This is a genomic window from Cylindrospermopsis raciborskii Cr2010, from assembly GCF_003367075.2.
Lineage (GTDB): Bacteria > Cyanobacteriota > Cyanobacteriia > Cyanobacteriales > Nostocaceae > Raphidiopsis > Raphidiopsis raciborskii.
In genome coordinates this window covers 1,209,698-1,267,368 of sequence record NZ_CP065936.1, presented here as the reverse complement: position 1 = coordinate 1,267,368, position 57,671 = coordinate 1,209,698, and the positions used below count along the sequence as shown (strand labels likewise).

55 protein-coding genes and 3 pseudogenes (1 of these 58 cut by a window edge) are annotated in these 57,671 nt (G+C 38.8%); 29 read left to right on the top strand and 29 right to left on the bottom strand.

The window, feature by feature from the left end; all coding sequences use genetic code 11:
• Window positions 1-253 precede the first annotated feature (253 nt).
• Window positions 254-736 (bottom strand): RrF2 family transcriptional regulator, encoded by a 483-nt coding sequence (locus C6N34_RS05790; protein ID WP_115538128.1) that lies wholly within the window; start codon window positions 734-736, stop codon window positions 254-256.
• Window positions 737-921: 185 nt separating this feature from the next.
• Between C6N34_RS05790 and C6N34_RS05785 the strand changes: the two genes are divergently transcribed.
• Window positions 922-1,509: a Crp/Fnr family transcriptional regulator gene (locus C6N34_RS05785; protein ID WP_115538127.1), complete on the top strand. Its 588-nt coding sequence runs from the start codon at window positions 922-924 to the stop codon at window positions 1,507-1,509.
• A 336-nt stretch (window positions 1,510-1,845) separates the two neighbouring features.
• On the opposite strand, the gene C6N34_RS05780 is transcribed toward C6N34_RS05785, so the two are convergent.
• The 7 genes from C6N34_RS05780 to C6N34_RS05750 form a co-directional block, all read right to left on the bottom strand.
• Entirely contained in the window at window positions 1,846-2,388 is a 543-nt protein-coding gene (locus C6N34_RS05780) for a hypothetical protein (protein ID WP_006278118.1), read from the bottom strand.
• Between the two features lie 48 nt (window positions 2,389-2,436).
• Window positions 2,437-3,882 carry an AAA family ATPase gene (locus C6N34_RS05775; RefSeq protein WP_115538126.1) on the bottom strand — a complete coding sequence of 482 codons (1,446 nt, stop codon included), beginning with the start codon at window positions 3,880-3,882 and terminating at the stop codon, window positions 2,437-2,439.
• A gap of 96 nt (window positions 3,883-3,978) precedes the next feature.
• Window positions 3,979-5,265, bottom strand: coding sequence for an MFS transporter (locus C6N34_RS05770; RefSeq protein WP_071985359.1), 1,287 nt, complete (start codon window positions 5,263-5,265; stop codon window positions 3,979-3,981).
• A gap of 14 nt (window positions 5,266-5,279) precedes the next feature.
• The gene (locus C6N34_RS05765) at window positions 5,280-6,521 is read right to left on the bottom strand and encodes an MFS transporter (RefSeq protein ID WP_057179150.1); all 1,242 of its coding nucleotides are present in this window, start codon (window positions 6,519-6,521) and stop codon (window positions 5,280-5,282) included.
• Window positions 6,490-6,945, bottom strand: coding sequence for a MarR family winged helix-turn-helix transcriptional regulator (locus C6N34_RS05760; RefSeq protein WP_071241770.1), 456 nt, complete (start codon window positions 6,943-6,945; stop codon window positions 6,490-6,492). The genes C6N34_RS05765 and C6N34_RS05760 overlap by 32 nt, the downstream gene beginning before the upstream one ends.
• An 18-nt stretch (window positions 6,946-6,963) precedes the next feature.
• Complete coding sequence (locus C6N34_RS05755; RefSeq protein ID WP_407928746.1) at window positions 6,964-7,818, bottom strand: ABC transporter permease; 855 nt, start codon at window positions 7,816-7,818, stop codon at window positions 6,964-6,966.
• Window positions 7,775-8,623 carry an ATP-binding cassette domain-containing protein gene (locus C6N34_RS05750; RefSeq protein WP_006278112.1) on the bottom strand — a complete coding sequence of 283 codons (849 nt, stop codon included), beginning with the start codon at window positions 8,621-8,623 and terminating at the stop codon, window positions 7,775-7,777. Before C6N34_RS05750 ends, C6N34_RS05755 begins: the two co-directional genes overlap by 44 nt.
• A 372-nt stretch (window positions 8,624-8,995) precedes the next feature.
• Between C6N34_RS05750 and C6N34_RS05745 the strand changes: the two genes are divergently transcribed.
• The 3 genes from C6N34_RS05745 to C6N34_RS05735 all read left to right on the top strand — a co-directional run bounded on the left by C6N34_RS05745 (window position 8,996) and on the right by C6N34_RS05735 (window position 13,903).
• Window positions 8,996-10,360: an LLM class flavin-dependent oxidoreductase gene (locus C6N34_RS05745; protein ID WP_115538124.1), complete on the top strand. Its 1,365-nt coding sequence runs from the start codon at window positions 8,996-8,998 to the stop codon at window positions 10,358-10,360.
• Between the two features lie 65 nt (window positions 10,361-10,425).
• Window positions 10,426-11,967 (top strand): amidohydrolase family protein, encoded by a 1,542-nt coding sequence (locus C6N34_RS05740; protein ID WP_115538123.1) that lies wholly within the window; start codon window positions 10,426-10,428, stop codon window positions 11,965-11,967.
• Window positions 11,968-12,061: 94 nt separating this feature from the next.
• Complete coding sequence (locus tag C6N34_RS05735; RefSeq protein WP_006278109.1) at window positions 12,062-13,903, top strand: ABC transporter ATP-binding protein; 1,842 nt, start codon at window positions 12,062-12,064, stop codon at window positions 13,901-13,903.
• Here the strand turns inward: C6N34_RS05735 and metX are convergent.
• The 5 genes from metX to ssuE all read right to left on the bottom strand — a co-directional run bounded on the left by metX (window position 13,881) and on the right by ssuE (window position 18,110).
• Window positions 13,881-14,930, bottom strand: a complete 1,050-nt coding sequence (gene metX / locus C6N34_RS05730) for a homoserine O-acetyltransferase MetX (RefSeq protein WP_115538122.1) — start codon at window positions 14,928-14,930, stop codon at window positions 13,881-13,883. The two genes, C6N34_RS05735 and metX, sit on opposite strands and share 23 nt — an antisense overlap.
• Window positions 14,927-16,219, bottom strand: coding sequence for an O-acetylhomoserine aminocarboxypropyltransferase/cysteine synthase family protein (locus tag C6N34_RS05725; protein WP_071241775.1), 1,293 nt, complete (start codon window positions 16,217-16,219; stop codon window positions 14,927-14,929). The genes metX and C6N34_RS05725 overlap by 4 nt, the downstream gene beginning before the upstream one ends.
• 24 nt (window positions 16,220-16,243) lie before the next feature.
• Window positions 16,244-17,131 carry a YeeE/YedE family protein gene (locus C6N34_RS05720; RefSeq protein WP_236107434.1) on the bottom strand — a complete coding sequence of 296 codons (888 nt, stop codon included), beginning with the start codon at window positions 17,129-17,131 and terminating at the stop codon, window positions 16,244-16,246.
• Between the two features lie 199 nt (window positions 17,132-17,330).
• Window positions 17,331-17,522, bottom strand: coding sequence for a hypothetical protein (locus C6N34_RS05715; RefSeq protein ID WP_057179146.1), 192 nt, complete (start codon window positions 17,520-17,522; stop codon window positions 17,331-17,333).
• Between the two features lie 24 nt (window positions 17,523-17,546).
• Window positions 17,547-18,110, bottom strand: coding sequence for an NADPH-dependent FMN reductase (ssuE, locus tag C6N34_RS05710; RefSeq protein ID WP_057179145.1), 564 nt, complete (start codon window positions 18,108-18,110; stop codon window positions 17,547-17,549).
• A gap of 168 nt (window positions 18,111-18,278) precedes the next feature.
• Here ssuE and C6N34_RS05705 point away from each other — a divergent pair.
• Window positions 18,279-18,440, top strand: a pseudogene (locus tag C6N34_RS05705) (IS4 family transposase); the annotation flags it as partial.
• On the opposite strand, the gene C6N34_RS05700 reads toward C6N34_RS05705, so the two are convergent.
• Window positions 18,386-18,604, bottom strand: coding sequence for an SDR family NAD(P)-dependent oxidoreductase (locus C6N34_RS05700; protein WP_235529026.1), 219 nt, complete (start codon window positions 18,602-18,604; stop codon window positions 18,386-18,388). The pseudogene C6N34_RS05705 and the gene C6N34_RS05700 overlap by 55 nt on opposite strands.
• 37 nt (window positions 18,605-18,641) lie before the next feature.
• Entirely contained in the window at window positions 18,642-19,385 is a 744-nt protein-coding gene (locus tag C6N34_RS05695; protein ID WP_235529025.1) for a sulfite exporter TauE/SafE family protein, read from the bottom strand.
• 361 nt (window positions 19,386-19,746) lie between these two features.
• Here C6N34_RS05695 and C6N34_RS05690 point away from each other — a divergent pair.
• A pseudogene (locus C6N34_RS05690) lies at window positions 19,747-20,219 on the top strand (transposase); the annotation flags it as partial.
• A 116-nt stretch (window positions 20,220-20,335) separates the two neighbouring features.
• Window positions 20,336-21,028: an IS1 family transposase gene (locus C6N34_RS05685; RefSeq protein ID WP_141302948.1), complete on the top strand. Its 693-nt coding sequence runs from the start codon at window positions 20,336-20,338 to the stop codon at window positions 21,026-21,028.
• A 125-nt stretch (window positions 21,029-21,153) separates the two neighbouring features.
• Here C6N34_RS05685 and C6N34_RS05680 read toward each other — a convergent pair whose 3' ends face one another.
• The 3 genes and pseudogenes from C6N34_RS05680 to C6N34_RS05670 form a co-directional block, all read right to left on the bottom strand.
• A complete protein-coding gene (locus C6N34_RS05680; RefSeq protein WP_236107432.1) occupies window positions 21,154-21,411 on the bottom strand; it encodes a carbonic anhydrase in 258 nt (85 codons plus the stop codon).
• Window positions 21,412-21,564: 153 nt separating this feature from the next.
• Window positions 21,565-22,167, bottom strand: coding sequence for a thioredoxin family protein (locus tag C6N34_RS05675; RefSeq protein ID WP_057179143.1), 603 nt, complete (start codon window positions 22,165-22,167; stop codon window positions 21,565-21,567).
• Window positions 22,168-22,228: 61 nt separating this feature from the next.
• Window positions 22,229-22,507, bottom strand: a pseudogene (locus tag C6N34_RS05670) (TauD/TfdA dioxygenase family protein); the annotation flags it as partial.
• 538 nt (window positions 22,508-23,045) lie between these two features.
• On the opposite strand from C6N34_RS05670, the gene C6N34_RS05665 reads away from it, so the two are divergent.
• The 10 genes from C6N34_RS05665 to C6N34_RS05620 all read left to right on the top strand — a co-directional run bounded on the left by C6N34_RS05665 (window position 23,046) and on the right by C6N34_RS05620 (window position 34,714).
• On the top strand, window positions 23,046-24,047 hold the full coding sequence (locus C6N34_RS05665; RefSeq protein ID WP_115538395.1) for a Gfo/Idh/MocA family protein: 1,002 nt from the start codon (window positions 23,046-23,048) through the stop codon (window positions 24,045-24,047).
• Between the two features lie 13 nt (window positions 24,048-24,060).
• Window positions 24,061-24,822, top strand: coding sequence for a type I methionyl aminopeptidase (gene map, locus C6N34_RS05660; protein ID WP_057179141.1), 762 nt, complete (start codon window positions 24,061-24,063; stop codon window positions 24,820-24,822).
• Window positions 24,823-24,893: 71 nt separating this feature from the next.
• Window positions 24,894-25,784 (top strand): ARC6/PARC6 family protein, encoded by an 891-nt coding sequence (locus C6N34_RS05655; protein ID WP_057179140.1) that lies wholly within the window; start codon window positions 24,894-24,896, stop codon window positions 25,782-25,784.
• Between the two features lie 62 nt (window positions 25,785-25,846).
• The gene (locus tag C6N34_RS05650) at window positions 25,847-26,746 is read left to right on the top strand and encodes a hypothetical protein (protein ID WP_147290742.1); all 900 of its coding nucleotides are present in this window, start codon (window positions 25,847-25,849) and stop codon (window positions 26,744-26,746) included.
• Between the two features lie 59 nt (window positions 26,747-26,805).
• Complete coding sequence (locus tag C6N34_RS05645; protein WP_115538397.1) at window positions 26,806-28,269, top strand: vWA domain-containing protein; 1,464 nt, start codon at window positions 26,806-26,808, stop codon at window positions 28,267-28,269.
• A 28-nt stretch (window positions 28,270-28,297) separates the two neighbouring features.
• Window positions 28,298-28,684: a hypothetical protein gene (locus C6N34_RS05640; RefSeq protein WP_115538398.1), complete on the top strand. Its 387-nt coding sequence runs from the start codon at window positions 28,298-28,300 to the stop codon at window positions 28,682-28,684.
• 57 nt (window positions 28,685-28,741) lie between these two features.
• Window positions 28,742-30,133 carry a vWA domain-containing protein gene (locus C6N34_RS05635; RefSeq protein WP_115538399.1) on the top strand — a complete coding sequence of 464 codons (1,392 nt, stop codon included), beginning with the start codon at window positions 28,742-28,744 and terminating at the stop codon, window positions 30,131-30,133.
• Window positions 30,134-30,187: 54 nt separating this feature from the next.
• The gene (locus C6N34_RS05630) at window positions 30,188-30,712 is read left to right on the top strand and encodes an FHA domain-containing protein (protein ID WP_096543984.1); all 525 of its coding nucleotides are present in this window, start codon (window positions 30,188-30,190) and stop codon (window positions 30,710-30,712) included.
• 21 nt (window positions 30,713-30,733) lie between these two features.
• A complete protein-coding gene (locus tag C6N34_RS05625) occupies window positions 30,734-32,515 on the top strand; it encodes a protein phosphatase 2C domain-containing protein (RefSeq protein ID WP_057179133.1) in 1,782 nt (593 codons plus the stop codon).
• A gap of 39 nt (window positions 32,516-32,554) precedes the next feature.
• Window positions 32,555-34,714: a protein kinase domain-containing protein gene (locus C6N34_RS05620; protein WP_211941988.1), complete on the top strand. Its 2,160-nt coding sequence runs from the start codon at window positions 32,555-32,557 to the stop codon at window positions 34,712-34,714.
• On the opposite strand, the gene C6N34_RS05615 is transcribed toward C6N34_RS05620, so the two are convergent.
• Both C6N34_RS05615 and psbQ read right to left on the bottom strand, forming a co-directional pair.
• Window positions 34,711-35,859 (bottom strand): NAD(P)/FAD-dependent oxidoreductase, encoded by a 1,149-nt coding sequence (locus C6N34_RS05615; RefSeq protein ID WP_057179131.1) that lies wholly within the window; start codon window positions 35,857-35,859, stop codon window positions 34,711-34,713. The two genes, C6N34_RS05620 and C6N34_RS05615, sit on opposite strands and share 4 nt — an antisense overlap.
• A 106-nt stretch (window positions 35,860-35,965) precedes the next feature.
• Window positions 35,966-36,424: a photosystem II protein PsbQ gene (gene psbQ / locus C6N34_RS05610; protein ID WP_115538401.1), complete on the bottom strand. Its 459-nt coding sequence runs from the start codon at window positions 36,422-36,424 to the stop codon at window positions 35,966-35,968.
• Window positions 36,425-36,587: 163 nt separating this feature from the next.
• Between psbQ and C6N34_RS05605 the strand changes: the two genes are divergently transcribed.
• Window positions 36,588-37,007: a hypothetical protein gene (locus C6N34_RS05605; protein WP_057179130.1), complete on the top strand. Its 420-nt coding sequence runs from the start codon at window positions 36,588-36,590 to the stop codon at window positions 37,005-37,007.
• Between the two features lie 73 nt (window positions 37,008-37,080).
• Here C6N34_RS05605 and C6N34_RS05600 read toward each other — a convergent pair whose 3' ends face one another.
• Genes C6N34_RS05600 through C6N34_RS05585 form a run of 4 tightly spaced genes read right to left on the bottom strand, consistent with a single transcriptional unit; the run spans window position 37,081 to window position 39,604 of the window.
• Window positions 37,081-38,073, bottom strand: coding sequence for a M48 family metallopeptidase (locus C6N34_RS05600; RefSeq protein WP_115538402.1), 993 nt, complete (start codon window positions 38,071-38,073; stop codon window positions 37,081-37,083).
• A 39-nt stretch (window positions 38,074-38,112) separates the two neighbouring features.
• Window positions 38,113-38,790: a M15 family metallopeptidase gene (locus C6N34_RS05595; protein WP_057179128.1), complete on the bottom strand. Its 678-nt coding sequence runs from the start codon at window positions 38,788-38,790 to the stop codon at window positions 38,113-38,115.
• A gap of 27 nt (window positions 38,791-38,817) precedes the next feature.
• A complete protein-coding gene (gene yidD / locus C6N34_RS05590; RefSeq protein WP_219995509.1) occupies window positions 38,818-39,048 on the bottom strand; it encodes a membrane protein insertion efficiency factor YidD in 231 nt (76 codons plus the stop codon).
• A gap of 19 nt (window positions 39,049-39,067) precedes the next feature.
• Window positions 39,068-39,604 carry a P-loop NTPase family protein gene (locus tag C6N34_RS05585; RefSeq protein ID WP_057179126.1) on the bottom strand — a complete coding sequence of 179 codons (537 nt, stop codon included), beginning with the start codon at window positions 39,602-39,604 and terminating at the stop codon, window positions 39,068-39,070.
• A 41-nt stretch (window positions 39,605-39,645) separates the two neighbouring features.
• On the opposite strand from C6N34_RS05585, the gene rph reads away from it, so the two are divergent.
• The 6 genes from rph to C6N34_RS05555 all read left to right on the top strand — a co-directional run bounded on the left by rph (window position 39,646) and on the right by C6N34_RS05555 (window position 45,652).
• Window positions 39,646-40,386, top strand: coding sequence for a ribonuclease PH (gene rph, locus C6N34_RS05580; RefSeq protein WP_057179125.1), 741 nt, complete (start codon window positions 39,646-39,648; stop codon window positions 40,384-40,386).
• Between the two features lie 23 nt (window positions 40,387-40,409).
• A complete protein-coding gene (locus C6N34_RS05575; RefSeq protein WP_006278053.1) occupies window positions 40,410-41,189 on the top strand; it encodes an MlaE family lipid ABC transporter permease subunit in 780 nt (259 codons plus the stop codon).
• Between the two features lie 153 nt (window positions 41,190-41,342).
• Window positions 41,343-42,887, top strand: coding sequence for a TolC family protein (locus tag C6N34_RS05570; protein WP_115538404.1), 1,545 nt, complete (start codon window positions 41,343-41,345; stop codon window positions 42,885-42,887).
• A 339-nt stretch (window positions 42,888-43,226) separates the two neighbouring features.
• Complete coding sequence (gene pgl / locus C6N34_RS05565; RefSeq protein WP_115538405.1) at window positions 43,227-43,943, top strand: 6-phosphogluconolactonase; 717 nt, start codon at window positions 43,227-43,229, stop codon at window positions 43,941-43,943.
• 46 nt (window positions 43,944-43,989) lie between these two features.
• The gene (locus C6N34_RS05560) at window positions 43,990-44,757 is read left to right on the top strand and encodes an FHA domain-containing protein (RefSeq protein ID WP_057179121.1); all 768 of its coding nucleotides are present in this window, start codon (window positions 43,990-43,992) and stop codon (window positions 44,755-44,757) included.
• A gap of 157 nt (window positions 44,758-44,914) precedes the next feature.
• Complete coding sequence (locus C6N34_RS05555; protein ID WP_115538406.1) at window positions 44,915-45,652, top strand: M50 family metallopeptidase; 738 nt, start codon at window positions 44,915-44,917, stop codon at window positions 45,650-45,652.
• A 15-nt stretch (window positions 45,653-45,667) separates the two neighbouring features.
• Here the strand turns inward: C6N34_RS05555 and C6N34_RS05550 are convergent, their stop codons facing one another.
• From C6N34_RS05550 to C6N34_RS05530, 5 genes are all read right to left on the bottom strand, one after another.
• Window positions 45,668-48,733, bottom strand: a complete 3,066-nt coding sequence (locus tag C6N34_RS05550; RefSeq protein WP_115538407.1) for a plasmid replication protein, CyRepA1 family — start codon at window positions 48,731-48,733, stop codon at window positions 45,668-45,670.
• Window positions 48,734-49,047: 314 nt separating this feature from the next.
• Window positions 49,048-50,106, bottom strand: coding sequence for a DUF1611 domain-containing protein (locus C6N34_RS05545; protein WP_057179118.1), 1,059 nt, complete (start codon window positions 50,104-50,106; stop codon window positions 49,048-49,050).
• Window positions 50,090-51,142 carry a dipeptide epimerase gene (locus C6N34_RS05540; protein ID WP_115538408.1) on the bottom strand — a complete coding sequence of 351 codons (1,053 nt, stop codon included), beginning with the start codon at window positions 51,140-51,142 and terminating at the stop codon, window positions 50,090-50,092. Before C6N34_RS05540 ends, C6N34_RS05545 begins: the two co-directional genes overlap by 17 nt.
• A 5-nt stretch (window positions 51,143-51,147) precedes the next feature.
• Window positions 51,148-52,077, bottom strand: a complete 930-nt coding sequence (gene rbsK, locus C6N34_RS05535; RefSeq protein WP_115538409.1) for a ribokinase — start codon at window positions 52,075-52,077, stop codon at window positions 51,148-51,150.
• 80 nt (window positions 52,078-52,157) lie between these two features.
• A complete protein-coding gene (locus tag C6N34_RS05530; protein WP_115538410.1) occupies window positions 52,158-53,222 on the bottom strand; it encodes an aromatic ring-hydroxylating oxygenase subunit alpha in 1,065 nt (354 codons plus the stop codon).
• Window positions 53,223-53,861: 639 nt separating this feature from the next.
• Here C6N34_RS05530 and C6N34_RS05525 point away from each other — a divergent pair.
• The 5 genes from C6N34_RS05525 to C6N34_RS05505 form a co-directional block, all read left to right on the top strand.
• Window positions 53,862-55,415, top strand: coding sequence for an AAA family ATPase (locus C6N34_RS05525; protein WP_200959897.1), 1,554 nt, complete (start codon window positions 53,862-53,864; stop codon window positions 55,413-55,415).
• A 96-nt stretch (window positions 55,416-55,511) separates the two neighbouring features.
• Entirely contained in the window at window positions 55,512-55,895 is a 384-nt protein-coding gene (locus C6N34_RS05520) for a hypothetical protein (RefSeq protein ID WP_181884019.1), read from the top strand.
• A 27-nt stretch (window positions 55,896-55,922) separates the two neighbouring features.
• Entirely contained in the window at window positions 55,923-56,615 is a 693-nt protein-coding gene (locus C6N34_RS05515) for an IS1 family transposase (RefSeq protein ID WP_141302948.1), read from the top strand.
• A 14-nt stretch (window positions 56,616-56,629) separates the two neighbouring features.
• Complete coding sequence (locus tag C6N34_RS05510) at window positions 56,630-56,947, top strand: hypothetical protein (RefSeq protein ID WP_236107421.1); 318 nt, start codon at window positions 56,630-56,632, stop codon at window positions 56,945-56,947.
• Window positions 56,944-57,671, top strand: partial view of a VWA domain-containing protein gene (locus C6N34_RS05505; RefSeq protein ID WP_057179111.1) — the beginning only. The gene runs 1,000 nt beyond the window's last position; only the first 728 of its 1,728 coding nucleotides appear in the window; its start codon is at window positions 56,944-56,946; its stop codon lies off the right edge, out of view. The genes C6N34_RS05510 and C6N34_RS05505 overlap by 4 nt, the downstream gene beginning before the upstream one ends.

Below are 57,671 nucleotides of genomic sequence, written 5' to 3'. Positions count from 1 at the left end.
ACTTCTCTGAATATACAAGGTTGAGTTTAATACGAAACCCAACAAACCCACGGGAAGAATTACCCCTAACTCATGGTTAAACTCACCTTGGGTTGAGAAAATCCAACCTAGATTACACTGTGATGCGATCCGCAGTTAATTCCAATTGAGGATATCAATATACCCGCGTACCTTATCATATTGCAGCCCTTATAAACAATTGATACGTTTATTCTTATCTATGGTATATATTATTATACTTGTTTTGTATAGTCTAAATATAGTACATAGGATTTTCTTGTGATCTTATTTCCCTTTCTTGACACAAGTCCTGCAAGGTGTAGCGACCTAGCACTTCTACTGAAGCTGTGTTGGCCCGCTCCCAAATTTCCCACACTAGGGTTTTCTCTATGGTCAAAACGTTGGCATTTCTCTTTTCATTCCTCTCCCCTTCTATCAAAGAAACTATCTCTAGCAAGCTTATCTCCCAAGGTTCACGCACCAACAAAAAACCCCCTTTTGACCCCCGCTGGCTTTGCACTACTCCCGCACGTCGTAATTGGGTGAGAATCTGCTCTAAGTAACGCTCTGGTATTGGTTGTTTGGCTGCAATGTCGCTGATCGTTAGAGTAACTTTCTTCCCGTGATTAATAGCTAGCTCTAATAGCGCTAACAGTGCGTACTCTACTTTGGCAGACAGTTCTAAAAGTCCGTAACTTTGACTATTTTCATCGTTGTTTAAAATACTATTGTTCATTGATTTGTCTATGGGTGTTTATGCGAAACTAGTTGCTTTCTTATTGATGATACTAAAATATCATAACTCTATCGGGTTTTAGTATTTTTGTCTACCCAGCGCAAAAAAACTAAAAATCTATCTTTTGGATCCTAATTTAATATATACTACGATTACTCAATCGACTAATTGTAATATAAGTAATAATGCCATCATCTACAGATTTAAGTCAATTATCTGCTAACGATCATCAAAGGTACTTTACTCGGCGATCGCTTTTACCATTAGATAATAGTCATCTTTGGCAAATAAATAGCGGTTTTGTTATGACTAATACATATTTGGAAGATGGAACAATGATAGCACTGGGGTTATGGGGTGCGGGGGATATAGTCGGTCAGTCCCTGACAAGAATAAAACCTTATCAAGCACAATGTTTAACTAACGTAGAAGCAAGCTTGGTATTTGCCCAGGACTGGAATCAATCAAAAACTGATTGGCTTAAGCACATTGAGCAAGCAGAGGAATTAATGGTAATTCGCGGTAATAAAAAGGTCGAAACAATGTTAATTCAATTATTAGTGTGGTTGTCGAGAAAATTCGGTTCTCAGGTAGAACAAGGACGTTTAATTGATATGCGGTTAACTCATGAAGATTTGGCTGGGTTGATCAGTTCTACTCGGGTTACTGTCACCCGCTTACTAGGACAATTAGAACAGGAAAAAGTCATTGAGAGAAAATCTCTTAATCGAATTATTGTCCATCAAGAAGATATTTGGTACTATGAGATTTAGAGTTCTAATTACCCAAGTGTGGTTCCAAAACCTAAGAGAAGTCTACACCTATAATCATATAATCATCCCAGATGGTTGGTCCTCAATCCAATCTGCGACATTGGTGAATTGCTTGTAGTCCACATTGGAGTTTGTTGGGTTTCGTCCCTCAACCCAACCTACAAGATTGCTAAGCTCCAGTTTCTAAGGTGGTTTTAAAGTATATTCTATTGCTAAGAGATGTATTTGGGACCAGATTCCAATTTTCTAGTTAACTCGTCTGCTTACCACGTCAGCTTGTATCTCATTCAATCGCATATCGCTATATTTTACATATTTTGTTTAAATAGGCTTTGATTATTTCCTATTTTTTTTACCTTTAGGTTCATAATTTAAACCTCGTAAAAACCTATCTAAACTTGAAGACTTACTAATAGAAATGTTTTCCTTTCCAAAGTTATATTTCAATTCTTTATATGATGTATAGGAATCTAGGGGTTTTATTGGCACACAAGCTCTGGATACAATACAAGCTTTGGTATTAACCTCTGGCACTAGATTACATGCATTGGATTGATTTAGCTTGGCATGAAAGTACTTGTATGTATTATTTATCTGCTGTATTGCGGTTTCAATATCTCTACCTTTTAATTCTATAAAACATATATTTCTTGTTGAATCCTTAGCGTAAAATACTATCAAATCACACATTTTCATACCCTGATTATCCAATTCCAAAACTCTTCTGAATTTACAATCTCTATTTGATTGATCATCTATATGAAACAACAAAATTAACTCGCCACTCTGGGGTTGCAATTCTATCTTAACTCCATTTTCTGAATAGCTATATCTATTTGGCAGTAAACAACCTGATAATAGTAAATAGTCAAAAAGCATCTGGAAATTACACCTTTCTAATAAAATAACGCTTTTACTAAAATATAACTAGAACAAAATATGACCGACATCGTCAGAAACATCGGCAAAAGTATCCCAGTCTATTTGCCCATTTTCATGCAATATGTTTTTGGCTGTTCCATCTTCAAATAAATATATTGAAACATTTTTCTGTGCAATAAAAGCATCGGTTCTTTCCAAATAAAATTTTTCTTTTATGGTATCTTTGTTCTCATAGTTGGCAGCTTTAATTAAATTAGAGATATGATTGACTATATAGGGACTGTGAGTGGTAATTAGGACTTTAATTCCTGCATTCACCAGCATAGCCAAAAACTCGGTAATTTCCACCTGTGCTGCAGGATGTAAATTCATTTCCGGTTCATCAATCACTAATAATTCATTAGGTTTTGCCAAGTAACGTAAGCACAAGTACAGAGGTGTCAATTCTTTAATCATAGATGAGGTAATGTGCATTTCTAATTTCACGTCTGGGATTGGCTCAAAAATAATTTCATTTACCAATGGTGATGAATTAAACTTAACATGGCCAGACAGAATATTTTCTTGTAAAAAATTCGCCAAGTCGATATATTTTTTTATCTGTGGGTCTTTTTCTGCTTCTTCATCTCTCTCTTGATCTGTTTTTATTACAGCACTTGCTATGACAGATGTTAGACTGTCAATAATACCACTTCTCGATCTTTTTGATCTTTTGAATTTCATGAGGTTTTCCATGATAGGTTTTTGTTCCTCTGGTGAAATTGTCTTCTCCATTTCTAGCTCCATCAGCTTGCTTAAATTCACAGAAAAAGGAAATCCTATATATGCTGTTCTTTCAGTGGGAAAGATATGAACATCAGCATAGAAACATTCATGGATTATTCCCAGTATAGTTTTTAAAAATAAGTCTCTGATTAGTAATGGAGGAAGTTTTAAGCTATCTTTTAAACTATCTCTATTACCCTCGTAAACCTGATAAAAATATATCTCTTCTTCATCCTGTTGCTTAAAAACTTTCAACCCTTGGTTCCCATAGTTCATCTCTTGCTGAAATGAAATTTGCCTGATTCTGGTTACTAAGTCTTGTTTTAATTCATTAATAGAAAATTTAACTTCCAGATTATTAAAATTTAGCCTGGATGTTCCCAGAAATTTTGATAACCAATTAGGGGACATTTTAGCAAGATCATTAACATACTTTTCTGCAAACTTCTGTGCAAAGTTGACCAGATTTATCTGACAACTGCCCGATTCTAAAAACTCCTGAATACTTTCTTCCAAAACATCATATTCTAAATTATACTGTTCCCGTTTAATTTTGTCCTCATATATTTGTAGATAAGACTTAAAACCATAGTTACTCACTATAGAAGCTATTGTATAAGCAGTCCAACTTTTACCAGTACCACTTCTACCAATAAATACTGTGAACGGACTTAATTCGATTTCTGCTTTTTGAATATTGCCTAAGTTAGAAATTGCCACTTTCATAATTAATTAAATGGGTAAGTACATGTACTGCAAATTCACTCAAACACCTCACATCTAGCCTAGCATCTAGCAAAAAGGAGAGACCCTACAAGATTGCTAAGCTCCAGTTTCTAAGGTGGAAGTAGACAAAATTAAAGTTTCTCTTATTTTACCTCTAAGCAGAGGTAATTGTTGATTGAACCAGATTGATTCTAACAAACAAAAAATGCCACATCCAATAACTGTGTTTGGGGCACCTATGTTTTGTGCTAAACTGCCAACAATCAAGTTACCTAGGGGTAAAGTGCCAATTATGGCTAAGGAGTATAAACTCATTACCCTACCCCGTTTATCATCTTCTACTAGTGTTTGAATAATTGTATTGCCACAGGAAACCTGCAACATACCACTACCACCAATAACTGTTAAAACTAATAATGATAGCCAGGTCGTTTTGGATAAACCAAAGGCTATTAGTCCAAACCCAATAGCGATTGGACAACTGGCCATTAATTTCTCTAATCCTAATACCTCACGGCGCAAACTTAAATAGACACAAGCCATGAGGGAACCTATGGAACTCGCTGCACTCAACATTCCCATTGTACCCCCATCACCCTGAAGAATATATCCCGCAAATACGGGGAGGATTGCCATGTAGGAAATACCTACTAAACCATGAAAGGTTAATAATATTAGAATTGACCGAATTGCTAGATTTTTAAAAACGTATTCCCATCCTTCTTGTAATTTTTTCCAGGTGTTTGCGGTCTTTCCCCCCTTTACTACTATCTTTGGTCGCAGTTTCATCGCACCTAATGTTATCAGGGCAATGATATAACTTATACTGTCGTATAAAAAACAATATTTGGCTCCTACGCTGGCCAGCAATATCCCACCCACAGCTGGTCCAATTAATAGGGAACTGCTCAACATGGCAGAATAAAGGGCGATCGCATTTCCTAAGTGGTTACGTTCGTCTACGGTATTAATCACTATTGCATAACGAACAGGCATGTCTAAACCTTTTAACATTCCTCCTAAAATGGCTACTGTTATTAGCAACCAAACTTTTATCAATCCTAAAAATGTCAGTGTGGTCAAGGTGGTGGAAACCATTAGGCCTAAAATCTGTACCAGTATGAGCAGCTTTTTCTGATTCCAGCGATCGCATAATACTCCTGAAAATGGGGTGAGGAGTACGGTGGGCAAAAATTGTAAAAATCCTGTTAACCCAAGTAACCAAGAGGATTTGGTCAAGTCATAGATTACCCAAGAAATTGTCACCTGGGTCATGAATGTTCCTGACAAGGACATGGTTTGTCCTGTAAAGAAAAGTCGAAAGTTTCGGGATTTAAATGCTGGTAAATGCTGGTATATCTTTGTTTTTAGCCAAAGGGTCATGATTATCCTCTCTCTTATGTTTTGTTTAGTTCGGGCCAAATTACCATAGTTGCTAAAACTACTAAAATTGTACCTATTCCTCCACCAACTACGCAAAGTATGGGTCCTACTAGAGCAGCTACTAGTCCAGATTCAAAAGCTCCTAGTTCATTTGATGCAGTTATAAATACTGTATTAATGGCTGCCACACGACCTCTTAATTCTTCCGGGGTTTTTAGTTGTACTAAGGTGTGGCGAATGACTACGCTAATAGTATCTAATCCTCCACCAAGAGCTAACATGAGCAGGGATAACCACATCCATTTGGATAGGCCAAAAATAATGGTTGTGACCCCAAAACCAAAAACCGACCATAGTAGGGTAGACCAGGTTTTAGTAATGGGTGGAAGTTGTATCAGCACCGCGCCCATAATTAATGCTCCTATGGCCGGTGCTGCTTGTAAATATCCGAGTTCTACTGGACCTACTTTTAAAATGTCTTTGGCATATATTGGCAATAGTGCTACTGCACCACCAAATAAAACAGCAAATAGATCTAGTGTAATAGCAGCTAATATAATTTGATTCTTCCAAATGAATTCTGCCCCCGCTGCTAAGGATCTCAGGGATATTGGCTCTTTACTGAGATTTCCTTCTGGTGGGTTCATAGCTACTACAGCTATTAGAAATGATAGGGATGCAATTGATGTGAGTATATACACCTGGGTGGCACTATTAAAAATGGCAATAACAAATCCACCTAGAGCTGGTCCAATTACTGATGCTAGTTGAAAGCTACCACTTACCCAGGTGGCAGCATTAGTAAATACTTGTGGAGGTATTAATTGCCACATCATGGCATCGCTGGCAGGTTTGAGGAAGGCTCTGGCTATACCAGTAAGGACTAGGCAAATATAAATCAAAAATACTGGTGCCTGTGTATAAGAGATTATGCCTAATCCCAATGAACAAAGAGCTAAAAGGAGGCTAGCTACTACAGTGGTGCGTTGACGATTATATTTGTCCGCTACGTGTCCAGCTATTAAGGTTAATAATATAACTGGTAATACTTGTGCCAGTCCTACTATACCTAGGGCTAGAGGGGAGTTGGTACGTTCATACAGTTCCCAACCTAGGGCTACTGTTTGCATTTGGTTACCTGTAAATAACAGAATCCTTCCTATGGTAAATAATCGGTAGTCTCTAAATCTTAGCGCAGCAAATGGGTCATGGATGCTACTATGGTCAGTGGTTAGATTCGGTTTTTTCAAAGACATTTTTTAGCAAAGTAAGACTTGTTTCAATTTGTAATAGTTCTTCCGAGGTTAGGCTCTCAATAATTTCGGCAATATGAAGGCGAGTTTTTTCCTGAGATTCTTCTAAGAGGGATTTTCCTTGTGTGGTGAGATTTAATACTATTTTTCTTCTTTCCTGGGGGTGATCTGTTCTTTGTACCAGATGGCGTTGTACCAGTCTTTCGATGGTTGTGGAAGCTGTGGCACAGGTAACACCAAGATGCTCTGCTACTGCGGAAAGGGAAGTTCCCGGGTTACGTTTGAGAAAGGCGAGCGATCGCAGTTGGGGAATGGTGAGGGAATCAGCACTATGATTACGCATGTCACTTCGAATAAACCGCATTAATAGGGGAATGGTTTCCATTACCCTAGCTGCACATTTTTGGGGGGGTTTATCGAAGGACATAGGATGTTTTTCTCCTGGTTACATGACTACTCGTGGATAAAGTCTTCCACAAATAAAGGTTAAGCCTATTAATGTTAACAGAAGAACTGCGCAATCTAACTCAAGTCCATAATTGGTGGTTCCGTTGACTACCATGATTCCCCGTAAAGCATCTACCTGGTAGGTGAGGGGATTGAGGTGGGAAATTATTTTTAACCAATCGGGCATTAGGGAAATTGGGTATATGGCGTTACTAGCAAAAAATAATGGCATGGTAATCAATTGTCCAATACCAGTAAATCTTTCTCTTGATCTAACTAGGCAGCCAATAATCAAGGAGAAGGCGCAAAAACAACCAGCACCCAAGAAAACAACTAGGATAACTTGTAGTAAGGATACAAAGCTATGATTTAAGTTCACTCCTAATAATAAGGCTAGAAGGTAAATGACTATTACTTGAGAACAACAACGGACGCCGCAAGCTAGGCTCTTGCCTAAAACTATGGCAGCACGGGGTATGGGCGCTGCTAAAAATTTATGCACTACTCCTAGATCCCTCTCCCAAATTAAGGTCATACCTCCCGTAAAAATAGCCATAAATAGGCCACTTTGTGCTAGGATACCCGGGGTCATAAAGTCTAGGTAAGCTATATTACCTGTGGGAATAGCACGGGTTCGGGAAAAAACTTGTCCAAAAATGACTAACCATAAGGCAGGTTGTACGGCTCTGAGTAGTAGATCACTGGGGTCGTGACGCAATTTTCTAACTTCTAGTTCGGCAATTACTAGGGTCTTGATGAGGAAGTTTTTGATCCCTAGTAAGATACTGTTTGGTTGGATGGATGGTCTATTATCCCAAGCGTTGGGTTGCACGTCTAGTTCTAGCGGTTTCACTGTAGCTAACTCCTGATATTAGTTGATTCCCTGCGTAATGGATAAATACGTCGTCTAAACTGGCTTGTGGTTTGTTGATGGAGGCTTTTAATTGTGATGGGGAACCAGTGATAATTTCTTTACCCCTGTTCATAATGGCTACGCGATCGCAAAGGGCGTCTGCTTCTTCTAAAAAGTGGGTGGTGAGAAAAATGGTTGTGCCATGTTGTTTCTGGAGCTGTTCCATAAGTTGCCAGACTTGAGACCTGGCTACGGGATCTAATCCTACGGTTGGCTCATCCAGAAATAAAATCTGGGGTTGGTGGAGAATGGCTTGGGCAATTTCTAGTTTGCGAATCATCCCCCCGGAATAGTTTCTCACCATTCGATGGGCTACGTTCTCTAATCCCATAAATTCTAACATTTCTCTGATTCGCTGTTTTCTATGTCGAGTAGGTATATCATAGATTTTGGCAAATATTAATAGGTTTTCATAGCCGGTTAGGGTGCCATCAGCTGATAGGGCTTGTGGCACGTAGCCAACTACTCTCCTGATGGCATTAGGTTGGCGAGTCACATCATAACCGCTTAGGTAGGCCTTACCCCCACTTGCAGGTAATAGGGTGGTGAGGATTTTTATGACTGTGCTTTTACCAGCTCCATTAGGACCTAATAAACCGAATACCTCTCCTGACTTAACGTAAATACTTAGGTCGTCAACTGCTACAAATTTGTCAAAACATCTTCTGAGTTCCAGTGTTTGTAATATTACTTCTGGTAAGTTACCCGATACTAATTCTGGCGTTTCCGTGAGTTTAGCCACCATGAGGAGACCTGCCTTTTTTTTACTGAACTAATATTTAGTTTTTCTAACTGTTAGTACATCATAGTTGTGGTTATAAGTCAAGAAGTTTTCTAAATTTCTCTAAAAATGCGTGCAAATCCTGGGAACCTATTTTTAGTTAGGGGATTTTAATGTTAGGTTGTCTAATTATTAGTTTTTTATTAGTTTTTAATAAAATGTGATGACTGATACATCTTTTTTTTGATGGTTGGGTGTAAACTACTTTTACTCGGTCAAGTTACCGGTATTTAGTTTGATGGTGATGAGGGCTTCAGATTAAATAGCTGTTAAGCTTTGTTAGAAGAGTATATTCATCATTAAAATAGTGAACTTTTTATAAGTGGAAATAGACAGATGGGTGAGAAGCGTAGGTTTCATTTAGGTGCATTTATTCAGGCTACTGGACATCATGTTTCTGCCTGGCGACATCCAGAGGCGCAAATAGATGCTGGTTTAAATTTTTTGCACTATTGGGAAATAACCCGAACTGCGGAAAGGGGACTGCTTGATGCGGTTTTTTTAGCCGATAGCCCTGGAATATGGGGTGGCACACCAGAAACTCAAAAACGGAATGGTAAGTTAGCTCATTTTGAGCCTGTAACTTTATTTTCCGCTTTATCATCGGTAACCAAGAATATTGGCTTTATTGCTACTGCTTCTACTACTTATGAAGATCCTTACAATTTGGCAAGGAAGTTTGCTTCTTTAGACTATTTAAGTAATGGTCGAGCAGGATGGAATGTGGTCACTACCGGTAATGAAAATGCTGCGGCTAATTTTGGGTTGGAATATCATCCGGAACATAGTCAGCGTTATGAGCGAGCAGAAGAGTTTGTGGAGGTAGTTAAGGGTTTGTGGGACAGTTGGGAGGATGATGCGTTTATTCGGGACAGGGAATCGGGGATTTACTTTGATCCGGATAAGTTACATATCCTCAATCATCAGGGTAAATATTTTTCGGTTAAGGGTCCGTTGAATGTGGGTCGTCCTCCTCAGGGATATCCCGTAATAGTGCAAGCTGGTGCTTCGGAAGCGGGAAGGGAGTTAGCTGCTCGCACTGCTGAGGTGATTTTTACTGCTAATCAAACTTTGAGTGATGCTCAGGAGTTTTACTCTGATATTAAGGGTAGGTTAGGAAAATACGGACGTTCCTTTGAGGATCTGAAAATTATGCCCGGTGCTTTTCCGGTTATTGGGAGAACGGAGGAAGAAGCTCAGGAGAAGTATGAGTTTATTCAGTCGCTAATTCATCCGGATGTGGCTTGGGGAATTTTAAAAACCTATTACAAGGGGGTGGATTTGTCTGGTTATTCTCTGGATGATATTGCTCCTGAGTTGCCCAGTGAGACAAACAATAATAAGAGTCGTCTGAAATTGGTTCAGGATTTAGCTCATCGAGGGAGTTTGACCCTGCGTGAACTTTATCTTGCTTTGGCAACAGCTAGAGGACACCGCACTATTATTGGCACTCCTGAAAGTATTGCTGACCAATTAGAGGAGTGGTTTAACAGTGGTGCTGCAGATGGCTTCAATATTATGCCGCCAATTCTTCCTACCGGATTGGATGATTTTGTTGATTTAGTGGTTCCTATTCTCCAGAAACGCGGACTCTTCCGTACTGAGTACGAGGGCAATACCCTCCGCGAAAATCTGGGTTTACGTCGTCCACCTAATCAATTTGCCGCTAAGAAAGATTCTCAAGCGTTGGTTTTGGCTTAGTTAGGTCTTTTCCGCTATTCATAAATTATTAACCAGTTTGTAACCAATTTGTTTCAGGAGAAAATATGGCTGAATATAGCAAACGTAAAAGCTCTCGCTCCGCTGCGATTAAGTCTAAGCTCAATTATCCTGTAATCGATACTGATGTTCATACCAATGATTTTACCCCTGCTTTAGAAGATTATATTGCTAACTATGGGGGATCAAGATTGGTAGATTCACTACGTAAAGCAGAATCTTCCCGCCTCAATTCTAAGGCTAAGGGTAAAGACTGGTATGAACAAACACAGGAAGAACGTCAATATTATCGTACTATTCGCTCTCCCTGGTGGGCAAGAGTAACCCGCAATACCTTAGATTTAGCTACGTATACTTTGCCGGAATTGTTTTATGAGCGCCAAGCAGAGCAAGGATCTGATTATTCCGTACTCTTCCCTAATAATGTTTTAGCACCCGCAGGTGCTAGTAATGATACTCGTCAAGCACTACAGCGGGCAATTAATCATTATCATGCCGATTTATATCGCAAATATAGCGATCGCCTGACGGTGGTGGCGGGAATTCCCATGAACACCCCTCAAGAAGCGATTGAGGAACTGGAATTTGCCGTAAAAACTCTGGGTTTGAAGGTGGCTAATATTCCTGGTGGTGTGAAAAGACCTATTCGGGCGATCGCGGATAAGTATCCGGCTGAGGAATATCCGGAAATTGCCAGATATGCGTCTTATATTGATTTTTATGGCATAGACAGTGAATATGACTATGATCCTTTTTGGGCGAAGGTGGTTGAGTTAGGAGTACCTGTAACTACTCATTATGGTAGTCAGGGGTGGACAGGTCGTTCTTCCATCAGTAATTATATGAACAACCATATTGGTCATTTTGCTGATGGTTCTCAGGCGTTTGCTAAGGCCCTATTTTTTGGTGGTGTAACTAAGCGTTTTCCTAAATTGCGTGTGGGGATGTTAGAAGGTGGAGCAGATTGGGGCGCTCATGTTTATATTCATCTGGTGGATCGTTTTTCTAAGCGTAGTTTGAATGGGTTACAAAACTATAACCCGGACCTGGCTAATAGTCATGAGTTGTATGAGCTGTTCTTGAAATTTGGTGCAGAATTACTGGAGGGATATTCTCTGAGTAAAGAGGAGCTAACTCGAAGTGTTTTGGGATCTTCTTTTACTCGTTTTAGTCGTTCCCCTGTGGGCAGTGAGTTAGAAGATTTTGCTGCTGCGGGGATTGAATCTATTGAGGATATACGCGATCGATGGGTAAACAGTTTCTTCTTTGGTTCCGAGTCGGATGACCGGACTATTGCCAGTGCATTCAATAATCGAGCTAATCCCTTAAATGTAAAAATCAACGCTATTTATTCTTCTGATGTGGGTCATTGGGATGTGCCTGATTTAACAGATCCTTTAGCGGAAAGCTGGGATTTGGTTCAGGAGGGTGTGCTTTCTGAGGATGATTTCCAAGCCTATGTGTTTGGTAATCCTTATAAGTTCTATACGGAAGCTAATCCCGATTTCTTCCAGGGTACGGTAATTGAATCTAAGGTAGCTAGGTCTTTAAAGGTAGAAAGTCTGGAGCAAAATTTGGTGTCAGTATAAAGACGGTTTTGATGATTTGGGGGGTTGAACGGTAGAACTCTCTGGCTTTTGGCCAGAGATATTTTTATTGCTGGTGTTGGTTTGTAAGAGATAGATGTTAATGTTCAAAAATGTAAGACCTTGGCAGTCTTTTCAGCGTGCATCTGAAGCACCTAATTTGCCTAATACACCATTCCGGTTTGTTTGTTATTTTGTGAACCAGTTTCGCTGGTGGTATGTGGCAATGGTGGTGTCTGAAATATTACATGCTACCTGTGGAATTATGTTGCCATACGCTATAGGAGAGATAATTCGTACTGTGACAGTAGCTCATACCAATAGTGGAGAAATTTTTGCAGCTATTAAACAACCTTTAACTTTATTTACTTTTCTTATTATTGGTGAGGTAGTTTTTGGGCGTGCTGCGGGTTTATTACAAACTATTCTGCATCCTATTCATCGTCAGCATATTGTCCGCTCACTGTACGCCTATTTGCAATATCATTCCCATCGTTATTTAAGTAGTAGTTTTGCGGGAGCATTAGCACATCGTATTGGTGAAACATCTTTAGGTGTTACTCAAACAATGCAAATGCTGATTACTGAGTTTATGTCTTTAATAATTGTGTATGTGGTATCCACAATTTTGCTTTATCGTACCTATCCTCCCTTAGCAGCATTAGTTGGTACGTGGGCAGTTTTGTTTATTACTATTTCTTTTTGGTTAGCTACTCGTTGTCGAATTTATTCTCGCAGGGCAGCAGCGGCTAGAAGTGACACTACAGGTATTATTGTTGATGCTGTAACAAATCTTAGTAGCACTAGGTTATTTGCTCGTTTGGGCTTTGAAAGGGAATATTTAAATGAGCGATTAAGGTATGAACTTAAGGAGGTAAGGAGAGCTAATTGGTATTCGGAGAGAATTCGTTGGTTTCAATTTATTTCTGCTGCTATTCTTAAAGTTAGTACTTTGTATTATTCTATATTTTTGTGGAGTGGGGGATTAATTACAGCAGCGGATTTTGTGGTAGCAACGAGTTTGTCGTTGTTAATTATTAGTGAAGCGAAGAACTTAAGTCGCAGGTTTATTGAATTTTTTGAACACATTGGTAATATAGCTAATGGAGTTCATATAATAGTTCAACCTCATGAGTTAATTGATAAGGAGCATGCTCTTGCTCACCAATTTTTTCAAGGAAGGATTGAGTTTCGCCAGGTTAACTTTAGTTATTCTCGGGAGAAAAAGGTTTTTGAAAATCTTTCCGTGGCAATTGAACCGGGTCAGCGGGTGGGCTTAGTGGGATTTTCTGGGTCTGGTAAATCCACTTTTGTGAATTTAATTTTGCGGTTGTTTGACCCTCAATCAGGAAAAATTCTTATTGATGGGGTGGATATTAGGGAAATGACTCAGGATTCTCTCCATTCTCAGATTAGTTTAATTCCTCAGGATCCTTCTTTGTTCCATCGCACTTTACTGGAAAATATTCGTTATGGTCGTTTAGAAGCTGAAGATGAAGATGTGAAAATAGCCGCAATCAAGGCTTATGCCCATGATTTTATTGCTCAAATGAATAATGGTTATAATTCTTTAGTGGGAGAACGAGGAGTGAAGTTATCTGGAGGACAAAGACAGAGGATTGCTATTGCTAGGGTTATTTTAAAGGATGCACCAATTTTGATTTTAGATGAGGCAACTTCTAGTTTGGATTCTATTACTGAAAAGGCAATTCAGGAAACTTTGGATCTGGCAATGAATGATAAGACAGTGATTGTGGTGGCCCATCGTTTGTCTACCATTTCTCATTTAGATCGTATTTTGGTATTTGACAGGGGTCGTATTGTTGAGGACGGTTCTCATGATGATTTGCTGGCATTGGGTGGAACCTATTACAAACTATGGAAAATGCAGGCGGGTGGATTTTTACCTGAGGAAGCTAAAGTTGGTGTAGGAAGTTAATTACTAGTTTATTGACTTCTATTGAGTCAGTAAGGAAAGCATCATGACCGTAAATGGATTTTAAATATACTAGTTGACTGTTGGGAATTAAATTTGCTATTTCTTCTTGCTCTCTTGGGGGATATAATATATCGGAGCTAATGGCAATAATCATGGTAGGTTGTTTGATGCTTTGCAGGGTTAATTCGTAATTCCCCCCCTGGGTAATGTCATGGTTATCCATTGCTTTAGTTAAGGTAATATAGGTGTTGGCATCAAATCTCTCTATTAATCTTTGACCATGATATTTTAAGTATTTGGCTATGACAAATTGGCCTGTTTCTTCATCCCAGTTTCTGGCAAATCTTTCGCTAAAGCTCTGCCATGACCTATAGCTACTCATGGCCATCATTCGGGCTATGGCTAATCCCTGTTTGGGAGCTTTTTCTAGGGTGTAATTGCCTCCTTGCCAATTAGGATCAGCATATATAGCTTGTCTCTGAGCTTCGCTTAAACCAATACACCAGGCTGAGTGTCTACCAGAAGTGGCCATAGGTGCGATCGCCCTTACTATATGTGGATATTGTAGTGCCCACTCTAAGACTTGCATTCCCCCTAGGGATCCACCAATTACTAAGGCTAGGGATTTAATTCCTAAGTATGCGACTAAATGGGCTTGCAAGTGGACCATATCCCTGATTGTAATCTCTGGAAATGTGGCACCATAGGCAAATCCTGTATGGGGATTAATGCTCATTGAACCTGTAGTGCCATAACAACTACCTAATACATTACTGCATACAATAAAGTATTTGTTGGTGTCTAACGCTTTATTTGCACCTAATAAATCTTTCCACCAAGTATCTGCATCAGCTGAACCTGTTAAGGCGTGACAGATGAGAATACCATTATCACCTTCTGAGTTTAGTTTTCCCCAGGTGCGATATGCTAACTGAACTTTTTGTAATACTTCTCCTTTTTCCAGTGCATAGGGTTTATGTAGATGATAATATTGGGTTTGTGGGGAAATTAGGTGGTGATAGTTCATACAAATGCTTGAGCAAAGTCTTCTTTAATATCTTCAATATGTTCAATTCCTACAGATACCCGAATTAAGTCTGGGGTGACACCAGCTGAAAGTTGTTCAAGGTCACTAAGTTGCTGGTGGGTTGTGGAAGCAGGATGAATAACTAGGGTCTTGGCATCCCCAACATTGGCCAGATGGCTAGCTAATTTCAGCCGATTAATAAAATTTTTGCCTGCTTCCAGTCCACCTTTTATGCCAAAGTTTAATACTCCGCCAAATCCATGTTTTAAATATTTCTTGGCTCGCTCGTGATAGGGATGATTAGGTAGTCCTGGATAGTTGACCCATTCTACCTGCGGTTGTTTCTCTAACCACTCAGCTAGTTCTAGGGCATTGTGCAGATGACGATCTACACGCAATGACAATGTTTCTAGTCCCTGTAATAACAAAAAAGCATTAAATGGACTTAAACTAGGACCAAAGTCTCTTAGTCCTTCGACCCTGGCCCGAATAATAAAGGCTATATTACCAAAAGGACTACCAGGGCCAAATATTTCTTGAAAATTCAGCCCATGATAACCCGGTGATGGATCGGTAAAAATGGGGAATTTGCCCCTACCCCAATCAAATTTCCCGGAGTCAATAATTACACCCCCTATGGAATTACCATGACCACCTATCCATTTAGTTGCTGATTCAACTACAATATCCGCTCCATATTCAATGGGTCTGGCTATGTATCCCGCAGCTCCAAAGGTGTTATCAACTATTAGGGGTATGCCATGCTCATGGGCAATTTCCGCCAGAGATGTAAAATCCGGTATGTTGAATTGTGGGTTGCCAATGGTTTCCACATACAATGCTTTCGTCTGATTGTCAATTGCCCGACGAAAATTTTCTACCTCATCTCCCTCTACAAATTTGACATTTATTCCTAAACGCGGTAAGGCAACTTTAAATTGGTTATAGGTTCCTCCGTATAAAAAGCTGGTGGAAACTATGTTTTCCCCCGCTTGGGCAATGGTGCTAATAGCTAAAAACTGTGCTGCTTGACCACTGGAAGTGGCTAAAGCTGCTACACCTCCTTCTAAAGCAGCAATCCTCTTTTCAAATACATCTGTTGTCGGATTCATAATCCGAGTGTAAATATTGCCAAATTCCTGTAAGGCAAACAATCTGGCCCCATGCTCTGTATCATTAAATACATAAGATGTGGTTTGGTAAATGGGAACCGCACGGGCATTAGTTCCTGGAGCTGGTTCCTGTCCAGCATGAATTTGTAAGGTTTCAAATCTATATTTCTCTGACATATTTTATACTCTTTTTTGAGATTTTTACTTGATTGCCCCTAATTTAGTTTGGGGGAAAGTGAACTTAATAATCAAGAAAGTACCTAATAGGGCAAAAATAATCCACAGCCAACCGTGTAAGCTGGTGGAAGCAATGCCACTGAAAAAGGCACCAATATTACATCCAAAAGCAGCAAAAGCTCCGAAACCCATGATTAGTCCACCCACTGCTTTAGAAAGGAGTGTTGAGGGGTTAGTTGCCGTTTGTGGTATTAATTTACCAGCTAAACCAGCTGCCAATAATGCACCTAGAATCAAACCTAGGTTCATGATTGAGGTGGTATCCGCTAGGACTGAACTGGAAAGTGCTGGATCCCCATCCCAAAATTTGCTACTGGATGGGTTCCAGCCCAAAAACATGGCAATTTTAGCCATCCACAATGCAAACCCCCAGGTGATTCGCCAGGGTTGTCCAGAAATTACTAGGGTTAACCAGTTTAGTAACCCTAAAATAATCCCTCCCGTAAATATCGACCATGGATTGTATAAAAAATTTCTCCAGCTGCTATTTTTTGGCGAGGTGGGACTGTTTTTAGTCCAAATACCCACTATTATCGCTAAAAAGAAAAAAATGATTAGTTGGACAATTACTGCATTCTTCCAACCAATGGTTTCACCTAAGACTATGGGGGGGATTTGCGGTAATCCAGACCAAAGGTCTTGGCTTATGCTGGCACAAAATGACCCCAAACAAAAGGTGATTAGGGTGATGATCATGGTATAATTGCCACTACCTATAGTGTAAAGTGTGCCACAACCACAAGCTCCACCTAATTGCATCCCTATCCCAAAGATAAATGCTCCTATCACTCCTGATATTCCTACAGGGGCGATCGCCACAATTAATTTTTCCGGTTGAGTGTATGTTTTCATCAAAAGTGCCAGTCACAGTTTACTCATGGGCTAACAATAACCACTTAGGGAGGCGGCGAACCACCCCCCAAACCGTTAAGCTATTGCTAATCAAGTCCTAGACGGGTTTTCGCCTTTATCATCTGATGGTTGACCTTTTTTAGTTCTGGTACAAGCCATTAAATCGTTTTGTTGAGAAAGGTTTACCGATTGGCTAAATTCAACGATATAACTTAATATTTTCTGCTACCCAGTTAGGACTAACAAACTGGATCCTGCTGTTAGTAACATTTCCCCATGCGGGTAAGTGCAACAGAGGAGTAATTAATAAACATGAGAAGATTGCTAACCCTATAACAAATAGCTTGCTACTTCTGAGTCTTTTCCAAATTGCTTTTTGTCCGCTTATCATAGCTAATTGCCTCCACTTTAGTTTTTAGGAAACTGACAACTTTTGTTCATTAACTTTTACAGAATTAACAAGTCGTACCAACTCTCCTACATTTTCATGTAGTCTCTGGGCTAGCTCTTCTTCTAATTGAATCGAACCCTCTTGGGAAAATTGAATTTGCTTATCTACTGCATATACTGTACTTAAAATATGCCTAGCACCCAGTTCAGATAAAACTGGTTTTAAAGCATATTCAATTGCTAAGAGATGGGCAATAGTACCACCAGTAGCAAAGGGAAGTAGTATCTTACCGCTTAAAGCTTTTTGGGGTAATAGGTCTAAGAAAGACTTGAGTACTCCTGTGTATGCAGCTTTATAAATAGGGGTGGCAATTATGATACCACTAGCCTGCTGTATCAGCTCTTTGGGCTTTTCCAGTGCAGGACTGTTATAGCGCCCGTAAACTAAATCCTCAGCAGGCAAATCCCGGACAGAAATAATAGTTGTTTCCAAACCTTGTTCAGAAATTAACTGAGTAGCATACTCTAAAATCCCGTATGTTCTAGAAGGATGAGCAGGACTACCAGCAATAGCTAACACATCAGCCATATTACCAAAGCCTCAAAAAAGGTAGATTAAAAGTGCCTTGCTTGCACCTTATTTATGCACTTGTAAGTTAATTATACCCAGAAGTGTTGAATGTTAAGAAAGTTGTGATAAAAATTGCCCAAAATATATTAAAATTTGGGCAACCCATATCAAAATATTGATTTGATAATGATCATAAATTCATTCCCCAAGATTGTCAAGGACATCCTCAGACTGTTACCAAAAAATGATTATCCAGTTTTGAACAGCCGTCTTTATGTTGAGTGTTGGTTGGCTTATGCCTTGGATAATAGTTTAACAAGTATGCGGGACTTATTTACAAGATTAAACCCAATAATATTTACAATCCTTCCATCACTTTGCTGTTTGAAGTAGGGAACTACCAATCTTACAAAACGAATGTATCCTAAAACTTTCAAGTGCCAAGCATCTAAAAATACTTGATCATCAAGATCTAAAAATGATCCAGCACGAGCTGACCCTGCATTATTAATCAGATCTAATCAAGTATTGATGACTACAAAAACTATGTTAGCTACGAATAAAAAAGTAAATAGTCATGCTGAACCCAGTAACGATAACAATTGTTTTAACGAAACTGGGTTTCAACTTATAAGCGTAATGAGCACACAAGTAACCACCTAGGGAACCGCCGATAGCCATTAGTATAGTTTGATGCCAGGCAATCATTCCAGCATACATAAAGGGAAAGATGGCAATACCATTGATACAACTACCGAGAAAGGCTTTAAAAGCATTCATAGAGTGAATATTTTTAATACCTAAAAAACTTAAAGTTGCTAACATTAAAATCCCCAGACCTGCACCAAAAAAACCACCGTAAACGGAAATTGCTAGTTGAGCAATTACCAGAACCCACAAAGGGGCGGTTGGGGTATCCAAGGATCTTTGATTTTGCACCTGTAACCATTTTTGAAATACATCATTAAAGGTGAAAATTAGTGTCGCTGATAGCAATAGATAGGGTAGTAAGTTTTTAAAAACATTTGGTGATGTGTATAACAAAATTACAGATCCAATTACTCCCCCAATCAAACTGGTAACACATAGAACTAAAAATTCTTTCTTTGGTATGCGTAAATTACGCCTATAGGCACCTGCACTAGCCATAGAAGCAATCCATAAAGCAGTATTATTGCTGGCATTGGCAGTGATTGGGGATATACCAACAAATATAAGAGTAGGAAAGGTAATAAAACTACCACCTCCTGCTACAGCATTTAGTGAACCAGCAATAAAGGAAGTAGTAAACAAAAGGAAACTATGAAAAAGGTTGAAATTTTGTAGCATTGACTTAGCGAAATGATTTATGAACTGAAATGAAACCGTACTTTGGCATATTTTCAGATCCTTTGGGGATAAAAATTGAGTTTTGGCAAAAATTCTGACATTAAGACTTGTTTTTTTAGTGGAGGTATGAAACAATCCAATAATACTATAATTCGATTGACATACCGTACTTATCCAAAATAAATAATTATGGTAGGGGTTGCTGAAGCTTGTGGTTTTTGTCGCCAAGAAAACAAAACCTATATTAATCGGATTTAAAACATAAAACAATGGTTAAAATATCCTCTGTTGGAATTAAAGACGTTTTTTCTGGGCATACTGTCAAACGGGAAGTCCAGAAGATAATTTGATAAATTTTGGACATAATCATGATTACAAATTTGGCTCATCAATGATGTCTAATTTGGTTCGGCGAGTGATGCTTATGCTTACAGGGTAGTTAACTTTTGTGATTTAGAAACGAAAACAGAATTTCGCTTAGTCACGAATTTACCTGCAGATGGAGAAGCAGCAGTTACAGATGATGAAATCAGAGATATTTATCGTTTACGGTGGGGAGTTGAACTGTTATAGAAGTTTTTAAAAATGCACCTAAAATTGGATAAATTAATTACGAAAAACGTTAATGGCATTGGCATACAAATTTATGCCAGTCTCATCGCTTATCTAATTTTACAACTTGTATCCGTTCCCAATGAATGGGGTGAAAAAATGTTAGATAAGTTCCGCTATCTTCAAGCTTGTATGTGTCAACAAATCAGTTATGTTCATTGGATGGAAGATATTATGAGATGTTGACATTTTCACCTTTGATAGGAGTACTATATCTAACTATGTAAAGTTTTGTAACGACATTCAACATTTCTGCAATCAATGGCGTTGCATAATAGAGGTATGAATTGAGGTAATCTACTGTGCATTGTCCAAACTGCGGGTCTTCCAAAATCAGAAAGAATGGCAAACGTCGAGGTAAACAAAATCACATTTGTGTTGATTGTGGTCGTCAATTTATCGATGTCTATAGTCCACCTAAAGGCTATTCAGAAGAAGTTAAACAAAGTTGCCTGCGCTCTTATGTTAACGGTATGGGATTTAGAGCAATTGAACGCGATAAAGGCGTTCATCATACAACTATTATTTACTGGCTAAAACAAATTGGTTCCATACTTCCAGATGCTCCACCAGTTGAGGAAACACCCTTGGTAGGTGAGCTTGATGAGTTGGAGACCTTTGTGGGATCAAAAAAAAACAAAATATGGTTGTGGACAGCAGTAAATCACTTCCGTAAAAATATCCTGGCTTGGGTTGTGGGAGACCACAGCTCACAAGCATTTCAACCTTTGTGGGACATCGTTAAACTCTGGCAATGCTTTTTTTATGTTACTGATGGGTGGAGGGTTTATCCGAGTTTTATTCAGCCAGAGGATCATATTGTGAGCAAAACATATATGACTAGGGTAGAGGGTGAAAATACACGTTTACGTCACTACTTAGCGCGACTACATAGAAAAACGCTATGCTATTCAAAATCTGTAGATATGCTTAGGTATTCAATTAAATTATTACTTCACTATTTAAAGTATGAAGTAATACCCGCGTTTAGTTGATTCATCCCGCAAATATGCAACGCCTCAATTCTCTTTTTTGTTACCAAACTTTACTTTCTCACACTATGTCTCTATTAGAATTAATTTTAGTTATTATGTACTACATCAGAATCCTCTTTGATCTGTCACAGCTTACGGTGCGGAATGTGGGATGAAATCACTAAAGACCTGATAGCATCATCACTGACCCTTCCACCCGCGTTACGAATTACATGAGCATCACCTTCGGTTAATCCAGCAAATTTTGCCGGATCTAAACGGGCATCCATACAGGTCAAAATGGTAAATCTCCGCGCAGGAGGTAAAGGTAAATTGCCTTTATCACCAAATGTTTCAGCATAGTTCTGATTAGCGGTAAGAACTTCTTTCAGTATCTGACTCATGATTATTTTAACCGGTAGCTAAAAATAGTAACCCTTCAGAAAATAGGTATATTGATTAATCAATATACCTATATTTTAGTTGTGACTATAACACAAATTTACCAATAATAGTCTAACCCAAAAACATTAACCTGTAAAGGAAATTAAATCCAATCAGGAAACTGCGATCGCTTGGTTTTGGAAATAAACAGGCTCATTTCCAAGACGCCATTTAATATTGCAACCAATGCTGGGTTTTTGGTTTCGGTTCACCTCTCTATCAGACAAAACAGCATTGATCGCGGCTCGTAAATCCTTCCCATTGACCGGTTCATTATTACCGGGACGACTGTCATCTAATTGCCCGCGATAGCTCAGTTTGCGCTCACCATCAAAGAGAAAGAAATCGGGAGTACAAGCGGCAAAAAAGTCCTTGGCGGTTTTCTGGGTTTCATCAAAAAGTAGAGGATAAGTTAGATCCAATTCTTGGGCGAAGCTTTTTAAAAACTCCGGTGCATCGTCGGGATGACTATTGATATCATTGGCACTAATTGCTACTATTCCCAGATTACTTTGTAAATAATCTTTGCCCAATTGTGCCAACTCTAACTTGATGTGTTGCACAAAGGGACAATGACGACTCAAAAAAATGACTAACAAACCCTTCTTATGGGCAAAATCAGCCAAAGAAACTGTCTTGTTAGAAACCACATCGGGCAAATTAAAATCTGGAGCTAAAGTACCCAACGGTAACATTGTGGAAGCGGTTCTGACCATATAACACCCATCCTAATCCTATGATTGAAATTCATCCGAATACCCATTTTAACATCTGAACTTAAACAGCTACAGGTACCCGTTTGTTATACACAGAAGCATCTCCTTTCACACTTTGACTTTTTTGCCCATCAATGGAAACAGGTGCATCACCTACAATAGTTACCCTTTGCACACGCCGAGGTTGATTACCATAATCTGCTATAGCATAATGTTGGGTAGCCCGGTTATCCCAAAATGCCACATCACCAACTTTCCACCGCCAGCGCACTGTGTTTTCCGGACGTGTTACGTATGACTGCAATAAGCCAATAATATGATCAGACTCAGTTTTCATTAATAATTGCATCTTGGAGATTTTGTTTCAAATCAATTTCCAAAATCTTCGCGCCAATACGTCCTGCAATAGGTTTAATTTTTAAGTGTTGGTAAGTCACCTGTGTCTCCTAGATACTGATAAACACTATTTTAGATTGGTTAGGTTAAGGCAAGTTTGAAACTCTATTACGTATTAAACGCCGACAATTATAATTGTCAACAAGAGTAATAACCTTCCATAAAAATACTAAATTCCAATTGGTATTTAGTAGTATTTCAGAATGTTCTCATAGACCCATTTAAAAAACAAGTATTGACCAATACATTTTTTAATTAACTTTCTAAAGCCATCGCCTATAAAACAATAAAAGCTATTTAATAGCCTTAGTTAGCGATCGCACCGAGTGAGGAAAGTGCGATCGCTTGATTAGTTAATTTCCTATTATGCAATCCAGGTGCAGGACAGCTTAGTAACTACCTCTGGCTCACTTTTCCACAAAACTGTTACACTTTCAAGAATAAGCTTTAATTATACTGATTGAGTAAACTGGTAAATTTTTATGTACAATTACGGACTGTTTACTGAAAAAAGCATAGGGGTAGGCCTGATTGGCACTGGGTATGCAGCCAAACACAGATCTCAAGCAATTAAGCAGGATGAGCGTGCGAATTTGATAGCTATTGCGGGACACTCTCCTGAATCGATAACTGCTTTGGCAAAAAGTTACGAAACCCAAGTAAGCAATTCTTGGGAGGAGTTAGTAGGAAGAGAAGATGTAGATTTAATAGTTATTTCTACAATCAACTCAGATCATGGTAAAATAGCCCGTGCGGCATTGAATAATAACAAACATTTGGTTGTTGAGTATCCTTTGTCGTTAAATCTTAAAGATGCGGAGGAATTAATTGCTTTAGCAAAGGACAAAAAAAGACTGCTCCATGTAGAGCACATTGAACTTCTGAGTGGTTGGCATCAGGTACTCAAAGAAAACTTACCTATGCTGGGACAGTTGTTTTATGTTCGTTACAGCACTATGAAAGCGGAACATCCAGCTCGGAGAAAATGGACTTATAATCATCAATTGTTTGGATTTCCCCTAATGGGCGCATTATCGCGATTACATCGTCTCATTGATGTATTTGGTCAGGTAGTAACAGTGAATTGTCATCAGCGATATTGGGAAACAGAGGAGGAATATTATCAAGGTTGTCTTTGTACAACCCAATTATGTTTTGCCGATGGTTTGTTAGCTCAGGTTATTTATGGCAAAGGTGAAACTATATGGCAATCAGAACGGAAATTAGAAGTCAGTGCTGAAAACGGGGGTTTGATTCTGGATGGGGATAAAGGAATTTTTATAGGATCGGAAGACACAAGGTCAATAGAAATTGCTAATCGTCAGGGATTATTTGCTAGGGATACTAAAATAGTTTTAGATCATATTTTTCATGGTTCCCCTTTATATGTAACTGCAGAACAAAGTTTATACACTTTAAAAATTGCAGATGCAGCTCGTAGAGCAGCTGAGACCGGATTAACAATATTTTTGGATCAAGATTAGTCAAGATTATTAGATGAACACCAAACAAATTATTCTTTTGTCTGCACGAGAAATAGAAAAAATGCGACGTGCTGGAAGTCTAGCAGCTCAGCTATTACAACACCTAGAACCCTTGGTTAAACCTGGTGTAACCACTCAAGAACTGAATGATGAAGCGGAAGCATGGACACAAGCTCATGGAGCCAAGAGCGCACCCTTGGGTTATATGGGCTTTCCTAAATCAATTTGTACTAGTTTAAATGAAGTAATTTGTCATGGCATTCCTAGTTCACAACGGGTTCTCAAGAAGGGTGATATTATTAACATTGATGTAACGCCTGTATTAGATGGTTATCATGGAGATACATCTAAAACCTTTATTGTAGGTGAAGCTAGGCCCATAGCCAAAAAATTGGTAGAGGTGACACAGAAGTGTTTGTATTTAGGTATTGCAGAAATTAGACCTGGTGGGAGAATTGGTGACATTGGTGCTGCTATTCAAGAGCATGCGGAGGGTCATGGGTTTTCGGTGGTGCGGGATTTTGTCGGTCATGGAATTAATAAGATTTTTCATACTGCACCAGACATTCCTCATTTTGGCACTAGGGGGACTGGTAGATTATTAAGACCGGGTATGGTCTTTACCATTGAACCAATGATTAATGAGGGTTCCTATGAGTTTGAGATGTTAGCTGATGGGTGGACTGCTATTACAAGGGATAGAAAACTTTCTGCTCAGTTTGAGCATACTATAGCGGTAACGGAAAATGGGGTGGAGATTCTTACTTTGCCATAGGAATTGGTTGGTTGTTAAAAGGAACGGATTTCAAATCAAGGTTGGTAGATAACAGATGAGATAATTTTGATATGTTGAAGAAAATGATTTTTTACTCCACCTGTCTATCACTTCTGGGTTGTCAAGGATTGACACTCCCCACCCCTAAAGGGACGGGGATTCTTAATTTAGGTTCACCTGGTTGTTCTGATAAACCGACAGTTTCATTAAATGCCAAAAATGTTGAAAAAATCACATTCAATCAGGGTAGAATTAGTAAATCTAACCAGGTAAGTGTGGAGCAACATGTGGGGTACACCTTTGCAGCAATAGCAGGGGATAAATTGAGTTACAGTACGGATAGTGATGTTTGTATTTGGGTATTTACTCCAGACACTGAAATTGTTAAAGGGAAAGATTTGCTTAAAACTGGTCAATACACCATACAGGTGGGTGCACCACAAGGGGTGAAAAATTTTAATTTAGAAGTGGGTTTGGGAGATTTACAGACTAACATTAGTCCCACCACTGAATCGACTCCCACAATAAACTTAGATGCAAAAGAGAATAATTTACAGCCAGAACATGATATTTCTCAAGAAGATGCTGTGGAACTGGTTAAACAATGGTACGCGGCAAAACCTCAAATATTTGCATCACCCTTTGATACCAATTTAGTAGATCAATTAGCAACGGGCAAAATGCACAATTTTACAACTAAAGCTGATGGACCAGTGGAGTGGTTAAGACAAAATGGAGCATATTATGAATATATTTCTTCAGAAATAAAAAGAGTGGTTAATTTTTCAAATTCCGGGAAACGTCCTTATATTAGGGTTAGAGTAAGGGAGGAGAGATATTTACACAGTAGGTATGGGATTGATAGGGCAAAATCGGGAAAGTTCACTAGAAATCTAACTTATTTTTTTGAAAAAGAAAACACAAGGTGGAAAATCTCTGAGGTCTATCCTGCTTGGCAATAGGTAACCATTCTGGACCGCTTCCGTTGTAGATGAATACGGCTATAAATTGTAAAAATTTTGGTATGTTGAAAAAAATAATTTTTTGCTCCACCTGTTTATCACTTCTCGGTTGTCAAGGAGTCAATCCTCATGGATCTATTTCATCCAATCTTTTAAGTTCACCCGGTTGTCCTGATAAACCTACAGTTTCATTAAATGCCAAAAATGTTGAAAACCTTACATTCGATCAAGGTAGAATTAGTAAATCTAACCAGGTAAGTGTGGAGCAACATGTGGGGTACACCTTTGCAGCAATAGCAGGGGATAAATTGAGTTACAGTACGGATAGTGATGTTTGTATTTGGGTATTTACTCCAGACACTGAAATTGTTAAAGGGAAAGATTTGCTTAAAACTGGTCAATACACCATACAGGTGGGTGCACCACAAGGGGTGAAAAATTTTAATTTAGAAGTGGGTTTAGGGTCTACCCTTAAATCCGATCCGGTTACTATGGAGGATTCAGTAAAAAAATCGACAGTAATAGCTACCACAGCTGCACCCATTCCTAAAACTAAATCCCAAATACCACCAAGAGCAGATTCAGTTCAAAAGTCCTACACAGCAACACAAAATACTTCCAGAATTTCACCTGAACAAGTAATTCGAGATTATTATGATAAGATCAATAATAAACAGTATGATACTGCTTGGGATATTTATCCAAGTACAGTTAAAGAAGATCTAAATTTACATCCAAATGGTTATGATTCCTTTTTAGGATGGTGGACGCAAGTTGAGAGTGTTAGGGTAATTAGGGTTGGTACTCAATCAGAAGATAAAAACTCGGCTATCGTTAATTTTCGAGGTGAATATAGTATGAAAAATCGTCGATTACTTCCAGTCAGATTAAGATTTTATCTTGATTGGAATCAGAATAATGCCACTTGGTATGTTACTCAAATAAAGGTAAGAAGTCCATAAAAAACCACGGAATTGAATTGCATCATGAATTTTATTACACCTAATTTACCATAAGCAAAATGTTGAACCTAATCAATCGCTTAAAAAACAACAAAACCCTATTATTTGCCATATATGGATCCGCTGGCTGTTTAACAGCAGCAATCTTGCTAGGAGAACCATTTCTAGCCCTAACCAAAAGTGGGAATAAACCCACAACAAATCCTCAAGCGATAGTCTTATTAATTGACACATCCTCAAGCATGAGTGATGGTAAATTAACGGAAGTTAAAACGGCCGCCAGTCAGTTTGTGCAACGTCGTAACTTAGAAGTAGATCAAATAGCAGTGGTGAATTTTGGCTCAGCAGTTGCAACCCCTGCTCCATTGACAAACGACATTAATATTTTAAATAATGCCATTAATCAACTATTAGAAAATGGCTCAACACCTATGGGAGAAGGTATTAACACTGCCCAAGATCAATTGCAAGCAACAACATTAAACAAAAATATCATTTTATTTACCGATGGAATACCAGATGATCCTAATTTTGCCTACAATTCAGCCCTGTCTGTGAGAAATGCAGGAATTAAACTAATTGCAGTAGCTACCGGAGGTGCAGACACTAATTATTTAACCCAAATCACAGGCGATCGCTCCCTAGTATTTTATGCTAATTCTGGTCAATTTGACCAAGCATTTAGCCAAGCAGAAGCGGTAATTTATAAACAGTTGATTGAATCCAACACTGGTGAAAACTATACTTTTACTTATTCCATATTCCGCATTGGTGGTTGGACAGCGTTTTTGTCCATGGGAATATGTTTGGCTTTAATTATGGGACAAAATCGCTATATGCGACTACCATTATTAACTGCGAAAAAGGGAATTATCACTATTATTGGTAGTCTGGTAGCAGGAACCATCGCAGGTGCAAGTGGACAATTTTTGTTTGTGGTATTGTCAGTGAATACAACATTTTCAGGAATCCTTGGTCTGGAAGTAATTACCAAAATTGGAGGTTGGGTGATTGTGGGAGCGGTGGTGGGAGCTGGCACAAAATTCTTCGTCCCCAATCTCAACTTCAAAAACGCCCTCCTGGGGGGAACTGTAGGTGGTGGAATCGGTGCTGGTGGCTTTCTAATTACATCAAGTATTCTAGGAGACATTATGGGACGCTTATCTGGTGTATCCATATTAGGGTTTTTTATCGGATTGATGATTGCTTGGATTGAACAAAAACAGTTAAACTCAGAGCCTTACTTGTTAGTGCATTGGACACCCACGGAGCAGACCAGATATTTACTGGGTACCAGGCCAATTTCCATAGGTACTTCTGTGAACGTGGAAATTCCCCTAAGTGCAGCAGACGGATTTGCACCGCTTACTGCTAGAATATTTAAGGAGGGAAGTGATATTATCATGGAGTTCGACCAAGAATATGCTAGGATGAAGAAAATGAGAGTTACTACTCAGAGTTTAAAGGTGGGTGATGTCCGTAAGTTGGGGAAAATTACCCTAGAAGTTAAAGATAAAACCTAATTATCAAAATTCTTGTTTAATTGGCACAATGGTCAAATATACTTTCCATCTCAAACCAGAGGGTTCACCATCTGAATCGTACAGTTACAGTTTAGATTTAAACAATATGGAGGAAGATGCACCCGAAAAAGTGTTTACACCTCTGGTTAGAGAAAAGATTCGTAAGACATTACAGGATCTTAGCCTGTCAGCAATTAGGGATTATCAACTAAATCGAATTATTCAAACCTGGACTCAGGATATTAAGCACGGTTATAGATTTAGTTCTCTGAGTCTTAATTTAAGACTGCTGATTGATGAAAATATTGATCAACTTGAGGAGGATGGCAATCAGGAAATTCCTCAAATGATTGCTCCAGATATATCAGATATACAACTCCAATCGGGTGTATTGCCACCTTTAAACTTTGTTTAGGTCTTGGTAGTTTAACTGCAAAAATTAATCTCAAAAATTAACTTCAGGAAAGATAAAATGAATGCCATTAAGACTAGTATTACACCCCATCGGGAATTTATGCCAGCGGATACGGAAGGACAAAAGTTATTTGTTATGCTCAAGTTGCGTCCTCTCAAAGATATAGCTACCAGTCTTCCACCAACTACTTTTACTTTTGTTATTGATACTAGTGGATCCATGTATGAAGTGGTTGCAGGTGAGAGTAAACCTACAGGTGTCACCTATCAACAGGATGGCAAAGAATATCGGGAGGTGACAGGAGGTAAATCAAAAATAGACATAGTGATTGAATCCCTATTAGCCTTAGTTAATTCTGGGAGATTAAAACAACAAGATCGCATTGCTATAGTGCAATTTAATGATAGTGCTTCCTCAATTATTGGACTAACTAGTGCTACAGAAATTAAAAAACTAGAAACTGCCATTAACAACTTGAGAAATTTTTCTGGTGGTACGCGCATGGGTTTAGGACTGCGGCGTGCATTTGATATATTGAGTGAACAGGAAATGACTGTTAAACGGGTTCTATTATTCACCGATGGACAAACATTTGATGAAGATCAGTGTCAATCAATTGCTAATGATTTCGCCACCCGTAATATACCAGTCACCGCGTTGGGAGTGGGGGAAGAGTTCAATGAAGATTTATTGAGCCATCTTAGTGACTGCACGGGAGGAAAACTATTTTATGTGGTACCGGGAATCGCCAAAGGTACAGAAACATCCATACTAGATTTACCTGGCAAGATTATTGCTGAATATAGTGAAGCACAACAGGAGGTAATCACTAATCTAGCTTTAACTGTGAAAACTGTGAAGGGGGTAGAACTAAGTCGTATTGTTCGTGCTTATCCTACCCAAGCAGAATTTCCCATTAATCAAGATCCCTTTCCCTTGGGAAATGCTATTGCTCATGATGAAACTATCTTCATCCTAGAATTTACAGTTAATAACCGTCCTGCTTCTCGTGTACGTATTGCTCAGCTGGGATTGACCTATGACATTCCTGGAGAAAAAAGGCGCGGTGAAATACCACCAGAAAATCTCATTATTCAATTTCTTGCTGGACAACATAATGCAGCTCAGGTTAATCAAGAAGTTATGGACTATGTCCAACAATGCAATATTGCCAATCTGGTTGACCAATCTATCAAAATGGCAGAAAAGAATCCACAAAAAGCAGAGGAATTATTAGAAACAGCTAGAAGAATGACAGTGAAACTTGGCAATAATGAAATGACAGAATCTTTAAATAATGCCCAATCTGAATTGCGGAAGACTAAAAAAATCTCATCGGGAACTCGGAAGACGGTGAAAATGGGTGCTAAAGGGAAAACGGTGAAAATGGGTAATGATATTGATGATATGCTTTCAGAAGAGGAGATGCGAAAACTTACGGGAACATAAGAATCTCTCTGGTACAATTTCAACATAACTCTACCATCATAAGGATAAAAGACCATGATCACTTGTACAGCTTGTGGATATGACCAAAACCCAGATAATACAGAGTTCTGCAGTATTTGTGGTTCGGAACTGCCAATTGCTGTCACTACAGCGTCAATCATACCACCCACCATTATTCAACCAGCTCCACCACCAATATCAGATAATAGCTATTCACCAACCATACCACTTACAAGGACATCCGCAACTGCTAGGTTAGTCTGTAAACAGATCAATGCTCCCATACCGGAATTTATTCTGGAAAATAATGCCATAGTCGGTATTTTTGACCAGGATACTGGCCCGGTGGATATAGATTTGGAAACCTTTCTTGGTGGAGACACCGTATCCCGTAACCACGCGGAAATTTATCAGGAGGCGGGAATATGGAAGGTCAAGGATTTAGGATCTACCAATGGAGTATTTATTAAAGGTCAAGGACAAACACGATTCAGTGCTAGAATTACTGTCCCCACTCCTCTAAAACCAGACGATGAAATTGCATTTGGTAAGGTTAAATTTGTTTTTAAAAACAGCTAGATAGCATGACTTAATAAAAAGATGAGCGATTATACCAATCAGTTACCATTAATAATTCAAGAAAACACCTGTTTTCACATCCAAGCTCTGCCAGTAGAAATTATATCCTATTTAGGACAATTTACGCCTGATATTTATTATTTCCAAGTTTGGATAGTAGGTGATGCAAAACCAGGTTTACTCAGGATAGGTACAACTGATGGTGCACTTAACCGAGAATTACAATTGAGAACCCAATTGGGAGATTACCAGTTGATCTCCCAAGTTCTATTACACACTGTTGTAGACAATGTTGTTATTAACATTAATAATATTCATGATATCCCAGGTAATATCATGGATTGGGAAGTTTTGGATGTTGCACTAACCACAACAGAAAATCAAAATCCTGAAAATACAAATACCACCATAGATAGCAATCAAGAGGTGGAATATTTAGAGGAGGAATATTATCCAGAACAGGAAATTACTACCAGTGTATTAAGTGAAAAATTGCTGGTTCTTACCTATCTTCCCGATGAAAATAAAACCTTGGAAACTTGGCTGAATAATAAACCTAGTTTGGAAGAGTCTTTGTTAATTACCAGCCAAATCTGTCAAGTGTTTCGCTATCTTCATCAAAGAGGATGGTGTGTTATTAATCTCGTTCCCAAATTAATGCAAATAGGAACACCAGGAACACCAATTAAATTCTTTGACCTGACTAATGTCTTTCCTGTAGGAGAATTACTCAATTTTGGGTTTATAGGTGACTATTGCGCTCCAGAATTGGCATACGGTAAATATCCTGTTCACGAAACTATGAGCAGTTACACAGTAGGAGCATTATTATATCAAATAATTCATCACAAAAACTTACCCAGTAACCCAAATCAAGAAATACAAATCAATCCTATACCTCGAGTTTATCAACTGCTAAAAATTTGTCTATCTTACTTACCAGAAGAAAGATTTACATTGGAACAGTTTTTAAAAATATTAGTCCGTACTCGACAGGAGATGACTATCCCCAAAATTTATTGGGACATGGCAAGTTTATCTACTGTAGGACTCTCAATTAATCGCTTGAAAAATGAAGATAACTATGGGATTAAATACCAAAATAGTGGCGATCGCCGGACGGTAATTTTGGCTGGGATGGCGGATGGTATGGGAGGAATGTCTCAGGGGGAATTGGCGAGTAAATTGGCTATAGAAACCGTGCTAGAATCTCCCTTACCTTTAGAAAATCATACCAAGGAGGAATGCCAAGAGTGGCTAACTTCCCTATTTGTTCAAGCTAATGAGAAAGTTTCTGCACAAGTAAAAGATGGGGGAACAACTTTAAGTGTTATTTTTGCTTTTTCGGAACAACTAATGATTGGTCATGTGGGGGATAGTCGTATTTATTTACTGCGTCAAGGAGAAATTCAACAACTTAGTCAAGATCACTCTTTAGTGGCACTATTATTTGCTAGTGGAAAAATTACGGAAGAGGAATTGTCAACACATCCAGATAGAAATATTCTGACTAAATCTATTGGTGGAAAAAGTAGATTGAGTGATGGCTATGTTCAAGATCTAAGACAAACTACTTCAGAATTAACAATGAGATTAGAACATGAAGATATCATACTACTCTGTTCTGATGGAGTTTGGGACTTAGTTTCTAAAAACCAACTTGCCACAAATTTCATCACTGAATCTAACTTGCAAACAGCTGTGAACCTTACTATTAACCAAGTTTTAGAAAGGGGTGCACTAGATAATGCCACACTCTTAGCGTTACGATTTTTGGTTACGAGTAATCAAGGTCGTTGGTAAATCATTAGTTAATAAGCAAACCAATAAATAGTAAAGTCTATGCAATGTCCCACCTGTCTCACCGATAATTCAGATAATGCCATTAGTTGTATTGCCTGTGGCACACCTTTAATACCTGAAAATACTGTATCCAATCTACATTTAACACCGGGGACATTAATTGGTAGTGGTAGATATAGAATAGAAAGAATTTTAGGACAAGGTGGTTTTGGTATTACTTATGCAGCAACTTCTTTGATAAATTCTGCTCAGGTGGCTATCAAAGAACTATGGCCAGAAAAAGCTGCTAGACATGGAAATAGTGTTTTATGGCCCACATCAATTACTCCTGCACAGCGTCTGGAGCAACTACAAAAATTTCAGTGGGAAGCCAACTATTTACAACAGTGTAAACATCCCCATATTGCGGAAATTTATGAGTATTTCCCAGAAAATAATACTGCATATATGGTTATGGAATTACTCAATGGTAAATCTTTAGATAAAATTCTCCTCCAGGAAGGAATTCTCCAAGAAAATAAGGTGAAGGATTATTTCTGGCAAATAGCATCCGCTCTACAAATTATTCATGACCACAATTTATTACATCGGGATATTAAACCGGAAAACATTATCATTGTTCCACCAAATAGAGCTGTACTCATAGATTTTGGTGCAGCAAGGGAATTTATTGCTGGTCAAACAGGAGACATGACTAGAATTCTCACCGCTGGATATGCACCTTATGAACAATATATCCAAAGAAGTAGAAATTTTCCTGCTACTGACTTGTATGCTTTATGTGCATCAATGTATGAATTACTAACTGGAAAGTTACCAACAGAAGCTACAGAAAGAGCTAGTCAACTTTTGCAAAATACCCAATCAGACGCATTAATCCCTCCCCGACAACTCAACTCTAACATAACTCCTTTAATGGAAAAAATTATCTTGACAGGAATGGAATTTAAGGTGGAAGATAGATTTCAAACTGCTCAGGAATTAATGGCGGCCATACAAGGTAATTTTGTTTATCCCCAACATCAAAAAGCCAAGGACTTAGTTAAACAAGGTAATTTAATCGGTGCTGTGCAAGTATATCAAAAATATCTACAAGTCCAAGGTAGTAGTCCACAAGCATTTGTGGAACTGGCATTGGTACAAGTATACCTAGACCATAATCAAGCTAAGATAGCAGCTACAAATGCCATTAAATTCCAACCAAATGATGGTAGAGGATATGGAGTGTTAGGGTTAATTAATTGTCGTGAAAACCATTGGCAAGATGCTGTAACTAATCTACAAAAGGGAGCTAATTTATCACCTGACCAACTGTGGATAAAAACAAATTTAGCTTGGGCATTAGCTAAGTCAGGCAGTTTAACTGCGGCTAAAACAATTATAGATAAGGTTTTACAAATAGAGTCTGATTCTATATTTGCCCTAACTTTACAAGCATGGATACTTCTACAACAACAAGAGTGGAAGTTGGTAATTCGTACATCTAGTCAAGCCCTCTTTAAATTACAAAATAAGTTACAAACCCAATTAGCCAATCTCAATGATGATGAGCAGGAACTACAATCTACTCTATATACTTATTTAATCATGGCTTTAGAAAGGTCAGTGGTTACCAAAAAGGCTAATGATGTTAATCTGAGAATACAAGAGTTTGTGGATAAATCACCTAATAATGCCATAGCATGGGGTTTAAAAGGTTGGAAACAAGCAAACGAATTTCTATGGCAAGATTCTACAGTTAGTTTTGAAACAGCTATTCAACAAACTTCAGTTCCTGGTTGGGTGCTAATGAATTATGCAGTCACTCAGGAGAGTCTAAAGAATTATCAAGCTGCTATTGAGATCTATGATAAGTACATAACCCATATTCAGAATGAAATTCACGTCCATGGGGAAAAAAATTCCCTATTGGCTTTTTCTCATTTTAGAGTAGGTACTTTATATGCCCAATTAGGATCATGGAAACAAGCTAAGGCTTTTTTAGATAAATCAATTGAATTTAGAGATAATTACGCCGAAGCATATCACAACTTGGGATGGGTGTTACTCAATACCAAAAACCAACATGGAGAAGTGGAAAATAGTCGAGAAATACTAGCTGCATATAGTCAGGCAATAAAACTATACAACAAGTCGCAAAAAACACAGCTTGCATCCCAAATACAGCAGGCATTTAAACTAATAGGCTTAACTATTTAACGGGTAACGGTAATAATCATATCATGTACTGCAGAAGCTGTAGCAGGTGCAAGTAATACTCCATTACGGTAATGACCCGTTGCCAAAATTATATTAGTATAACTGGCTAATTTTTCAATTATTGGTGCTGGTCTACCTTCTGGACGAGGACGTAATCCTGACCAGCTGCGAAGAATCTTGGCCGAAGCTAATTCAGGACAAAAAGCGATCGCCTGTTGTTTAACTAGTTCCAGTAATTCCTTACTAGGTAGAACATCATCTTCTCCGTTAGGGAATTCTACTGTAGCTCCCACCCAATAATCTCCATTACCCATGGGTACTAGATGTACATCATTACCGGTAATGACCGGTTGAAAATCAGGATTGCCTAAACTCCTTCCTAAACTCAAATATAATGCTTGTCCTAAAACTGGACGAATAGTCACCTGATGATTTAATTGTCTAGTCAGTGCAGTGGTGCCCAAACCAGCAGTAATGATAAACCAATCTGCTGTAACTACACCTTCTGTAGTGTCAATAGATTTTAGTTGTTCCTGAACATGGGGTGTAATCTGGACGATTTGACTAGATGGTGCTTGGTGATTGCGAACTGCTACTCCAAATTTGAATTGTACCCCATTACGCTGTGCTGCGTCCACCAATGCTAGGGTTAACGCTGTGGGATTCAACTGTAAATCCTGAGGGGAATAAACAGCACCAATTACCATAGGATTATTTACCTGGGGGCAAAAATTCCCTAGTTTCTCCCTATCCCACACCTTTAACTCCCATCCTTGGGATTTGCGCACCTGTTGTAATTCCTCCCAGTCACTCATTGCTTCCACTCCGCTTTTTAGGGGGTGAGTGGGATCCTCTGATAGTAACATGACAATACCCTGACGGTTACAGGGAATTTTTCGCCCTGTTATCTCCTCCAGCTCTGGAATTAGGGTTTGATAGCGTTTAATACTCTCCTCGCGAATTTGCCAGGCCTTACCCTTGGTTTTATGGCTAATTACCCCCATTAAAACACCCAAAGCAGCTGCTGTAGAACCTTGTGCTGGCTGGTTTTTTTCAAAAACAGTGATATTTAAACCTTTGATTTGACTTAGTTGATATGCGATCGCTGCTCCAACTACACCACAACCGATAATTACTACATTCATAAGCTTTGTAAATAGTGAGGGGTGAAGAGTTTACCCCTTCACCCTATCACCTGATTAAACTAGGGTTTTGTGACTCAAGACTCAGATTGCAATGGAGACAATTGAGTTATTCCTGAGTTGGTGCTGGGGGAATCAGTTGTAAGAACTGGTTAAAGTCTGCCACAACGTCTTTATAGCTGCTCAATGCCAGTTTAGTATTACCAGCATTAGCAGCTTGATCAACTCTAACTAAGTGATTCAATAAGTTCTTGGTAATTTGTCTTCCTTGACCTTGGTCTTGGGGTAATAGACTGGGGATAACATAGGTCATAGTGAGTCTAGCTTCTGTTACCGGACCATGAATAAAATTACCCACTTTAATCCACTCACTACTGGTAATCAGACTTTTTAGTTCTTCAAATCGATTTTGTACTGCCTGAATATCAGGTACATATTGTCTCACTTTTACCAATTGTTCTGGTGTATAGGTGGGAGGTGCAGTTGCAACAGTAGGACTGCTGCAACTGATCAAAAACGTGGTCAATAGTACAAGAATCAGTGATAGAATAGGGCGTTGACGCACCATAAAGAAAATTAATTTAGTGTTTGTTAAGCAATTGACAGATTTATTTTAGATCGGTACTGTAATTTCTCATTCTACAGTGGGAAAGTTTTTGGAGGAATTTTGCTGAATTTTTTCACTGATTCCCTAGCAAACCAGTCCAATGTAATATTAGGAGAGTCTTGACGTGAACGCATCGGAACAAGCAACCAACTTTGAAATAGCTAGTAAGATTGCTACCGTAGTCAACTTGTTTAAATTACAATTTCCTGATGCCAAAAGCGATCTAAAACCTTGGCAAAATGACCGTGAGACCAGACAACTAGTGGATCCTGATTCCATTGATATAGGTTTTCACTTTCCCGGAATCAGCAGGTCTTGGCGCAGTCGTAGTGTGTTAATCCAAATTCGCTTTCATCAAGATCCCATTAATCAACAATCCAAAGCTATAGGTGTTGAAGTATCAGGATTTGACCATCGAGGTCAAGTATGGCGACTTTCTACCATAGAACAGTGGAGTTTTGTGGGCGAACCCACACCCTCTAGTGTAGTTGGAGAAAAACTTAAACACATTTGTAGACAAATCTTGGAAATATTCAATATTTGACTTCATTGAACTTATCCCTAGGTTAATACATGACATTTTAGCTCGCCTCCGCGTGTATATGGAAATATTACCATTACCAAGAGGATATGAAATTCCAATCTTCTGAACCTGTCTGATTGTTTTGCTGATTTTGTGGGTGTTTGATCTGATCTCCATCTTCTGTATTTTGTATACTATCTAAATCTTCCACTTCTTCTGTTTTTGGTACATAATCTGAGGAGGTAAAATTTCCCTGAATTAGGCTATCGTATGCGCCAGAATTATACCATTTTAATAATTCTCCTGTGCGCATAATGATCCAAGAAGGTCTTGGTTCAGCATAGCTTAGTATTTTAGTAATTTTATCTAAAGTATCCAAATTATTAGATGCGAACTCACGTGACTGGATGATAAAATCATTCATGACATCATCATTTAAATATTCTTGGGGTAAACCTGCCATTTTCATCAAAGTGGTGGTAGCTACATTAATATCTTGACAAGCTAATAGCCCTGCGCGATCGGCTGTTAATTTAGACATCATTAGCCAATTATATAAACTCAATTCAACTCCGCTAGCAACCAAACCGCCAATACCTAGGGTAGTGCTGATCAATAAATTTTTAATATTTGGCATCACAATTGCTATTTGATGGTAGACTACATTTTGGCTTTTAATACGAGCTATCTCACTTCCAATTAAGTAGAGTAGTTCTTCGGAATTAAGCCATTCCATAGCTTCTAAGTTTACGCCAATTAGGGGTTTTTCTACGCCAATAATATAGCTTTGAATATAACCTGTTCCCCTAAATAAATATAATTCTGGCAAGGGAGAAACATCTAAAACTTCACAAGCTGTTACTAATGCTTGATACAACTTAGGAAAATTCCTCTTTGTAACTCTAATTTCACTACCCAGCGTTTGTAATCTTAGTAATCTGTCAATACTATATTCATTGATTTTTTTAAGTATTGTTGATATGCCTGGCATTTTTCTCAAAGATGCTAAAGCCTGTTTATCAAAAGGATGCTCGTATGTTTGAGAATTGAGTCCAGAGAAGACTTTTAAACCTGTTTGGACAGTCATTTATTTTCCTATATTAATTGTTTAATGATTGTTGAATATTCATTCACAAAAGCCATAAATTGCTGTTGATTGATGGGATAACCAGGCCCACATTTGGTCTCCAAAAGAAAAGTGCCACCATTCTCGTGGATGACGTTGAAAACCTGCTTGACACATAATGTTATTTAGCATTTCTCGACCTTGGTGATATTGGCTATGTTTGTTCAGATAATAATCGGGATGCGATCGCTCAGAAATTTCGTCAATTGGCGAACCCATATTAATAATTTCCCCCCGTTCATTAACTAGGGTAATATCCACTGCTGCACCAGTGCTATGGGGGGGAGGAGTGTGAGGATTGGAACTGGGTGGAGCCCAAATTTCATATACCTGTTGCCAAATTTTTTCCCGCTGGTCATCGGACAAATTTTGTTCCAGTATTCCCCCTGCTTTTACCAGTTGAATAAAACTATAATCAACCATAAATTGCTGCACTCCTACTGGACGGTAAGCATCAAATATTTGAATATGCCATCCAGGAGACAATAGGTTTAAACAATTCTGGGCATGAATAAGATTTTTGACCACTGTTTTCCGGAGAAAATAGGGTGAATATTGTCCGTAACGTGCGCCTAGTTTGGCATAAGGGTGGGGGTTTTCCACTGCAAAAAGCTCCAGGGGAATTTCTACTAATGGTTCCCCCGATTCGATAATGGGAATTTGATGATATGGACGCATGATCTGGCAATATGGGAGATAGAAAAGCTAAGGAGATTTCTCGGTTTTTTCTGGTACGGGATCATAACCACCAGGATGGAAGGGATGACAACGTAAAATTCGACCTAGGGCCATCCAACTTCCACGAAACACTCCAAACCTTTCTATAGCTTCCATAGCATACATGGAACAGGTGGGTTGAAACCGACAACTGGGGGGAAATAGAGGAGAAATAAATAACCGATAACCTTGAATAAGCCAAATGAATAATCTTTTCACACAACTCCTTGAGGATTTTCTAAGGTTGCAACCGACGAATTTCTGTAATTTGGTCAGCTAAATCAAGAAAAGATTTTGGCATTTGAGGACCAGTCAAAATCATATCCAAATGGGTGGGACGGTCAATCAGAAACTGCAACACCTCCTTTTCGGGAATTAAACCAAAATCAACTGCTAAACTTAACTCATCTAAAACCACTAAGGAATATTTACCTTCGTATACTACCTTTTGTGTATATTCCCACAGGGAATGCAAAGACCCAATTTCTTCCTCATTGAAATTTGGTGTGTCCGGGGACCTAGCTAGGTCACAGCGAATCCAATCTAGCTTGTTTCCAATTTGTATGGGATTATTTATACCTTGGTTAATACCCCCTTTAAGAAACTGGATAATTAATACAGGTGTTCCATGACTGGCAATTCTTAGGGACTGGGAAATAACGTTAGTGAAAAAGTAACGTTCTGAGCTAGTAAACACCTGTAGTGATCCCGCGACTGAATTTGGTAAACTAGGTGCAGGATTAATATTTGGACTGTCAATTTGGGTAAAAATCATTACTAAAACAAGAGAATACAAAAAAGACTGAGAGGTAAATCATGGTTTGGCAACGTCTCGATGGTCGTCAACCCGATCAACTACGAACATTAAATTTTTATCCCCATTTTACTCGTTTTGCTCCCGGTTCGGTGTTAGCACAATGTGGTGAGACTCAGGTTCTTTGTACAGTTAGTATAACTGAGGGAGTGCCAAAATTTTTAATGGGAAGTGGAAAAGGTTGGTTAACAGCAGAATATCGTATGTTACCCTCTGCTACCCAACAAAGACAAGAACGGGAACTATTAAAGTTGTCGGGACGCACCCAAGAAATTCAGCGATTAATTGGACGTAGTTTAAGAGCAGCACTGAATTTTGAAATATTAGGGGAAAAGACCTTAACTGTAGATGCTGATGTTTTACAAGCAGACGCTGGTACAAGAACTATATCCATTACAGGTGGGTTTATAGCCTTAGCTCATGCAATTACTAACTTGTTGCAACAGGGAGTTTTAGAGCGATCGCCTTTATGTGGACAAATAGCTGCTGTTTCCGTAGGTTTATTAAAGGGAGAGGCATTTTTGGATTTAGACTTTACTGAGGATGTAAATGCAGAAGTAGATTTTAACGTGGTTATGAACAGTAGGCTCAATATTATTGAAGTTCAAGGAACAGCGGAAGCAGGTAGTTTTAGTCGTCAACAGTTAAATCAGCTCCTGGACGTTGCAGAAACAGGAATTAGGGAATTACTGATAGCTCAAAGATCGGTAATACCAGATTTTAACACCTTATTGAATGTTTAACAGAAAATAGAAAACTTAAACAGGTGATCACCTTGCACTCAACAAGAAACATACAACAATGGTGGATTTTTCGCTGTTTGTCCACAGCATTGCTATTTGGTCAAATTTCCCTACATATAATTCAAGGAAAAACCTATTATCGGAAAATTCTTGACCATGCACTAAAAGTAGGACCGGGTTCCCTCTCCCCAGTTTTGTTGGTAAGTGGTTTTGCGGGAATGATTTTCACGATTCAAACAGCTAGGGAACTGATCAGATTCGGTGCAGTTGATAATCTGGGGGGCGCTTTTGCAGTAGCCTTTTGTCGAGAACTAGCTCCAATTTTAACCGCTAGTGTGATTGCTGGACAAGTAGGATCAGCATTCGCAGCAGAAATAGGAGCTATGCAGGTAACTGAACAAATTGATGCGCTCTACTTACTCAAAACCGATCCAATAGATTATTTAGTCTTACCCAGAGTGATTGCTTGCGGTTTGATGATGCCAGTAATGATGATTTTTGCACTAATTATGGGTGTTAGTGGTGGAATTTTTGCCGGGTTGCAATTTTACCAAGTTCAACCGGAAAACTTTTTAGAATCGGTGCGAGATTTTTTAACTCCGGGAGATATGATGATGATAATCGTCAAAGGCGTAATTTTTGGAATAATAGTTGCTGTGAATGGATGTAGTTGGGGACTAACTACTAGGGGAGGCGCTAAGGAGGTTGGTGAATCCGCAACTACTGCGGTGGTAACTACTTGGGTGGTACTTTTCATCACAGATTTTTTGTTGGCTCTACCTGGGATTACACTAGCAATTTAGATTAGATCCAGTTATACTTCCTGTAACATATTAACCAGAAATTCTCCGATCATTTTGGCTTTTTGTTTTATTATAACTTTGGGGTTAACTTCAGTGCATTTACTGTACAAATAACCGCTAAAACCAAAGTAACTTGACACACCGGAAATGAAAATGATTAACACAAATGTTTTTTTATTAAAAACATCTTTCTTGTCCCTCTGCTTAGTTTGCTTCTTACCCAATTTAGTCAAAGCTCAAGATGTTCCTAGTCAACAAGATTTACCAAAAGTTAATCCGGAGATACAATTACTATTAAGTCAACCTAATCAGGATATACCTTTAAAACTAGTTGATGCGGTTTATCTAGCTTTACAAAATAATCGAGATGTAAAAATAGCCTATCTGCAGCGTATTGTAGATAAAGCACGATTATCTGAATCTGAGTCTATATTTAGCCCTACTCTACGACCCCAGCTATCTTTAAACCTGAATGCGAGGGAACCAGGAGACTCAGGCCCTACAAAAACAGATATTATAACTAATACAACCGCTCGTATTGGCGCTGGGATTAATTTGAAACTGCCTACTGGTGCTTCTTTAAATTTAGGATGGAATGGAGAAAATGTATGGAAAGGTCAGTATAGCAAAGATTCCTCAAGTTATTTACCTTTAACAGATCCAAATATTCTCAGTCAAGATGTTAGTTTTAGTATTAGTCAACCTTTATTGAAAGACTTTGGCGTATATTTAAACACTTTAAACATTAGAAGAGCTAAACTGACAGAAAGCACTAATGTCTTGAATTTCAGAAATTCTATTGCCCAAACAATTACAAATTCGGTAGTCACCTACAGGAATCTCTTGTTAGCACAAGAAAGATTAAAAATTGAGGAAGATTCTTTTGCTAGTGCCAAAGCAGAACTTGACAAGTTACAGCTGCTATTTACAGAGGGCAAAATTACCAAAAATGATTTGATTCAACGTCAGGCTGACATTGCTCAAAAAGAATTTAACTTAGTTAATGTAAAGACAAATTTAACTGAAGCAATTGCTAGCCTAACCAAACTTACAGACCTACCTTTGAAAATGCTAATTGCGGTAGAAAAACCTCTTCCCCCAGACAGTTTAAATTTGCCAACTTTTGAGGAAATGATCAAATTGGCTGAAAATAATAATATCAGATATCTTTTTGCTGTTAATGCTGTAGAAAATGCCAAGCTCTCCTTAGCAGAGGCCAAAAATCAGCAAAGTTTAGACCTTACATTGAATCTGCGTTATGGCTTTAATAGTTTTTCCTATCAGCGGGATTCGGGTAATTTTACATCGTCTTTAGTGTTAAGTCGTGAGTTTGGTAATCTTTCTCAGGATAATGCCGTACTCAAAAGTGAAGTCAATTTGCAACAAGCTGAATACTCTTTAGCAAATACTAGAGTAGATATTAATGAGCAGCTGAGAAATAGGGTTCGTAATGTTAGGGATAGTTTTACACAAATTCAATTATCCAAACAGTCCACTAATTTAGCGGAATTAAGACTGAATAGTGCCAGGGAAAAAATCAAGTCAGGTGACAATGTTTCCACGACAGATATTATTAATTTTGAAAAAGGTTTAGTTGACGCTAAAAATCAAGAATTGAACGTGACTATCAGTCATCTGAACAGTATGACTCAACTAGAAGAGTTTTTGGGAATGACGCTAAATAAATGGCTTAAATAGTAATAAATGCTATAATTTGGCTTCTAACTGGATTTAAAATACAGTGACTAAACTCATACTTCTTAACACAAAAAGAAAAATACTTAATGCTTTTAAATAACTTGTACATATGTCTTGACACTTCTTTCTGTCTTGCTATCTGTTCAAAGCAAACGAAAGTATTAAAGATAATTCTTGGAAGATGAACCACTAACTTCGTCCAAAATTGTTTACTTATAGACAATTTTGGACAACTTTTTGGAAGCGGAATAACGGTCAATGGTTAACAGTAATGACAAAGAGAATAGTTTAGGGTGGAGAGTGTATGCTGAAAGGAAGAGAAGCTAATATGATAAAGCCATGAACAAAAGGGTAGAAATTTTACCGGATCTGCAAGGTTTGGTGGCACGGGCTCAGGATGCAATATTATCTAGTTTGGCAACTGCTATTCAAGAACGAGGACAATTTACTATTGCTTTATCTGGTGGTAGTACACCAAAACCTTTATATGAAGCAATAGGCTCTTTGAATCTAGATTGGGATAAAATTCATGTTTTTTGGGGTGATGAACGTTATGTACCATCCAATCACCCCGATAGTAATGAATTAATGGCGCGTATTGCCTGGTTAAATAAGGTTCCCATTCCACAGACTAATATTCACGCCGTACCTACCTTGTCTGGCAATCCAGTCGCGGATGCTAATAAGTATGAACAGCATCTACAAGAATTTTTCCATTGCTCACCGGGAACCTTTCCTTCCTTGGATGTGGTCCTCCTAGGTATGGGTGATGATGCACACACCGCCTCCCTCTTTCCCCACACGGAAGCTCTACAAGTGCGCGATCGCCTGGTTACTGTGGGCAATAAAGATGGTAATCCACGTATTACCTTCACCTATCCCCTAATTAATGCTGCCAGAAGTGTGATCTTTTTAGCTGCTGGTGCTAATAAAAGGCCTGCTTTATCCCAGGTGTTTGCTGAAGTAGCAGATGATTTTACCTATCCATCTCGCTTGATTAAACCTCAAGGGGAATTATTATGGCTACTAGATGCAGCTGCTGGTTCACAACTCTGATTCCCTATCTCAACTATTGTCTTTACAGTGACAAAGGCTTAAATTCATGATCATTTGTCCAAACTGCAATCATCCTAATCCAGACGCTGCTGTTCAGTGTGAAGCTTGCTACACACCATTGCCAACTACCACTACCTGTCCCAGTTGTGGAGCTAATGTACAGGCTGATGCTGCTTTTTGCGGTCAATGTGGTTATAACTTGCGCTCCACCCCCGTAGTCACCGAACCAACTGTAGCAGTAACCTCCGTAGAGGTACCACCTTTAGTTACTCCTGACCCCATGTTAGAGTTACTACAATCTGATCCCTTGGGAATTAATACCCAGCCACCCACAATTTACAGTGTGCCACCTACTTTAGTCAGCACACCCCCAGAACCAGTTGCTGGTCCTATATTACCAATAGTACCTGAACCGGTAGTAGCACCAGTACTCACAGCACCGGAACCAGATCCCCCGGTACAACTGTCACCGACTCAATTACAACAGGTGGTAGGACGATTATTCCATCTTCAGGGTAACCAAGAAGTTGAATTACCCCAAAATCTATCTGTAATTCATATTGGTAAGCCCAATGATCGGATCCCCCCAGATATTGACGTGGCTGGATTTTCCAACTCAGAAATCGTTTCCCGAATTCACGCCGATATTCGGGTTGAGGGAGATGCTTATTATATAGAGGATGTAGGTAGTTCCAATGGCACTTATATTAATAATTTGCCATTGTTACCGGGAAATCGACACCGTCTCCGTCCAGGCGATCGCATTAGTTTAGGTAAAGGAGATTTGGTAACTTTCTTATTTCAACTCTCTTAAAACAGAGAAAAGTTTAGGCTATGATCGATCTGTTTTTGATTGATTTATAGCCTAGCTGGAAGGTACTAGCAACTACCTCTCCACAAAACAGCAAAACTTTTGCTAAAATCAGTATCTGAAGCAGTATCTGTGACAATAGTGCCTTAGATAATTTCCGATGAAAGAACTAAAGAACTTGTCCACTTTCCTCCAATCCTCAAACATTGAGTCCACGGGTTTAAGCTGGTTATTGGGAGCAGCAGTCACCACTGCTATTTTGTGGCAATTACCGATGGGAGACTATATTTTATATCCCTTCACCATACTAGCAACCTGGTTTCATGAAATCAGTCATGGGTTGATGTCAATTATTTTAGGAGGCAATTTTCGTGAGTTACAAATTTTTAGCAATGGATTTGGAGTAGCAATTTACACCATACCCTCATCTTTTATTCCTCTTGTTCCCGCTCTGATTGCAGCTGCAGGTCCTATGGGTCCACCCATAGCTGGTGCAGGGTTAATCATGTCTTCTCGCAGTTTTAACAGTGCATCATTGAGCCTAAAAATTTTAGGTATTGCTTTGTTGTTTTCTAGTTTAGTTTGGGTACGTTCATGGTTTGGTTTGATCACATTACCACTGTTGGGACTGGGGGTTTTGTGGATCTCATTAATAACTAGCAAATGGGTACAGATTTTTACCGTTAAATTCTTGGGGATGCAGGCCTGTATAAGTACGTATCATCAATTGGACTATTTGTTTAGTTATAATGCTGGGTCTTTAGGAATTTCGGATACGGGACAAATGCAAAAATACTTGCTTTTACCCTATTGGTTCTGGGGTGGTTTAATAGCAGTAGCTTCCTTTGCTATCATGGCACAAAGTTTAATAATTACCTACCGGAAGAAAAACCACTAAACCGAGTTGATAAAATCAGTTAACCGAAACTAAAGGGCCCAGTTGCTGACATTTATCTTGAGCTGATCTGGTTTTGAGGTGATAGAGTTGCCAATGATCCCGTTGTTGCCAAATGGCAAATATTTCCTCTCTTCCATCCTTGAGCATGTCAAAATTAACTTGATAAACCTGATTTATTCGACGCAATTTTAAACCCAATAAACCCATCAACAGATTGAGTATTTTAATTCCAGAAATAGATTGTGATTTTTTAGCAATATCCACACCCAAAGCACGGTTAATATGTTGACTACTCTGAATTGCCACATTTTTCAACCAAATAATATCATCATCATTTTCTTGGAATACCCTATCTTGTGCTAAAAACTGACACATTCCCAAAGCTCGCAAGGCTTCCACCTTGAGAGTATAGGTTTTTAAATCTGGTAGAAAAACCTTTCCTTCGCCCCAAAATAACTGTTGTTTCCATTCCTGTTGATCTTTGATGTGAAAATAGTGACTTTCATGAGTCAAATAATAGTGAGTCAATAATTGGGAATAATATCCCTGATCATCTCGCATTTTTAACCAAGTGGTGACAGGTACTCCATATCTTGTGTAGAGAATATATTTATGAATTGCATAGCGTTGTTCATCGGTGAGAGAATGTTTAGTTAGTAGTTGTTGATATTCAACATAGTCAATATTTTTAGCCGCCACCACAGCTTGGGCAATCATCAATTGATTGTGCTCCTTAATTTCCTTGATATTGCGTTTGATATGCTGAGACTGTTGACGAGTTTGTTCCCAATCCTTTTGAACTTGAACAATTTCTAAAATTAATCTGGTTCGGGTGGCCAGATCATTCACAGAAGTTTTTAAAAACGCCGAACGCAACTCACGAATAATACTATTATAGTCTGTATTATTCCCTATGGTGACTTTGTGACCTTCAGCAATTAATCCCTCTTGCAAAGATTGTCGATAAAAGGTAATGGAACTATTGACCCTAGCAGATAGTTTTGCCCAAGTACGTAAATGAATAGGATCATAAACTGCGGGTAAATCAACATCTATTTTGTGTAAAGGACTCAATAAAGCCAAATTTTCTTTTTGATTTTCTTGATACCAATCAGATAGTAGCTGATAATTGGTACTACCACTACCAATCAAACCTATACCGCGTTTAGCACACCAGACAAAACGGGGAACTGAATCACGCACCCTAGCTAATGCTTGACGTGCTTCTGAGTCGGGAATGACTCCCTGAAAAATACCGTAAACTCGGTCAAAATGTTGGACATCAATACTAATTCCCGTTCCTAAACTAGGAGTGACAAGTACCATATCATAATCAGTGATTTTTTGATTGATAGCACTTAGACATTCTATAGCTGGATGTGCAGGTGTATTGGTAGTTTGACTACTCACCACTAAACTATGGGGAAATTGCCTTTTTAACTTATACAAGCGATCCTGGAGATAATCTTCGATGGTTTCACAACTGTAACGTCCCGTGCGACTATCGGTTGTTACATAGCACTTCTTACCTGTGATTAAGTCCAGCTCCAGTTGATGGATTAAAGGTGTTGGGTTAGGTGAATCATAAAAGGTCACATCCCACCCACGTTTGGGTTTCCACTTATTCACAAGTACCCAAGGAGTGATTTTGTTTCCTGCTAAACCCTGGAGGTATTCTAGAGAAACATCTGATAAGTCAGCATCTTGAGCAATGACTAAACCCTCTGTGTTCACTACCGTGGCTATTAATTGTTGGAAAACGCTGAGTATCTTTATCCTCTTGTTTTTACAGGTGTTACTGTTGAGGAGATGCCATAAAGACTGTTCAACTTCATCTAAGATGACTATAGCTCCTTGCCAATCTTGGGGATTCACCTTCCACAAGGAATCAACACACAACCCAAAGGATTTGGTAGGTGAGCTGGATGGTGGTGACTGGTTTTCAGGGTGGATTCCCCATCTAATACCAATTTTTTCACAGAGGAATTTTCCCAAAAGGATGCGATGGGTGATTAATAAGATTGGTTGACAACGATTTTTAGCTTCCTCAACCACCGCTTGCAGTCTGGTGGTTTTACCTGTTCCTTTAGCGGATTTGACTCCCACTAAACCAGTGGAGGGTAAACATATTCTATCTAAATAGCTTTGGTTGATGGTAACACTGGGAGTAACTGTTAGATCTATATGGGGTTTCGTTTGGGCAATATAGACCTCTAGGGACATACTTTGATTGTAGACTTGCTCAAACGCTTCCGCTCCCTTAGCAGTGATAAAATCATCCACACCTTTCTCTTTACCAGGGAGTTTGATTACTTTAACAGAGCAATTTTTCCGCTCAAGTAAATAGCCTAATTGAGAAATGGCATTATTAATCGCAGTAGCCTTCCGTGGCTGATTCTCAAAATCAAAACATATATAAAAACTCAGTTGTCTATTGGCGAAAACTTCCAGATCAAGAATGAGACGACGACGGGTAACTTTACCAAATTCATTTTTGATTACCCGATAACCACTGGTAATTCCAGGTATGCCAATTGCTACATACCCTTGTGTTAATAAAGCTGCTGCTTTTTTAACACCTTCACAAATAATAATTGGTATGTTAGATTCTATTACCCATGGCCAAAAACCCTGAGCTTCCCCGTCATCACTAATGTTAATGTCTTTTGGCATAGTAACATCATAACGTTGGGAAATTTGATGCCAAATTTCTTCAGTTACCCGCAAACAAAATATTCGCGTTGGTGTGCTGGGGGGATGTTCATATTTAATGGACTTGCCATTTTTGTTTCTTCGCGGTTGGGAGGGTTTAAAACATCCCCATTCCATTTTTTGCCAGTTATTTAGCGGGTCTACACCAGAACACCACCAACCACCAGCTGTAATGTGTCCATATCTCTCTAACCACCCGCTCTTAATCATCCCTGTATTAGTGCGCGGTAAACTATTAGAGATTAATATATGCTGATAAGCATTCACACCCTGAAGGGAATGAAAATTTAACATTGCTAGGTGTAAATTTACACTACTACCATGTACTAGTTCTTCCAGGTGTTGGGAGTGCAAGTGATCTATAAACATGGGCAGATGTACTATAAAGAACAGATGAAGGAACAATCAAGGAAATAAAACCTTAGCACGCATCCTTTGATTCTGCATCGAAAAATTACTGCCATTTTGGCAACTTTTTTTGTGACCTTTTTTACGTTGTTTATGGAGACACCCGGGTTAATATAACAATCCTCTATTTTTCCGTCTGAATAGTGTAAATGGTATTTTTGTATTGTGATTTAGGTGCATGATTAATTTTTGTTTTTCAGTATATTTTTGTTTAGTTTATTTGTACTATATTTTCTGGGAAATTTATCTGAACCCATTTCCCCAGGTTGATGTGCCTACTCTTGATAATTGTTATTTATAATGGCATCTAATAGTATTCCCCCACCAAAGCGTATAGGATCTGTACAAGGTAAGCCAGTTTCAGACGCAGTTTGGGCGATCGCCTGTTCAGCAGCAGCTTCATTCAGATCTTTCGTATTCAGAGCGATCGCCACCACAGGTACTTTAGCAAAAGCGCCAGCAGCACCAGCTACCATTTCATACATTTTAATTACATCCGTGAGAGGAGGGATAGGAACATGAGGATTATTATGGTTATGAGTTTGTCCTGCACGATGGACTAAAATCAGATGGGTGGGTTGGGAACCGCGAATCAGAGGCAAAGTTGCCGTTGAACCGGGGTGTAATAAAGAACCCTGACCTTCAATTTGAAGGATGTCATAGTATTGACCAAAACGCATAACCAACTGCTCCACAGCGCCAGCAGCAAAATCCACCCGGACTGCATCCAGTGCTACTCCATCCCCTTCCAACATCAAACCGGTTTGACCAGTGGCTATAAATTTAGAGCGAAGTCCTAGCAATTTTGCCGAATGATGTAATTCCAGACTAGTAGACATTTTACCAATAGACATATCCGTACCCACTGTTAGCACACGACGACAGGGGAGATTGCGTGCCAAACCCGAAGCGATTTCCAAATTAGGTGGTTCCTTGCGCACATCCCAAATGGTCTTTCCTGGTTGTACGAGGGAGATTAAATCTGGTATGTTTGCTAGGGGTGTATGTAGCCCATTGACAACGGACATTCCCGACTTCAATGCTTCCTTAATCTCAGTCCAGTAATGATCAGGAAGAATGCCACCCTTTGGTGCAATACCAATAACTAAAACTTCTGGTTGATAGGGCAAAGCTGCACTTACAGATGCCACAATTGGTACACTTCTTTTAATTCCTGTCAACTCTAATATAGACTGACCTGGACATTCTCTATCTATAACCGCAACAATAGGTGAGTCACTGTAGCGCAAAATGGAAAGGCCAGTTTTGCCATGAGATTTTGTCAGAGCTTCATGTAAGAGAACAGCTATTTTTTGATTAAGTGGTAAGCGCACTGTATTGTACTCCTAAACCTGGTAAACTATTAGGTATAATTCGTCCTTCTGTAACTGATGCACCAACAAAAGGATCATCTATTAAATTTAAATGACTGTCCAAGTCCAAATAGTCTGCTAATGGTGCTATATGAGAAGCTGCGGTATTAGCTAGTGAACTATCGGAATAGCAGCCAAACATTACTTGTAAGTTATGCGCCTTAGCGGTATTCACCATTCTCCAAGCCTCTTCTAACCCTCCTGATTTCATCAGTTTAATATTAATTCCATCTACATAATCAGCTAGTGGGGGAATATCAGTGCTAGTGAAGCAACTTTCATCTACAAAAATGGGTAGAGGTGATTGTTTTTTCAAAAACGGTAATTTCTGCTCCTCACCTTTAGGTAATGGTTGTTCGAGATATTTAACCCCTAAATCGGCCAACCAATGGGACATAGCAATTGCATCTGGTAAACTCCAACCCCCATTCGCATCCACAAATAAATCCACCTTAGGAGCAGCTTCTTTAACTGCCAATATCATTTTTTTATCCGCATCTATTCCCTCCTTTGCTCCTAACTTAACTTTTAGTAGTTGCACATCCATATGTTGCAACCAATCCCTTGCCCTAGCTGCAGCACCCTGTGGTGAGTTAATACCAATAGTAACAGAAGTTGGTACTATGGTATTTATATTAAGTCCCCAAATTTGCCACAATGGTAAACCCACATTCTTACCCATCCAGTCGTGTAGTGCCATATCTATAGCAGTCTTAGCAGCAGACGGAATTTGATGTTGTGTTAAAATTTTACTAATATCATCCCGCTGCCAAGGACTATAGGATTCTAGCATGGAAGATATTTCTTGCAAAGACTGGAAAATTACATCAGTGGTTTCTCGATAACTTCCTACACCAAATGGAGATGCTTCTCCCCATCCTTCAATACCGCCTTCCATAATCTTAACCCAGATGTTTGTGGTTTGTGCAGTTGTTCCCCTGCTAATTGTTAGGGCAAACCTCTTATTGACAGTAAAGGTGCTAACTTGTAGTTTCATTCTTATTATTCCCTTGTCATTTTGTCAAAAAAAGTTTTTAATGTCATCATATCAGGGAAAGAACTTTGAGCACCCATTTGAGTTGTTGCTAAAGCTCCCGCAGCTCCACCCCAAATCACCGCTTCTCGCAGAGTCTTGTGATGAAAAAGTCCTGCTGCTAAACCACCGTTAAAAGCATCCCCAGCAGCAACCGTATCTATGGCATTCACGGAAAATGGGGGAATAAAAAACCTTTCTTCTTTAGTAGCGCAATAAACACCTTTTGCACCCAACTTAATCACCACACACCTTGCACCTTTTGTTAATAAAATCTCCCCAGCTTTGAAGGCGGTTTGCTCTTCATTGACAGCAAATCCTACCAATTGACTGGCTTCAATTTCGTTGGGTGTAATTATGTCAACTAATGGATAAATTTCCTCTGGCAAATTGATTGGTGGTACAGGGGCGGGGTCCAGAATAACCTGGACTTTAGCTTGGTGAGCTATTTGGGCCACAGTAATTACCATATCAAGAGGAATTTCTAACTGCAATAGTATGGCATTAGCTGATGGCAATAAACCATATAATCTGTCAATATTGTCTTGGTTGACTTGTCCATTGGCTCCGGGTATAACAATTATATTATTTTCACCCCGCCGATCCACAGTAATTATCGCAACTCCTGAACTGACAGTGTCATCAATTATAATATTCTCCGTTTTTATACCATAACTTTCCAAATTTTTAATTAGTTGTCTACCAAAGTTATCATTACCAACACGACCGATCATTTGTGTAGGAATACCCAATTTTGCCAATGCTACCGCTTGGTTTGCTCCCTTACCCCCGGGTGCGGTAAAAAAACTTTCTCCTAACAAGGTTTCTCCTGGTATGGGCAATCTGGGAGTTGTTGCTACCAGATCCATATTAATACTACCAAAAACTATTATTGTCATATCTTTAGCTGTTTTTAAAAACTCCCTTACTTTTCCTTCACACCCCAAATTATTAAAAAATTAGGGAATCTTGAAGAATATTAGGCACGCCACCTCAATAGTACACTTTTTACAGGATTAACAAATTCTCTGTTTTCTGCTGCTGCACGGCTAAATTCCCGTTTCAATTGAAAATACCATTGTGCTTGCATATCCGAATCTTTAATTAGACGCAAAATCGGATTATATTGAAGTCCAATTTGTTGCTTTTCCACCACATTCCTATCTTGATCCAAAAATTTACGAGTTAGAATTTGAATCAAAGGTGTAAATATTTTTAACCACGCTGGTATACCATAAAGAACAAAATTTACTTCCGTTTCCGTGTCAGAAATTGGTGTAACTGCGGTTAAATTACAAACTCGATGTTTGCCAAAGGTAATTTCTTCAATTCTCACCCCTGGTAAACGGAAAGAAATTTCCACCTCTGGTATTCCCCCACCCACTAACCAATATAATCGACTCATATTTTCCGTGTTATCGGATAATTTATGGCGTCTGACCGTAAACCCATAATCGGAAGGATCAAATTGTTTCACTTCTTCATGCAGTTTTCCACTTCTCCACCACCATACCTGGTGAACATAGGGGGAATGAGCAGGATCCATTAAACCTGTTACTGCATGATCAATAAAACAGGGAAATTTCATTACTTCCACTAAATCTGGTTCTCTATTGCTAAAACCTGGCACTTGAGGAATATCACCAATCTCAGCATTAATGGGAGGGCCTTCTTTATCATACATGTATATCCAAATGTTACCCTGGGTTTCATAAACAGGATATGATTTAACATTAAACCTATTCAAATCTATACTTTGTTCTGGCAACAGTGATGGAATTTCTGTACACTTGCCCTGACTGTTAAAGCGCCAACCATGATAACAGCATTCTACCTGTTCACCATCAAATCTACCACAACTCAAGGGAACTGCACGATGAGGACAAATATCTTCAATCGCAAAAACTTGACCATTTTTGTCTCTTGTGAATAGTATAGGTTCTTTGAGTAAAACACGTGATACCATCTTACCTGTTTTTAGCTGACTGCTGGGTAGTGCATAGTACCAAAGATTACGCAACAAGATGTTTTTATTATCTACCATAGATTAGGATGTGAATAAACCGCTTTTGTCCCAAAAATAGGACGAGAATTACTGAGAAGTTTTTAGTCTACTTTTACTCAGAAATCCACTGTTTGAATTGTACCATTGCGATTAAATTGCATCCACACTTTATAGGTTCTCGACTGGGGAGAGAGTTTACAATCGCTCAAAAGAGTTTCGTGTAAAAGTTCAAATTTATTCATAACTCCCCCTTAAGGAAGATGATTTTGACCGGGAGTAAATTTAAACTGGTTCTGGTGTGTCGAATAACTGCTTTCTATGGAGGTTTAGCGATGCTAAACCTTTTTTATATTTTTATACTATTGTATACAAATAAAGCTACCGCTATGTTATTCTTAGGGAAGCAATTTACCGCTATAGGAAATTACGCTGCAGTAAGTGGGTAAGTGGAATTAAACATAAGATAAACGTAGGTTGGGTTGAGGAACGAAACCCAACGCCCCCACGGGTTACCCTACCACTAACACATCCTACAAATAATTGTGACTCCCTACTTAATGGTATCAGTGGAAGTAGGAAGTGTATTTAATAGAATTACTGTGATTATGGCATGAGTCTCACCCTCTAAATAGTCTAGAATAAAAGTGTCCGCTAAATAATACGCTAAATAATAAAATTATGGTGAATCGCTGGTTTAATATTGCAGGTCCTTGTAAAGACAATATTCACTATATGTTGTCTCCCACAAGTCGTTTACCCGACTTATCAATGCTAATAGAACAACAAAGTTACTTTGTACTTCATGCACCACGACAAACAGGGAAAACCACCGCCATGTTATCCCTAGCAAAGCAACTTACTGCTACAGGAAATTATGCTGCAGTAATGGTATCAGTGGAAGTAGGAAGCGCATTTAATCATGACCCCAGTGCTGCAGAATTAGCCATTTTAGGAATTTGGCGAAATACAATTGAGGATAGCTTACCTGCAAAACTACAACCTCAAACTTGGGTTTATAATGTTCCTGGACAGAGAATCGCTGAAAATCTAAGAGCATGGTCAAGAGCTATAAATCGTCCCCTAGTATTATTTATAGATGAAATCGATTCTTTGCAAGACCAAACATTAATTTCTGTTTTACGACAGTTACGAGATGGTTTTTCTAAACGTCCAGAAAATTTTCCCTCATCGGTAGGATTAATTGGTTTACGCGATGTGCGGGATTATAAAGTAGCATCCGGTGGTAGTGATAGATTAAATACCTCCAGTCCTTTTAATATTAAAGTTAGTTCTATTACCCTGCGAAACTTTAATCTTGGAGAGGTGGAAGAATTATATCAACAACATACGAAAGCAACTGGACAAACTTTCACACCAGCAGCAATAGAAATAGCTTATGATTTAACCCAAGGACAACCATGGTTAGTGAATGCTTTGGCTAAAGAAGTAGTAGAAAAAATGGTCAAGGATAGAAGTATAGCTATTACCAAAGAACATATTTTACAAGCTAAAGAAATATTAATTATGCGTCAAGATACCCATTTAGATAGTTTAGCAGAAAGATTAAGAGAACCAAGAATAAAAGCAATTATTGAACCAATGTTAGCAGGGAAGACATTACCAGACACTCCAGCAGATGATCGCCAATATTTAATTGATATAGGAATATTACGACGTGATATAATGGGGGGATTAGTTATTTCCAACCCGATTTATCGTGAAGTTATTCCGCGCGTTCTAGTACAAGGAACCCAAGACAGTTTACCCATGATTGCACCCTCTTGGTTAACCCCGGAAGGTAAATTAAATATGGATGCTTTGTTAACAGCATTTCTTAAATTTTGGCGACAACATGGAGAACCATTATTAAGTAGTGCTGCTTACCATGAAATTGCCCCCCACATAGTATTAATGGCTTTTTTACATCGGGTGGTGAACGGTGGAGGAGTTTTGGAAAGAGAATACGCCATTGGTAGCGACAGAATGGATTTATGCTTGAGTTATCAAGACATAATTTTAGGGATTGAGTTAAAGGTATGGCGGGATAAAAAAAGGGATCCGCAAGCTGAAGGGATTGAACAATTGGAATCTTATTTAGCTCGTTTGGGATTAGATTTTGGTTGGTTATTTGTCTTTGATAGGCGAAAAAATGCCCTACCCATGGAAGAAAGGTTATCCACTGAAGTTGTAATAACGGAAAACCAACGCAGGATCACCGTAATTCGGGCGTGAGTCATTAATATGGTATATTTTAGTTACGCCCCCTAGAAATAGGCATAAGGCGTGCGACGACTGATCCCCCAGAGATAACCCCCTTGAGGCCTCCCTATGTCCACATTCTGGCGTAAAGTGATACAACTCCCTCAAACCTACTTACTGCTGACGGCCATCATCCTTGGCTTAAGTATCTTTTTCCATGGGGTAGGTATGCGTCCCCTGAGTCTAGGTTTGGGCAGCATTGTTGCTGCGGGAATGATAGTCGCTTGGTTGTATTCCTTGCGATCGCAAATTAGTGCCAATGCTCTCAATCTTCTTGATACTGATAATTTCCGGGAACGTTTGCAAAGAATCGCTGGTGATCTGGGTAGCAGATCTACTGGGGATTGGCAAAAAGCACAAACCTATGCCATTGAAAGTCATCAACTCTGTAAAGCAATTGTTTCTCAAGAAAGCATTTTAACAACGGAAGTATTAGAAACTGGCGTTGCATAATAGAGGTATGAATTGAGGTAATCTACTGTGCATTGTCCAAACTGCGGGTCTTCCAAAATCAGAAAGAATGGCAAACGTCGAGGTAAACAAAATCACATTTGTGTTGATTGTGGTCGTCAATTTATCGATGTCTATAGTCCACCTAAAGGCTATTCAGAAGAAGTTAAACAAAGTTGCCTGCGCTCTTATGTTAACGGTATGGGATTTAGAGCAATTGAACGCGATAAAGGCGTTCATCATACAACTATTATTTACTGGCTAAAACAAATTGGTTCCATACTTCCAGATGCTCCACCAGTTGAGGAAACACCCTTGGTAGGTGAGCTTGATGAGTTGGAGACCTTTGTGGGATCAAAAAAAAACAAAATATGGTTGTGGACAGCAGTAAATCACTTCCGTAAAAATATCCTGGCTTGGGTTGTGGGAGACCACAGCTCACAAGCATTTCAACCTTTGTGGGACATCGTTAAACTCTGGCAATGCTTTTTTTATGTTACTGATGGGTGGAGGGTTTATCCGAGTTTTATTCAGCCAGAGGATCATATTGTGAGCAAAACATATATGACTAGGGTAGAGGGTGAAAATACACGTTTACGTCACTACTTAGCGCGACTACATAGAAAAACGCTATGCTATTCAAAATCTGTAGATATGCTTAGGTATTCAATTAAATTATTACTTCACTATTTAAAGTATGAAGTAATACCCGCGTTTAGTTGATTCATCCCGCAAATATGCAACGCCTAGAAACTCTATATACAGTGTTGAATCTATCTGAGCAGGTGATTCATGCCATTTTAGCCCTAGACCAGGTGAAAACCGATCACTATCGGACTCTTGCTAGAACTCACCTGCAGACAAGTTTAGAACGCCTAAAAACTACTCACCATAATTTGCAACAACTTCAAGATCAAGTCCTATTATCTTCCTTGGACAGAAATGCAGTAAATACTGAACTTCCTCTGTTTTTAAAAACCTTGATCCAGGAAAATCGTTCCGCTGTCCAAACTATTATTCAAGATTCCACTCTAGCGCAGGAAAATAAATCATGAAAAAGGCTATATTCACACTTTTCTTCCTCCTAGGACTGTGTTTAGTATTACTAGGTTCTTGCTCCGGTATTCCTAAGATTAGCTCCTTTGATCAAGCGGTTGAGGTTTTACAAGGAAATGTCTTGCCACGTATTTCTGTCAAAGACCAATTAGTTACCGATGCAACCGCCCAGAGCTACTCCGTTAAATCCGTGCAAGAACCCCTACCATCTTTGGATAAATACCCCATTTATGGTCCACCTAAAACCACTGAAAATGTTTACCTCGAAATTTTTGGTTCTCCAGATAAAGCTAATCCCCAAAAGGAAGATGAAAGGTGGCTGATTGATGTCACAGATCAATTCAATGCTAAAAATTTCAAAACCTCTTCTGGGAAATTAATTCAGGTGGGTGTTCGCAATATTCCTTCCGGTATCGCTCAGCGCATGATCGAATCTAAAGTCGTTCAACCTACTGCTTACACTCCTTCCAATGAACTGTGGATTGCTATGTTGAAAAATGCAGGAGTTGAGGTTGATATGGTGACCCCTAAACTGTTGCCAAACCAGCCTGGTTTTATTTTAAATCAACAAAGTAAACAAGAAATTTTCGGATCACAAACAGTTACTTTAGACCAATTACTAGATGCCATAGTGGCGGGCAAGTTATCCGTGGGTTATACCAATCCATACACCAGTTCCAGTGGCTTAAATCTCCTGTACACAATTTTTTGGCGAGGGGCGGG

What these genes read in the sequence shown, in the direction of transcription:
- C6N34_RS05790 (WP_115538128.1), bottom strand. Translation starts at nt 736, where the DNA reads ATGAACAATAGTATTTTAAACAACGATGAAAATAGTCAAAGTTACGGA.
- C6N34_RS05785 (WP_115538127.1), top strand. Translation starts at nt 922, where the DNA reads ATGCCATCATCTACAGATTTAAGTCAATTATCTGCTAACGATCATCAA.
- C6N34_RS05780 (WP_006278118.1), bottom strand. Translation starts at nt 2,388, where the DNA reads ATGCTTTTTGACTATTTACTATTATCAGGTTGTTTACTGCCAAATAGA.
- C6N34_RS05775 (WP_115538126.1), bottom strand. Translation starts at nt 3,882, where the DNA reads ATGAAAGTGGCAATTTCTAACTTAGGCAATATTCAAAAAGCAGAAATC.
- C6N34_RS05770 (WP_071985359.1), bottom strand. Translation starts at nt 5,265, where the DNA reads ATGACCCTTTGGCTAAAAACAAAGATATACCAGCATTTACCAGCATTT.
- C6N34_RS05765 (WP_057179150.1), bottom strand. Translation starts at nt 6,521, where the DNA reads ATGTCTTTGAAAAAACCGAATCTAACCACTGACCATAGTAGCATCCAT.
- C6N34_RS05760 (WP_071241770.1), bottom strand. Translation starts at nt 6,945, where the DNA reads ATGTCCTTCGATAAACCCCCCCAAAAATGTGCAGCTAGGGTAATGGAA.
- C6N34_RS05750 (WP_006278112.1), bottom strand. Translation starts at nt 8,623, where the DNA reads ATGGTGGCTAAACTCACGGAAACGCCAGAATTAGTATCGGGTAACTTA.
- C6N34_RS05745 (WP_115538124.1), top strand. Translation starts at nt 8,996, where the DNA reads ATGGGTGAGAAGCGTAGGTTTCATTTAGGTGCATTTATTCAGGCTACT.
- C6N34_RS05740 (WP_115538123.1), top strand. Translation starts at nt 10,426, where the DNA reads ATGGCTGAATATAGCAAACGTAAAAGCTCTCGCTCCGCTGCGATTAAG.
- C6N34_RS05735 (WP_006278109.1), top strand. Translation starts at nt 12,062, where the DNA reads ATGTTAATGTTCAAAAATGTAAGACCTTGGCAGTCTTTTCAGCGTGCA.
- metX (WP_115538122.1), bottom strand. Translation starts at nt 14,930, where the DNA reads ATGAACTATCACCACCTAATTTCCCCACAAACCCAATATTATCATCTA.
- C6N34_RS05725 (WP_071241775.1), bottom strand. Translation starts at nt 16,219, where the DNA reads ATGTCAGAGAAATATAGATTTGAAACCTTACAAATTCATGCTGGACAG.
- C6N34_RS05720 (WP_236107434.1), bottom strand. Translation starts at nt 17,131, where the DNA reads ATGAAAACATACACTCAACCGGAAAAATTAATTGTGGCGATCGCCCCT.
- C6N34_RS05715 (WP_057179146.1), bottom strand. Translation starts at nt 17,522, where the DNA reads ATGATAAGCGGACAAAAAGCAATTTGGAAAAGACTCAGAAGTAGCAAG.
- ssuE (WP_057179145.1), bottom strand. Translation starts at nt 18,110, where the DNA reads ATGGCTGATGTGTTAGCTATTGCTGGTAGTCCTGCTCATCCTTCTAGA.
- C6N34_RS05680 (WP_236107432.1), bottom strand. Translation starts at nt 21,411, where the DNA reads ATGAGTCAGATACTGAAAGAAGTTCTTACCGCTAATCAGAACTATGCT.
- C6N34_RS05675 (WP_057179143.1), bottom strand. Translation starts at nt 22,167, where the DNA reads ATGGTCAGAACCGCTTCCACAATGTTACCGTTGGGTACTTTAGCTCCA.
- C6N34_RS05665 (WP_115538395.1), top strand. Translation starts at nt 23,046, where the DNA reads ATGTACAATTACGGACTGTTTACTGAAAAAAGCATAGGGGTAGGCCTG.
- map (WP_057179141.1), top strand. Translation starts at nt 24,061, where the DNA reads ATGAACACCAAACAAATTATTCTTTTGTCTGCACGAGAAATAGAAAAA.
- C6N34_RS05655 (WP_057179140.1), top strand. Translation starts at nt 24,894, where the DNA reads ATGTTGAAGAAAATGATTTTTTACTCCACCTGTCTATCACTTCTGGGT.
- C6N34_RS05650 (WP_147290742.1), top strand. Translation starts at nt 25,847, where the DNA reads ATGTTGAAAAAAATAATTTTTTGCTCCACCTGTTTATCACTTCTCGGT.
- C6N34_RS05645 (WP_115538397.1), top strand. Translation starts at nt 26,806, where the DNA reads ATGTTGAACCTAATCAATCGCTTAAAAAACAACAAAACCCTATTATTT.
- C6N34_RS05640 (WP_115538398.1), top strand. Translation starts at nt 28,298, where the DNA reads ATGGTCAAATATACTTTCCATCTCAAACCAGAGGGTTCACCATCTGAA.
- C6N34_RS05635 (WP_115538399.1), top strand. Translation starts at nt 28,742, where the DNA reads ATGAATGCCATTAAGACTAGTATTACACCCCATCGGGAATTTATGCCA.
- C6N34_RS05630 (WP_096543984.1), top strand. Translation starts at nt 30,188, where the DNA reads ATGATCACTTGTACAGCTTGTGGATATGACCAAAACCCAGATAATACA.
- C6N34_RS05625 (WP_057179133.1), top strand. Translation starts at nt 30,734, where the DNA reads ATGAGCGATTATACCAATCAGTTACCATTAATAATTCAAGAAAACACC.
- C6N34_RS05620 (WP_211941988.1), top strand. Translation starts at nt 32,555, where the DNA reads ATGCAATGTCCCACCTGTCTCACCGATAATTCAGATAATGCCATTAGT.
- C6N34_RS05615 (WP_057179131.1), bottom strand. Translation starts at nt 35,859, where the DNA reads ATGAATGTAGTAATTATCGGTTGTGGTGTAGTTGGAGCAGCGATCGCA.
- psbQ (WP_115538401.1), bottom strand. Translation starts at nt 36,424, where the DNA reads ATGGTGCGTCAACGCCCTATTCTATCACTGATTCTTGTACTATTGACC.
- C6N34_RS05600 (WP_115538402.1), bottom strand. Translation starts at nt 38,073, where the DNA reads ATGACTGTCCAAACAGGTTTAAAAGTCTTCTCTGGACTCAATTCTCAA.
- C6N34_RS05595 (WP_057179128.1), bottom strand. Translation starts at nt 38,790, where the DNA reads ATGCGTCCATATCATCAAATTCCCATTATCGAATCGGGGGAACCATTA.
- C6N34_RS05585 (WP_057179126.1), bottom strand. Translation starts at nt 39,604, where the DNA reads ATGATTTTTACCCAAATTGACAGTCCAAATATTAATCCTGCACCTAGT.
- rph (WP_057179125.1), top strand. Translation starts at nt 39,646, where the DNA reads ATGGTTTGGCAACGTCTCGATGGTCGTCAACCCGATCAACTACGAACA.
- C6N34_RS05570 (WP_115538404.1), top strand. Translation starts at nt 41,343, where the DNA reads ATGATTAACACAAATGTTTTTTTATTAAAAACATCTTTCTTGTCCCTC.
- pgl (WP_115538405.1), top strand. Translation starts at nt 43,227, where the DNA reads ATGAACAAAAGGGTAGAAATTTTACCGGATCTGCAAGGTTTGGTGGCA.
- C6N34_RS05560 (WP_057179121.1), top strand. Translation starts at nt 43,990, where the DNA reads ATGATCATTTGTCCAAACTGCAATCATCCTAATCCAGACGCTGCTGTT.
- C6N34_RS05555 (WP_115538406.1), top strand. Translation starts at nt 44,915, where the DNA reads ATGAAAGAACTAAAGAACTTGTCCACTTTCCTCCAATCCTCAAACATT.
- C6N34_RS05550 (WP_115538407.1), bottom strand. Translation starts at nt 48,733, where the DNA reads ATGTTTATAGATCACTTGCACTCCCAACACCTGGAAGAACTAGTACAT.
- C6N34_RS05540 (WP_115538408.1), bottom strand. Translation starts at nt 51,142, where the DNA reads ATGAAACTACAAGTTAGCACCTTTACTGTCAATAAGAGGTTTGCCCTA.
- rbsK (WP_115538409.1), bottom strand. Translation starts at nt 52,077, where the DNA reads ATGACAATAATAGTTTTTGGTAGTATTAATATGGATCTGGTAGCAACA.
- C6N34_RS05530 (WP_115538410.1), bottom strand. Translation starts at nt 53,222, where the DNA reads ATGGTAGATAATAAAAACATCTTGTTGCGTAATCTTTGGTACTATGCA.
- C6N34_RS05525 (WP_200959897.1), top strand. Translation starts at nt 53,862, where the DNA reads ATGGTGAATCGCTGGTTTAATATTGCAGGTCCTTGTAAAGACAATATT.
- C6N34_RS05520 (WP_181884019.1), top strand. Translation starts at nt 55,512, where the DNA reads ATGTCCACATTCTGGCGTAAAGTGATACAACTCCCTCAAACCTACTTA.
- C6N34_RS05510 (WP_236107421.1), top strand. Translation starts at nt 56,630, where the DNA reads ATGCAACGCCTAGAAACTCTATATACAGTGTTGAATCTATCTGAGCAG.